General features: G+C 34.4%; 50 protein-coding genes, 1 tRNA gene, 1 other RNA gene and 4 pseudogenes (1 of these 56 cut by a window edge). 42 read left to right on the top strand and 14 right to left on the bottom strand.

The window, feature by feature from the left end; genetic code table 11:
- Positions 1 to 25: 25 nt before the first annotated feature.
- Positions 26 to 1,705 (bottom strand): ribonuclease J1, encoded by a 1,680-nt coding sequence (gene rnjA / locus AC37UB_RS07590; protein ID WP_117973376.1) that lies wholly within the window; start codon positions 1,703 to 1,705, stop codon positions 26 to 28.
- A 2-nt stretch (positions 1,706 to 1,707) separates the two neighbouring features.
- On the bottom strand, positions 1,708 to 1,923 hold the full coding sequence (locus AC37UB_RS07585) for a DNA-directed RNA polymerase subunit epsilon (RefSeq protein ID WP_117973375.1): 216 nt from the start codon (positions 1,921 to 1,923) through the stop codon (positions 1,708 to 1,710).
- 384 nt (positions 1,924 to 2,307) lie between these two features.
- Here AC37UB_RS07585 and AC37UB_RS07580 point away from each other — a divergent pair, with 384 nt between their 5' ends.
- From AC37UB_RS07580 to AC37UB_RS07510, 15 genes and pseudogenes are all read left to right on the top strand, one after another.
- Positions 2,308 to 4,038, top strand: a complete 1,731-nt coding sequence (locus AC37UB_RS07580; protein ID WP_490685544.1) for an ABC transporter ATP-binding protein — start codon at positions 2,308 to 2,310, stop codon at positions 4,036 to 4,038.
- A complete protein-coding gene (locus tag AC37UB_RS07575) occupies positions 4,035 to 5,798 on the top strand; it encodes an ABC transporter ATP-binding protein (protein WP_490685543.1) in 1,764 nt (587 codons plus the stop codon). Before AC37UB_RS07580 ends, AC37UB_RS07575 begins: the two co-directional genes overlap by 4 nt.
- Before the next feature lie 197 nt (positions 5,799 to 5,995).
- Positions 5,996 to 7,024, top strand: a complete 1,029-nt coding sequence (locus tag AC37UB_RS07570; protein ID WP_241699488.1) for a Gfo/Idh/MocA family protein — start codon at positions 5,996 to 5,998, stop codon at positions 7,022 to 7,024.
- A gap of 4 nt (positions 7,025 to 7,028) precedes the next feature.
- On the top strand, positions 7,029 to 8,324 hold the full coding sequence (locus tag AC37UB_RS07565; RefSeq protein WP_490685542.1) for a DEAD/DEAH box helicase: 1,296 nt from the start codon (positions 7,029 to 7,031) through the stop codon (positions 8,322 to 8,324).
- A 21-nt stretch (positions 8,325 to 8,345) separates the two neighbouring features.
- A complete protein-coding gene (locus AC37UB_RS07560; RefSeq protein WP_241699487.1) occupies positions 8,346 to 8,672 on the top strand; it encodes a PTS sugar transporter subunit IIB in 327 nt (108 codons plus the stop codon).
- A gap of 59 nt (positions 8,673 to 8,731) precedes the next feature.
- Positions 8,732 to 8,805, top strand: a tRNA-Arg gene (locus AC37UB_RS07555).
- A gap of 229 nt (positions 8,806 to 9,034) precedes the next feature.
- Entirely contained in the window at positions 9,035 to 9,895 is an 861-nt protein-coding gene (gene licT, locus AC37UB_RS07550; protein ID WP_241699486.1) for a BglG family transcription antiterminator LicT, read from the top strand.
- Positions 9,896 to 9,899: 4 nt separating this feature from the next.
- Positions 9,900 to 11,780, top strand: coding sequence for a beta-glucoside-specific PTS transporter subunit IIABC (locus AC37UB_RS07545; protein WP_241699485.1), 1,881 nt, complete (start codon positions 9,900 to 9,902; stop codon positions 11,778 to 11,780).
- 12 nt (positions 11,781 to 11,792) lie between these two features.
- On the top strand, positions 11,793 to 13,235 hold the full coding sequence (locus tag AC37UB_RS07540; RefSeq protein ID WP_490685541.1) for a glycoside hydrolase family 1 protein: 1,443 nt from the start codon (positions 11,793 to 11,795) through the stop codon (positions 13,233 to 13,235).
- 198 nt (positions 13,236 to 13,433) lie between these two features.
- Positions 13,434 to 13,904, top strand: coding sequence for a FeoA family protein (locus AC37UB_RS07535; protein ID WP_256463827.1), 471 nt, complete (start codon positions 13,434 to 13,436; stop codon positions 13,902 to 13,904).
- A 2-nt stretch (positions 13,905 to 13,906) separates the two neighbouring features.
- Positions 13,907 to 16,051: a ferrous iron transport protein B gene (gene feoB, locus AC37UB_RS07530; protein ID WP_490685540.1), complete on the top strand. Its 2,145-nt coding sequence runs from the start codon at positions 13,907 to 13,909 to the stop codon at positions 16,049 to 16,051.
- Between the two features lie 616 nt (positions 16,052 to 16,667).
- Positions 16,668 to 17,636 (top strand): annotated as a pseudogene (locus tag AC37UB_RS07525) (acetylxylan esterase).
- Position 17,637: 1 nt separating this feature from the next.
- Positions 17,638 to 18,050 (top strand): annotated as a pseudogene (locus tag AC37UB_RS07520) (beta/alpha barrel domain-containing protein); the annotation flags it as partial.
- 56 nt (positions 18,051 to 18,106) lie between these two features.
- Positions 18,107 to 18,253: a hypothetical protein gene (locus AC37UB_RS07515; RefSeq protein WP_158559448.1), complete on the top strand. Its 147-nt coding sequence runs from the start codon at positions 18,107 to 18,109 to the stop codon at positions 18,251 to 18,253.
- Between the two features lie 537 nt (positions 18,254 to 18,790).
- Positions 18,791 to 19,246: pseudogene (locus tag AC37UB_RS07510) on the top strand (SDR family NAD(P)-dependent oxidoreductase); the annotation flags it as partial.
- Between the two features lie 36 nt (positions 19,247 to 19,282).
- Here the strand turns inward: AC37UB_RS07510 and guaA are convergent.
- The 3 genes from guaA to AC37UB_RS07495 all read right to left on the bottom strand — a co-directional run bounded on the left by guaA (position 19,283) and on the right by AC37UB_RS07495 (position 22,349).
- Positions 19,283 to 20,809 carry a glutamine-hydrolyzing GMP synthase gene (guaA, locus tag AC37UB_RS07505; protein WP_199500917.1) on the bottom strand — a complete coding sequence of 509 codons (1,527 nt, stop codon included), beginning with the start codon at positions 20,807 to 20,809 and terminating at the stop codon, positions 19,283 to 19,285.
- Between the two features lie 61 nt (positions 20,810 to 20,870).
- Complete coding sequence (gene coaA, locus AC37UB_RS07500) at positions 20,871 to 21,794, bottom strand: type I pantothenate kinase (protein WP_117973362.1); 924 nt, start codon at positions 21,792 to 21,794, stop codon at positions 20,871 to 20,873.
- A gap of 12 nt (positions 21,795 to 21,806) precedes the next feature.
- Complete coding sequence (locus AC37UB_RS07495; protein WP_490685539.1) at positions 21,807 to 22,349, bottom strand: acyl-CoA thioesterase; 543 nt, start codon at positions 22,347 to 22,349, stop codon at positions 21,807 to 21,809.
- A 91-nt stretch (positions 22,350 to 22,440) separates the two neighbouring features.
- On the opposite strand from AC37UB_RS07495, the gene AC37UB_RS07490 reads away from it, so the two are divergent.
- From AC37UB_RS07490 to AC37UB_RS07455, 8 genes are all read left to right on the top strand, one after another.
- The gene (locus AC37UB_RS07490) at positions 22,441 to 23,004 is read left to right on the top strand and encodes an SGNH/GDSL hydrolase family protein (RefSeq protein WP_117973360.1); all 564 of its coding nucleotides are present in this window, start codon (positions 22,441 to 22,443) and stop codon (positions 23,002 to 23,004) included.
- Between the two features lie 4 nt (positions 23,005 to 23,008).
- On the top strand, positions 23,009 to 23,611 hold the full coding sequence (locus tag AC37UB_RS07485; RefSeq protein ID WP_242093804.1) for a class I SAM-dependent methyltransferase: 603 nt from the start codon (positions 23,009 to 23,011) through the stop codon (positions 23,609 to 23,611).
- Between the two features lie 708 nt (positions 23,612 to 24,319).
- Positions 24,320 to 27,895 (top strand): DNA-directed RNA polymerase subunit beta, encoded by a 3,576-nt coding sequence (rpoB, locus tag AC37UB_RS07480; protein WP_199500913.1) that lies wholly within the window; start codon positions 24,320 to 24,322, stop codon positions 27,893 to 27,895.
- Positions 27,896 to 27,940: 45 nt separating this feature from the next.
- Positions 27,941 to 31,591, top strand: coding sequence for a DNA-directed RNA polymerase subunit beta' (gene rpoC, locus AC37UB_RS07475; RefSeq protein WP_256463825.1), 3,651 nt, complete (start codon positions 27,941 to 27,943; stop codon positions 31,589 to 31,591).
- Positions 31,592 to 31,699: 108 nt separating this feature from the next.
- On the top strand, positions 31,700 to 32,446 hold the full coding sequence (locus AC37UB_RS07470) for a hypothetical protein (RefSeq protein ID WP_117973356.1): 747 nt from the start codon (positions 31,700 to 31,702) through the stop codon (positions 32,444 to 32,446).
- 10 nt (positions 32,447 to 32,456) lie between these two features.
- The gene (locus AC37UB_RS07465; RefSeq protein WP_117973355.1) at positions 32,457 to 32,678 is read left to right on the top strand and encodes a DUF2829 domain-containing protein; all 222 of its coding nucleotides are present in this window, start codon (positions 32,457 to 32,459) and stop codon (positions 32,676 to 32,678) included.
- Positions 32,678 to 33,427: a 3-oxoacyl-ACP reductase gene (locus tag AC37UB_RS07460; RefSeq protein ID WP_117973354.1), complete on the top strand. Its 750-nt coding sequence runs from the start codon at positions 32,678 to 32,680 to the stop codon at positions 33,425 to 33,427. The genes AC37UB_RS07465 and AC37UB_RS07460 overlap by 1 nt, the downstream gene beginning before the upstream one ends.
- Positions 33,428 to 33,562: 135 nt before the next feature.
- Positions 33,563 to 34,075 (top strand): QueT transporter family protein, encoded by a 513-nt coding sequence (locus AC37UB_RS07455; protein WP_490685538.1) that lies wholly within the window; start codon positions 33,563 to 33,565, stop codon positions 34,073 to 34,075.
- A 45-nt stretch (positions 34,076 to 34,120) separates the two neighbouring features.
- Here AC37UB_RS07455 and AC37UB_RS07450 read toward each other — a convergent pair whose 3' ends face one another.
- Positions 34,121 to 35,935 carry a M3 family oligoendopeptidase gene (locus tag AC37UB_RS07450; RefSeq protein ID WP_490685537.1) on the bottom strand — a complete coding sequence of 605 codons (1,815 nt, stop codon included), beginning with the start codon at positions 35,933 to 35,935 and terminating at the stop codon, positions 34,121 to 34,123.
- 96 nt (positions 35,936 to 36,031) lie between these two features.
- On the opposite strand from AC37UB_RS07450, the gene AC37UB_RS07445 reads away from it, so the two are divergent.
- From AC37UB_RS07445 to AC37UB_RS07395, 11 genes and pseudogenes are all read left to right on the top strand, one after another.
- Positions 36,032 to 36,535 carry a VanZ family protein gene (locus AC37UB_RS07445; protein ID WP_117973351.1) on the top strand — a complete coding sequence of 168 codons (504 nt, stop codon included), beginning with the start codon at positions 36,032 to 36,034 and terminating at the stop codon, positions 36,533 to 36,535.
- 78 nt (positions 36,536 to 36,613) lie between these two features.
- Complete coding sequence (locus AC37UB_RS07440) at positions 36,614 to 37,336, top strand: YebC/PmpR family DNA-binding transcriptional regulator (RefSeq protein WP_117973350.1); 723 nt, start codon at positions 36,614 to 36,616, stop codon at positions 37,334 to 37,336.
- A 106-nt stretch (positions 37,337 to 37,442) separates the two neighbouring features.
- Complete coding sequence (gene comGA, locus AC37UB_RS07435) at positions 37,443 to 38,393, top strand: competence type IV pilus ATPase ComGA (protein ID WP_242093800.1); 951 nt, start codon at positions 37,443 to 37,445, stop codon at positions 38,391 to 38,393.
- The gene (gene comGB, locus AC37UB_RS07430) at positions 38,314 to 39,396 is read left to right on the top strand and encodes a competence type IV pilus assembly protein ComGB (protein ID WP_158559446.1); all 1,083 of its coding nucleotides are present in this window, start codon (positions 38,314 to 38,316) and stop codon (positions 39,394 to 39,396) included. Before comGA ends, comGB begins: the two co-directional genes overlap by 80 nt.
- Before the next feature lie 50 nt (positions 39,397 to 39,446).
- A complete protein-coding gene (comGC, locus tag AC37UB_RS07425) occupies positions 39,447 to 39,692 on the top strand; it encodes a competence type IV pilus major pilin ComGC (protein WP_117973437.1) in 246 nt (81 codons plus the stop codon).
- A complete protein-coding gene (locus AC37UB_RS07420; protein ID WP_117973347.1) occupies positions 39,685 to 40,128 on the top strand; it encodes a type II secretion system protein in 444 nt (147 codons plus the stop codon). Before comGC ends, AC37UB_RS07420 begins: the two co-directional genes overlap by 8 nt.
- A complete protein-coding gene (locus AC37UB_RS07415) occupies positions 40,112 to 40,420 on the top strand; it encodes a hypothetical protein (RefSeq protein ID WP_242093797.1) in 309 nt (102 codons plus the stop codon). Before AC37UB_RS07420 ends, AC37UB_RS07415 begins: the two co-directional genes overlap by 17 nt.
- 8 nt (positions 40,421 to 40,428) lie before the next feature.
- A pseudogene (locus AC37UB_RS07410) lies at positions 40,429 to 40,827 on the top strand (competence type IV pilus minor pilin ComGF); the annotation flags it as partial.
- The gene (locus AC37UB_RS07405; RefSeq protein WP_117973344.1) at positions 40,805 to 41,134 is read left to right on the top strand and encodes a hypothetical protein; all 330 of its coding nucleotides are present in this window, start codon (positions 40,805 to 40,807) and stop codon (positions 41,132 to 41,134) included. The pseudogene AC37UB_RS07410 and the gene AC37UB_RS07405, both read left to right, overlap by 23 nt.
- Positions 41,135 to 41,258: 124 nt before the next feature.
- Positions 41,259 to 42,272, top strand: a complete 1,014-nt coding sequence (locus tag AC37UB_RS07400) for a class I SAM-dependent methyltransferase (protein WP_370448238.1) — start codon at positions 41,259 to 41,261, stop codon at positions 42,270 to 42,272.
- 14 nt (positions 42,273 to 42,286) lie between these two features.
- Entirely contained in the window at positions 42,287 to 43,471 is a 1,185-nt protein-coding gene (locus AC37UB_RS07395; protein ID WP_117973343.1) for an acetate/propionate family kinase, read from the top strand.
- Positions 43,472 to 43,534: 63 nt separating this feature from the next.
- On the opposite strand, the gene AC37UB_RS07390 is transcribed toward AC37UB_RS07395, so the two are convergent.
- From AC37UB_RS07390 to AC37UB_RS07380, 3 genes are all read right to left on the bottom strand, one after another.
- On the bottom strand, positions 43,535 to 43,996 hold the full coding sequence (locus AC37UB_RS07390) for a universal stress protein (RefSeq protein WP_117973342.1): 462 nt from the start codon (positions 43,994 to 43,996) through the stop codon (positions 43,535 to 43,537).
- Between the two features lie 318 nt (positions 43,997 to 44,314).
- Positions 44,315 to 44,504, bottom strand: a non-coding RNA gene (ssrS, locus tag AC37UB_RS07385) — 6S RNA.
- Positions 44,505 to 44,543: 39 nt separating this feature from the next.
- Positions 44,544 to 45,824 (bottom strand): replication-associated recombination protein A, encoded by a 1,281-nt coding sequence (locus AC37UB_RS07380; RefSeq protein ID WP_490685536.1) that lies wholly within the window; start codon positions 45,822 to 45,824, stop codon positions 44,544 to 44,546.
- 112 nt (positions 45,825 to 45,936) lie between these two features.
- Here AC37UB_RS07380 and AC37UB_RS07375 point away from each other — a divergent pair, with 112 nt between their 5' ends.
- The 6 genes from AC37UB_RS07375 to AC37UB_RS07350 all read left to right on the top strand — a co-directional run bounded on the left by AC37UB_RS07375 (position 45,937) and on the right by AC37UB_RS07350 (position 52,251).
- The gene (locus AC37UB_RS07375) at positions 45,937 to 46,410 is read left to right on the top strand and encodes a DUF3013 family protein (protein ID WP_117973339.1); all 474 of its coding nucleotides are present in this window, start codon (positions 45,937 to 45,939) and stop codon (positions 46,408 to 46,410) included.
- Positions 46,411 to 46,425: 15 nt separating this feature from the next.
- Entirely contained in the window at positions 46,426 to 47,373 is a 948-nt protein-coding gene (prmA, locus tag AC37UB_RS07370; RefSeq protein WP_490685535.1) for a 50S ribosomal protein L11 methyltransferase, read from the top strand.
- A gap of 2 nt (positions 47,374 to 47,375) precedes the next feature.
- Positions 47,376 to 48,131: a 16S rRNA (uracil(1498)-N(3))-methyltransferase gene (locus AC37UB_RS07365; protein ID WP_490685534.1), complete on the top strand. Its 756-nt coding sequence runs from the start codon at positions 47,376 to 47,378 to the stop codon at positions 48,129 to 48,131.
- A gap of 118 nt (positions 48,132 to 48,249) precedes the next feature.
- Entirely contained in the window at positions 48,250 to 50,466 is a 2,217-nt protein-coding gene (locus AC37UB_RS07360; RefSeq protein WP_241699475.1) for a RelA/SpoT family protein, read from the top strand.
- 11 nt (positions 50,467 to 50,477) lie between these two features.
- Entirely contained in the window at positions 50,478 to 50,915 is a 438-nt protein-coding gene (gene dtd / locus AC37UB_RS07355; RefSeq protein ID WP_117973335.1) for a D-aminoacyl-tRNA deacylase, read from the top strand.
- Positions 50,916 to 51,066: 151 nt separating this feature from the next.
- The gene (locus AC37UB_RS07350) at positions 51,067 to 52,251 is read left to right on the top strand and encodes an MFS transporter (RefSeq protein ID WP_117973334.1); all 1,185 of its coding nucleotides are present in this window, start codon (positions 51,067 to 51,069) and stop codon (positions 52,249 to 52,251) included.
- Between the two features lie 831 nt (positions 52,252 to 53,082).
- On the opposite strand, the gene trhO is transcribed toward AC37UB_RS07350, so the two are convergent.
- The gene (gene trhO / locus AC37UB_RS07345) at positions 53,083 to 54,060 is read right to left on the bottom strand and encodes an oxygen-dependent tRNA uridine(34) hydroxylase TrhO (RefSeq protein ID WP_117973333.1); all 978 of its coding nucleotides are present in this window, start codon (positions 54,058 to 54,060) and stop codon (positions 53,083 to 53,085) included.
- A gap of 169 nt (positions 54,061 to 54,229) precedes the next feature.
- On the opposite strand from trhO, the gene AC37UB_RS07340 reads away from it, so the two are divergent.
- Positions 54,230 to 54,658 (top strand): NusG domain II-containing protein, encoded by a 429-nt coding sequence (locus AC37UB_RS07340; RefSeq protein ID WP_117973332.1) that lies wholly within the window; start codon positions 54,230 to 54,232, stop codon positions 54,656 to 54,658.
- A gap of 63 nt (positions 54,659 to 54,721) precedes the next feature.
- Positions 54,722 to 55,036 (top strand): hypothetical protein, encoded by a 315-nt coding sequence (locus AC37UB_RS07335; RefSeq protein WP_117973331.1) that lies wholly within the window; start codon positions 54,722 to 54,724, stop codon positions 55,034 to 55,036.
- 220 nt (positions 55,037 to 55,256) lie between these two features.
- On the opposite strand, the gene AC37UB_RS07330 is transcribed toward AC37UB_RS07335, so the two are convergent.
- The 4 genes in view from AC37UB_RS07330 to AC37UB_RS07315 are tightly spaced (at most 15 nt apart) and all read right to left on the bottom strand, a layout consistent with a single transcriptional unit that may run on beyond the window.
- Positions 55,257 to 55,889 (bottom strand): ECF transporter S component, encoded by a 633-nt coding sequence (locus AC37UB_RS07330; protein WP_117973330.1) that lies wholly within the window; start codon positions 55,887 to 55,889, stop codon positions 55,257 to 55,259.
- An 11-nt stretch (positions 55,890 to 55,900) separates the two neighbouring features.
- Positions 55,901 to 56,443, bottom strand: coding sequence for a phosphopantothenoylcysteine decarboxylase (locus AC37UB_RS07325; RefSeq protein ID WP_490685533.1), 543 nt, complete (start codon positions 56,441 to 56,443; stop codon positions 55,901 to 55,903).
- A 4-nt stretch (positions 56,444 to 56,447) separates the two neighbouring features.
- Positions 56,448 to 57,203, bottom strand: a complete 756-nt coding sequence (locus tag AC37UB_RS07320) for a phosphopantothenoylcysteine decarboxylase domain-containing protein (protein ID WP_490685532.1) — start codon at positions 57,201 to 57,203, stop codon at positions 56,448 to 56,450.
- 15 nt (positions 57,204 to 57,218) lie between these two features.
- Positions 57,219 to 57,671, bottom strand: partial view of an NAD-dependent epimerase/dehydratase family protein gene (locus AC37UB_RS07315; protein WP_490685531.1) — the 3' portion only. Its footprint extends 180 nt past the window's final position; the window shows 453 of its 633 coding nt (coding positions 181-633); the start codon falls outside the window, past its right edge — the gene reads right to left on this strand; the stop codon is at positions 57,219 to 57,221.

Here is a 57,671-nt window from a genome sequence, read left to right as displayed (position 1 = left end):
TAGACATTTACAGGTTTTTAGATTATTATTTACTGGATGTTTCAAGTATCATTGGCAGAATCATTGGATGACGTTCGGTTTTTTCAATTAGAAATGGTTGAACAGTATTCACAATGACTTCATTTAACATGATTTCATCACATTCGGGATGTTTTAATGCTTTTCTGATAGCGTTAAATAATAATCGTTGTGTCTCTTGGATTAATTCACCAGACTCTCTCATATAAATAAAGCCACGAGATAAAATATCTGGACCAGCAACAATCATTTTTGATTGATAGTCAACTGTGGCAACGGCTAATACCAAACCATCTTCGGAAAGAATTCGGCGATCTTTTAAAACGATACTGCCAATATCTCCAATCCCATTACCATCAACATACACATCTTCAGCATTAAAGTGTCCAGCACGTCTTGCACTGTCACTTGTTAGGGCTAAGACATCTCCGTTTTCTAAAATAAAACAGTTTTCTTTAGGGACACCTGTTGCTTGAGCTGATTTAGAGTGGATATTTAGCATACGATATTCTCCATGAACTGGAACGAAGTATTTTGGTTTTAATAAACGTAAAAATAGCATTTGTTCTTGCTGTCCACCATGTCCAGATGTATGAATATTATTTACTTTACCATGAATGACATTAGCTCCAGCTTCGGATAATAAATTGATTAAACGATTCACACTAGTTGTGTTTCCTGGAATAGGTGAGCTTGAGAAAATAACTGTATCATCAGGTTGAATCGAAATTTGACGATGTGTTCCATTAGCAATACGGCTTAAGGCAGCCATTGGTTCACCTTGAGATCCAGTACATAAAATCATAATCTCGTTAGCTGGGTATTTATTAATATCACGAGCATCGATAAAGGTATCATCAGGGACGGTAATATGTCCTAACTCGCGTCCGTTTACAATCGCATTTTCCATACTACGACCAAAAACAGCAATTTTTCGTCCAGTTTTAACAGCTGCTTGAGCTGTTTGTTGTAAACGGAAAATATTTGAAGCAAACGTCGCAAAAATGACACGACCTTCAACTTTTTCCACAATTTTTGTAATGGATTCGCCAATCACTTTTTCAGATTTGGTAAACTCAGGTACTTCAGCATTGGTACTATCTGAAAGTAAACATAATACGCCTTCTTCACCTAGACGAGCCATTTTATGTAAATTGGCCGGTTCTCCAACTGGTGTAAAGTCAAACTTAAAGTCACCAGAGTACACGATATTTCCTGATGGCGTTTTAACAACCACCCCATTGGCTTCAGGAATACTATGAGTGGTTCTAAAGAAGCTGATTTGAGTTTTTCTAAACTTGATCACAGTGTCTTCATTTACTTCATGTAAAACGGCATCACGAAGTAAGCCGTGTTCTTCTAGTTTATTACGAATTAATGCAAGAGCTAGAGGGCCAGCATAGATTGGGATGTTTGCTTGTCGCAATAGAAATGGTATCCCACCAATATGATCTTCATGCCCGTGAGTAATGACTAACGCTTTGACTTTTTTGATATTTTTAACAATGTATTGGTAATTTGGTATGACGTAATCGATACCCAGTAAATCGTCTTCTGGAAATTTAATTCCAGCATCAACAATGATGATTTCATCTTGAAATTGGACACCATAAGTATTTTTACCGATTTCCCCTAGTCCACCTATTCCAAATACACCTGTCTCATTGTTTTTTATTTGGGGTTTCATGATTAATTAAACTCCACTAATTCAAAGTTAGTATGTTCTTTTTCATAATCTAAATGGTTTCCTTCTAGGGGTTGGATAAACTCAATATTGTAGTTAGTATGCTCAGTTATTAAGCGACGAGCTGTAACGGGTGAATCAGATTCAATGTAAAGAGATTGTGTTTTTTCTCTTTGTGGGCTAAATTTTTTGTCCTCTTGGTAATATACTTTATAAATCATTTGACATTCTCCTTTATATAAATGAAATTTTTATCTCTAATTAATTTGTAAAAACACGACAAAATTAGGTGCAAGTAGACACCTTTTTGAAGTAATAGTTATCCTAAATACTTGATTTAAAATAACATGGAATCTTGTCTCATTCCACGGATGTTCACTATCTTTTTCACCGTCGTATTTTGGAGCATATTACTCCAACAATTAGGTTTATTTTATCATAATTGCAAATAATTGTATAGAAACATTCATCATGACAAAAAAAGGATAACGATTACATCGAAAAAATAAGATAATTCGCAATAAATCACTGACATTTTAGCCGAAAATCAGTTATGATAAATGAAATGAATTAATTGCCTATTAAATGAAAAAGAGGGTGTACAAATGAAAACAATGTGGAATTACGCTATGAAACAAAAAAAGTTATTATTACTAAATTTTTTGTGCGTATTTGGCTTTATTTTAATAGAGCTAGGGTTGCCAACTTTACTAGCTAAGATGTTAGATCAGGGTGTCGCAAATAATGATATGTCAGTAGTGAAACAAGTTGGTTGGCAAATGGTATTAGTAACAGCAGTTGGTATTATTCTAAATATTAGTTTAGCCGTGGTAGGTGCAAAACTTAATACGGGAATCATTAAACATATTCGTGAGGATATGATGGAAAATATTCAACGATTTTCTCATAAAGAATATGAAGATTTTGGTATGTCGTCACTGATTACTAGAACAACTAACGACGCGTTTCAAGTGATGAATTTTATGGGTATGATTTTAAGAATGGGATTTATTACCCCAATTATGTTTATTGCAAGCTTGTATATGATTGTTAGGACGAGTCCTTCGTTAACTATATTTGTGTTTATCGGGTTACCATTTTTAATATTAGGTATGTTAGTGATTGCTAAGTTTTCAGAACCACTGTCAAGTCGTCAACAAAAAAATCTTGATAACATAAACCTGATATTGCGTGAGAACTTATCTGGATTAAGAGTGATTCGTGCGTTTGTTAATGAAACATTTGAAGAGAAACGATTTGATAATGTCAACAATGCTTACGCAACAAGTTCAATGAAGTTATTTAAATTAATGGCTTCAGCTCAACCAGCATTTTTCTTTCTATTTAATATTATTATGGTGTTGGTTATCTGGTTTGGGAGTATCCAAATTAATGATGGTAGTTTAGAAGTGGGAAATTTAATCGCATTTATAGAATATATATTCCATGCCTTATTCTCATTTATGTTGTTTGCTTCTGTTTTCATGATGTACCCACGTGCAGCCATTTCAGCTGCTCGTGTACAAGAAGTCTTAGATGTTGAACCTGCTATTCAAGATAATCAATCTGGCATCACAGAAACAAAAACACAAGGTGTCATCGAATTTGATAAGGTATCTTTTGCTTATCCAGGACATAGTGAAAGTCCAGTCATACGAGACGTTAGTTTTACAGCTAATCCAGGAGAAACAATAGCATTTATTGGAAGTACAGGTAGCGGTAAATCCACTTTAATCCAATTAATTCCTAGATTCTATGATGTGAGTCGAGGTTCTATAAAAATTGATGGGGTAGACGTGAGGGATTATAAATTAAAAAGTTTACGAGAAAAAATTGGTTATATCCCTCAAAAAGCAGTGCTTTTTTCTGGGACAATTGCTGATAATTTACGATTTGGTAAGCAAGAGGCAACAGAAGAAGAAATGAAAGAGGCACTAGACATCGCACAAGCAACGGAATTTGTTTCTCAAAAACCACAAGGGTTGTTAGAACCTATAACAGAAGGTGGTTCTAACTTCTCAGGGGGACAAAAACAACGTCTAGCTATTGCACGAGCAATCATTAGAAAGCCTGCTATTTATGTGTTTGATGATAGTTTTTCAGCACTGGATTATCGAACAGATGCCATGCTTCGTCAACGCTTGAAAAAAGAAACAACAGAATCCACCGTTTTAATTGTAGCGCAACGTGTGAGCACCATCATGCACGCAGATAAGATTATTGTGCTAAATGAAGGTGACGTTGTTGGCATGGGAACACATAAAGAGTTGTTGAAAACTTGTCAAGTTTATTACGATATTGCCTCATCACAATTGACAGAGGAGGAATTAAAATGACACACTCATTGAAACAATTAAAAAGACTGTATCAATATATTTCTCCTTATAAGTTTGGTTTTATTGGAGCACTATTTTTAGCAGTTATTGCAGTAATTATGAATGCTTTATTGCCTTTTGTAACGGGTTTACCAACAACTAAAATAGCTGAAAATATAAAAAATGGTGAGTCGCTTGATTTCAAATATATTTTAAATGTACTCGTTGTCTTATTTTTAATAGGACTAATTTATAGTTTAGCAAGTTTTTTTGCTCAATGGTTTATGACAAAAGTCGTTCAGCACGCAATGAGAGATTTACGAACAGATATTTCACAAAAGATTAATCGATTACCAGTTTCTTATTTCGATACACATCAATTTGGAGATGTTTTATCTCGTGTGACTAATGATGTTGATGCGGTAAGTAACGCGTTGCAACAAGGATTAATCGCTATTGTTAATGCCCTTCTTGGAATTACTATGGCTGTGGTGGCAATGTTAACTATCAATGTAAAGTTAGCATTGTTGGTTATGTTGATTATTCCATTATCTATGATTATTTCTAAATTAGTTGTTCAGTGGTCTCAACCCTACTTTAAACGTCAGCAAGATTCACTGGGTGAGTTGAATGGGTTTGTTCAGGAAAATTTAACAGGGTTTAATGTATTGAAGTTATATGGCCGAGAAGAAGAAACCATTATAGATTTTAAAGATGTCAATCAACGTTTAACAAACAATGGATTTAAAGCAGCAGCAATCTCTGGGTTGATGATGCCATTAGTTAATTTGACAGCTTACAGTGCTTATATAGGAGTTGCTGTATTAGGGTCATTTTATGTGATTTCTGGCGCCTTGCTTTTGGGTAACTTACAAGCGTTCATTCAATATGTGTGGCAAGTCAGTCAGCCAATGGGACAAATAACCCAATTGTCTTCCATGCTACAAAGTGCTTCTGCTGCCACAAAACGCGTGTTTACGATATTAGATGAACCAGAATCAATCGACAATGAAGTAGATATTCCATTACCTGATGTGATTCGTGGAGATGTTGAGTTTGATAATGTGTCATTTAGTTATCAACCGGATCGTCCTTTAATCCAAAATTTTAGTGTATCAGTTAAAAGCGGTCAAACGGTGGCGATTGTTGGGCCAACAGGTGCAGGGAAAACAACTTTAATTAATTTGTTGATGCGTTTTTACGATGTGACAGATGGAGCGATTAAAATTGATGGCATTGATACGAAAAAAATGAATCGTAGTGATGTTCGGTCACTCTTTGGAATGGTATTACAAGATGCGTGGCTTTATAACGATACGATTGCTGAAAACATTCGGTTTGGTAAATTAGATGCGACTGATTTTGAAGTAGTTGATGCAGCTAGGACAGCTAACGTAGACCATTTCATTCGAACCATGCCTGGTGGCTATGAAATGGCCATTAACGAAGAAGGTGACAATATTTCGCTAGGTCAGAAACAACTACTTACTATCGCTCGAGCGGTGATTTCTAATCCTAAAATTTTAATATTGGATGAAGCGACTAGTTCGGTTGATACAAGATTAGAAGGACTCATTCAAACAGCAATGGAAAAAGTAATGGAAGGGCGCACAAGTTTTGTGATTGCTCACAGATTATCCACGATACGTGAAGCTGATTTAATTTTAGTGATGGATCAAGGACAGATTATTGAGCAGGGAACACATGAGAGCTTACTAGCGAAAAAGGGGTTTTATGAAAAATTATATAACAGTCAATTTGCAGAAGAGTTAGACGAATAAAAATTAAACCACTTTGTCAGATAATCAATCGTTACTAGTAGACGTAATGGCTATTAGTCAGTATGATTATAGTACAGGTGGTTGTTTATTTTTAATTTAGTCAGACATAAATGAAGGAAAAATGATATACTTTTGACTACGAAGTATCAGGGTTTAAAATGATTTGCGCGATAAAAGAAAATAAAGGGGAATATGTCATGTTGAAACTAGGTGTTATTGGAACGAATTGGATTACTCATGCATTTGTTAATGCAGCCATAAAAAGTGAAGAGTATGAACTTCGTGCAGTATACTCACGAACTAAGGGAAAGGCAGAAAAATTTGCTAGTAAATACGATCATTCAGAGATCATTCATATTATGACTGAGTTATCAGAGTTAAGTGAGTCAGAAGACATTGATGTAGTTTATATAGCGTCTCCTAATAGTTTACATTACGAGCAAGCAAGATTATTGATGACACATGGTAAACATGTCATTGTTGAAAAGCCAGCAGTCTCGACGCTAGAAGAATTAGAAGAATTAATTGATTTGGCTGAAGAAAAAGAAGTGTTCTTTTTTGAAGCGGCAAGACACATACATGAAGATAATTTTCAACGAGTTGCTTCATTTTTGAAAAATAGAGAAGATATACTGGGGGCTAATTTAACGTTTATGAAGTATTCATCACGTTATGATGCTCTTTTACGAGGAGAAGAACCCAATATTTTTTCTGCTAAATACTCGGGTGGAGCCTTAATGGATTTAGGCGTATACTTAGTTTATACAGCAGTAGCTTGGTTTGGTAAGCCAAACTCTGTCTACTATTTTAACCAAAAATTACCTACAGGTGTTGATGGGTTAGGAACAATGATTTTCCGTTATGATACGTTTGATGTGACGATGACTGTTGGAAAAAACGCGGATAGCTTTTTACCATCAGAAGTGTATCTAAGCGATAGTACATTATGTTTAGATGCAGTCAATAGTATTGGTAGTATCATTCAAAAGAAACGAGAAAATAATGACTTGTTAGAAATTAATTTTGGAACAGAGCCATCTGAAGATGTGATGTTAGAAGAAGCAAGAGCATTTGCAAATATTATGGTTAATCCAATGGGCATTAAACAACAAAAAATATACCAAGATTGGGTACAACTTGCCAAAGATGTTCATGGATTGATGGAAACGATGAGAAAAGAATCAGATATTATATTTGCGGCAGACGCAAAAGAAATTAGAGGGTAAACGTATGAGTATGTTAGAATTATTGCCAGAAGTTTGGCAAAAAGAATGGGATAAACAGAGCTACGGGGAACCAACATTAATTCAAAGTACCTTATATCCATTGTTATTAGAAAGTGAAAGTGTATTAGGTATTTCTCCGACAGGATCAGGAAAAACGGTGGCTTATTTGTTGCCGTTACTACAAAAAGTGATTCAAGGAAATGGGAATCAACTCTTAATTATTTTGCCATCACAAGAATTAGCAAGTCAAGTGGCTGACGTCACAAGAGTATGGGCTAAAAGATTGGAATTAAATGTTCAAGCCATTATCGGTGGTGCAAATGTTAAGCGACAAATCGAACGATTAAAAAAACGTCCCGAAGTGTTAGTTGGGACGCCAGGTCGAGTACTTGAATTAATTAAACTAAAAAAAATTAAAGCACATTTAATCCAAACATTAGTCTTGGACGAGGTAGATGATTTATTAAGTGATGCCGATTTTAACTCAACTAAAGGTATTATCAAAAGTGTACAAGCAGATACACAAATTGTGGCAACCTCTGCTACAGGTGAGCAAATATTACCAAGAATGGATACGTTATTTAGAACAGCGTTACGTGTGATTGATGTGACAGAAGAAGATAACACTAAAGGAAGCATTCAACATGGCTTTATTATGACTCCAGTTAGAAAACGTTCTGAAGTATTGCGTCGATTGGCTCATGTAGAGGGATTTAAAGGGTTAGTCTTTTTTAATCAAGTGAGTGAGTTAGGGGCAGTATCTGAGCGATTAAATTATCTAGGTATTAAACATCAAACACTCGCTTCTGATCAACACCAAGTAGAACGAAAACGTGCAATTCATGACTTTGAAACAGGACAAGTATCACTGTTATTAACAACTGATTTAGGAGCTAGAGGATTAGATTTTTCTGATTTGGATTATGTCATTCAGTATGACTTAGCTCAAAGTGTTCCAGATTACATTCACCGTGCAGGACGAGTAGGACGTATGGGAAAACAAGGAACAGTGATTAGTTTAGTTAATGATGGAGAAAAACGAGAACTAAATCGTTTGTATAAAGAAGTCGGAAAAACAGGAACGGAATTTTTTGCAACGCATGGGAGATTAGTAACGGAAAAACCTGATTCACGTTCTGATGAGGAAGAAATAGAAACGCTTAAGCCGATTAAAGAAGAAAAAGTTAAAGCGACAGTTGTTAAAGAAGAAACTGTTCGTGATAAACAAGAAACGCCTAAAAAGAAAAAGAAAAAAAATCGCACCAAAAAGCAAAAGAATAAAGGAGCGAAGTGGAAATAATTTTTTTATGAGGGGGAAGGCATGAAAAAACGGATCGTTTTAGTCTGCTTAGCTGGTATGACTACTAATTTACTAGTAAATCGTATGAGGCGAGCAGCAGATATGAAAGAAAAAGATGTCGATATCGTAGCAATATCAGCATCAGAAGTTGAAAAAGATATTCAAAATGAACAAACAGATATCTATCTTTTAGGACCACAAGTTAGGTATTTAAAAAATGACATCAAACAAGCATTAAATAATTCAGGTATTCCAGTTAAAAATATCGATATGACAGATTATGGCTTGATGGATGGATCTAAAGTATTTGCATATGCTGAAAGATTGTTAGAAGATATAAGTGAATGAAAAAGATATTGTGACTAGACTTTTATCAATAAAAGTGAGAAAATCATAATAGCTTTGATGTCCCTGTAGCTCAGCTGGATAGAGCACCGTCCTCCTAAGACGGGTGTCGTACGTTCAAATCGTATCAGGGACGTTTTATTTTTAATAAATGAATTGAATCATTAATGAATATAATATTATATATGTTTGAATATTGTATGAAAAATTTAAAAATGTGTTGAAGCAAATAAAAACACATGGTATCATGAAATCAAATAAGGATTGTAACTGGTCAAGCAGGCAAAACCTCAGACTAAGGCGTGTTCTCCAAATGGAGATGACGGCTTGTTTGAGGTTTTGTTTTTTTTCTTTTCAGAAAGGAAGTGATAGTCATTAAAATTATCAAGATACTAAATAATAATGCCTTCATTTCTCAAGATGATACAGGGAATGAAGTGGTTGTCATGGGTGTTGGCATAGCATTTGGTAAAAAGAATGGTCAAATAGTCGAGCCAAGTAATCGATACAAAATCTTTTCAAATATTAATTCCAAGATTATTGATCGCTTTAAAAATGTGTTTTCAGATATGCCAGAAGATTATTTAGAAATAACTGAGCGACTTATTTTTGTTATGGAAAAAGAATATGGTAAAAAAATAGACGATATCATTTATGTTTCTTTAACAGAACACCTTCATGGTGCAGTCGAACGTATTAATAAAGGGATTAAGGTTGCTAATCCATTGCTGATGGATATCAAACGCTTATTTAAAGATGAATTTGAAGTGGGCATGCTAGGTGTTAAAGAAGTTAATCAACGATTTGAAGTGGCATTTTCAGAAGATGAAGCTGCCTATATCGCACAACATTTAATAAACGGACAATTAGATAATTTAGTCGATATTAATGATATGTCAAAACTCATGCAAGAAATTATTAATATTATCAAGTTTACATTTCGGATTGAGTTTAATGAAGAATCGATTTATTACTATCGATTTGTGACACATTTAAAATTCTTTGCACAACGGGTTATTGATAAGCAAGTTTACACTAGTGAAAATGACGATATGTTTGATTTGTTTAAAGAAAAGTATGTGGAAAGTTATGAGTGTGTGGTTAAAATCGATAATTATTTATCTAAAAACTATCATTATCATCTTAATTCGGATGAACAATTGTATTTGTTGTTACATATAGAAAAAATTACAAAAAATGCGAAAATAACAAGCGAGGAAGGTTAAGAAAATGGATTATCAAAAAGTAGCATCGGATATTTTGAAAGAAGTCGGTGGGGAGAAAAATGTGATTAGTGTAGTACATTGTATGACACGTTTAAGATTTGTGTTAAAAGATGAGTCGATTGTAGATGATGCTAAAGTGGAGGGGATAAAAGGCGTTCTTGGTATTATGAAAAAAGGTGGACAATATCAAATTATTATTGGAAATGAAGTGGGTGCTGTCTACAAAGAAGTGGTTAAATTAGGAAACTTTAAAACAGAAAACAGTGACGATACACCTAAAAAAGATAATGATGAAGGGATTTTTTCTAAAATACTAGATGTTATCTCTGGCTGTATGGCACCAGTTATTCCTGCACTGATTGGTGCGGCGATGATTAAAGTGCTTTTAACTGTGTTACCAATGATTGGTTGGTTAAGTGAGGGAAGTCAGACTTACCAATTATTATCTGTTATTGGAGATGGAGCGTTTTTCTTCATGCCAATTTTAATTGGTATGTCAGCGGCATCTAAATTTAAAACCAATCCTTATTATGCTGCAACACTAGCTGCTATTATGTTGCATCCAAATTTTATTACTTTGATGAATACAGCAAAAGATGCTGGTGAAACTGTTAAATTCTTTAATATTATTCCTGTCACTTATGCAAACTATGCGTATTCCGTTATTCCAATTATTTTAACAGTGTGGTTATTATCTTATATTGAACCATTCGTGGATAAAATTACACCAACTATTACGAAAAACTTTTTAAAACCGATGTTAGTATTACTGATTGCAGCACCAATTGCTTTAGTTATTGTTGGACCAATTGGGGCTATTATAGGTAATGTTTTATCAGACGTGATATACTTTATCCATGATAAACTAGGGTTTATTGCAGTAGGGTTAGTTGCAGGAATTTACCCATTTATCGTTATGGTAGGAATGCACCATGTCTTTACACCAATTAAGTTGAGTATGATTGCCACAACAGGTTATGAAGCCTTTATGTGTATTGCTGAATTATGTTCGAACTTAGCGCAAGGTGGGGCATCATTAGCCGTTGCGATTAAATCTAAAAATAAAGATTTGAAACAAGTTGCCGGTTCTTCAGCTTTTTCGGCGCTACTTGCAGGGATTACTGAGCCAGCTTTGTATGGGGTAACCGTTCGATTAAAACGTCCAATGCTAGGAGCTTGTATTGGAGCAGCAACTGGTGGGATTATTGGTGGATTGTTCCAATTAAAAGCTTATGGTATTGCCACACCAGCTATCATTACGTTCCCTCAATATATTGAAAAAGGCAATAGTGCGTCAATCTTTTACGCTTTAATTACGATGGGAGTGACTATCGTAGTTTCATTTATCGCTACTTATTTACTCGGGTTTGAAGACATTAAAGACGATTCTTATGAAGAAGAAGTAGAAGAAGCAACGGTTGAACCATTAAACCAAATTAAAGATGTTTATAGCCCTTTACAAGGTGAAGCAATTGAATTAGCGAAAGTAAATGATAAAACATTTGCAGATAATCTATTGGGACAAGGGATAGCCATTATTCCTGAAAAGGGAGAAGTCGTAGCACCGTGCGATGGGACGATTGATGTCTTTTTTGAAACAGGGCATGCGATTGGGCTTAAATCAACAACAGGATTGGATATATTAATTCATGTTGGACTTGAAACAGTCAACTTAAATGGCGAACATTTTTCACCACAAGTTCATGTTGGTGATAAAGTGAAAACAGGTGACGTGTTACTTAAATTTGATTTAGAAAAAATCAAAGAAAAAGGCTATGATACAACAACCCCTGTAGTAATTACTAATTCAAATGATTTTAAAGAAGTTAACGTAGATAAAACTGGTTCAGTTAATGAATCAGATAAAATATTGACAATAATTTAATGAGGTGAAAACATGACAAAGTATCAAGTACCAAAAGATTTTTTATGGGGTAGCGCATCGGCAGCTTATCAAATCGAAGGGGCACATTTAGAAGATGGAAAAGGTGTGTCAAACTGGGACGAATTTGTTAAAATTCCAGGAAAAACTTTTGAGGGATCTACTGGTGAAACTGCAGTGGATCATTACCACCGCTACAAAGAAGACATTAAATTAATGGCTGACATGGGATTAAAAACCTATCGTTTCTCTATTGCTTGGACAAGAATATTTCCAACAGGACGTGGCGAAGTAAATAAAAAAGGACTTGAATTTTATCAAAATATCGTAGACGAGTGCTTAAAATACGACATTGAGCCCATGATTACTTTGTATCATTGGGATATTCCTCAATCCTTAGTTGAAGAGTATGGTGGATGGGAAAATCCAAAAGTCATTGATGATTTTGTTAACTACTCAACATTTTTATTTGAACAGTTTAAAGGAAAAGTTAATTATTGGATTACGATGAACGAGCAAAATATTTTTACATCTTTAGGGTGGTTAACTGCATTACATCCACCAGGAAAATTTGATGATCAAAAAACATTTTACCAAGTCAATCACCATGCTTTTTTAGCACATGCTAAAACTGTTATTGCGTTCAAAGACATTATTCCTGATGGGCAAATTGGGGCAAGTTTTGCTTATAGTCCCAGTTATGCTCTAGATTGTAATCCTGATAACGCTATGTCAAAAGTTGACTTTGATAATTTGAAAAACTTTTGGTGGATGGATGTTTATGCGTATGGTCGTTATCCTAAAAATGCTATGACTTATCTAGAAAAACAAGGTGTTGCCCCAGCTGTCACAAAAGAAGATGAAAGCTTATTTAAAAAAGCTGCTTCTTTAATTGATTTTATGGGTGTTAACTATTACCAGACAACAGTTTGTGAATACAATGATTTAGATGGTGTAACACCATATGCGAAAATGAATACAACAGGTGTCAAAGGAACGAATGAGCAAACGGGTATTCCAGGGGTATATAAAACAGCTAATAATCCTTATTTAGCTACAACAGACTGGGATTGGACGATTGATCCTGAAGGGTTACGTTATGCATGTAAAGAAATTACAAGTCGCTATAATTTGCCAATTGTTATTTCGGAAAATGGATTAGGTGCCTTTGATACATTGGAAAGTGATGGTAGCATTCATGATCCTTATCGTATTTCATTCTTAGAAGAACATGTAAAAGAAGTGATTAAAGCCATTGATGAAGGCTGTGATGTGATTGCGTACTGTACATGGTCATTTACAGATTTACTAAGTTGGTTAAATGGTTATCAAAAACGTTATGGTTTTGTATATGTTGATCGTGACGAAAAGGGTGGTAGCTTAAAACGATATAAAAAAGATAGTTACTACTGGTATGAAAAAGTGATTAAAACAAATGGTGCCAGTTTGTTTGAGTAATTCATTATTATCCTATGACATGATTGCTTTAAGTAGTCATGTTGTAGGATTTTTTATTGGCTTGTTATTTAAAAAAAATATAAATGATTTTTTTCACAATATAGATTGACGCTCATTCCTGACAAGTGTATGATTAGTTTATTAAATGAGAATGGTTTTCATTATTGATTAATAGAAAAAATAAACATAGGTGAAAAAATGAAAAAATTGAAGGATTGTCAGATGAATAAAGTCTATCAATTTGTTGCGTTTAATGGTCAAGAATCTCATGGAAAACATTTAAAAAATTTGGGATTACTACCAGGAACAGAGATGGTATTATTATCGAATAAAAAAAATCAACCATTTATTGTTCTATTTAAAGGGACAAAAATAGGAATAGATGATACTATTGCAGAATTTATCCAAGTTAGTGAAGATATAGAAAAAAATTCTACCAATCTTAAAACATTGGATGAAATTGGTATTGGAAAACATGCACAAGTAATTGATTTTACTGCAAGCGGCGCATTAAAACGGCGATTAATGGATATGGGATTAACAAAGGGTGTACTTATTCAGGTAAAACAATATGCTCCTTTAGGTGATCCGATTGAAATGACGGTCAGAGGATATGAACTCAGCTTGAGGAAACAAGAAGCATCACTAATTTTGGTTAAAGAGGTGTAGCTATGACAAAAAAACAAATCGCATTAGTCGGAAATCCTAATAGTGGAAAAACGAGTTTGTTTAACGAGTTAACAGGGGCTAATCAATCAGTAGGGAACTGGCCAGGTGTGACAGTAGAAAAAAAAGAAGGTAAACTAAAAAAGAATACAGATATCGTGTTACAAGATTTACCAGGCATTTATTCTTTATCACCTTATACACCAGAAGAAGTGGTGGCACGTGATTATCTGTTGGAAGGTAACCCTTCAGGTATGCTAAATATCGTTGATGCAAGTAACTTAGAAAGAAATCTTTATTTAACGACACAGTTGTTAGAGTTAGGCATTCCCATGATTCTATCATTAAATATGATGGATGTGGTTGAGAAAAAAGGCATTCGATTAAACGAAGAAAAACTGTCATATTCTTTAGGGATTCCTGTAGTAAAAATGAGTGTGACTAAAAAAGAAGGATTGGTTAATGCCCTTGTAGAAATAGACAAGCTATTTGTTCATGGAAGAATTCCCGATTTTCCTCTATATGACAATCGATTAGAAGTGGCTTTGTCTGAAATTAGTGAATTGTTACCAGAGAGTATACCAATTCATCAAAAAAGATGGTACAGTATCAAGTTATTTGAAAGAGATCAAACAGTTTGTTCACGAAACATCATGCCTGATGACGTAAAAAAAGAAATTGAAGACATTATCAGTATGACAGAAGAAATTATTGGAGACGATAGTGAAAGTATTATTATCAATGAACGATATAATTATATCAGTCAAATTGTCAGTTTGTGTTGTGTGAAAGAGATAAATTACAAATTAAGTATGAGTGATCGAATTGATAAAATAGTAACGAATAGATGGCTCGCTTTACCAATCTTTGCGTTTGTGATGTGGTTAGTTTATTATTTATCCATCCAAACCATTGGAACGATTGGGACTGACTGGTTAAATGATGTATTATTTGGAGAAATTGTTCCAGATAATGTCACCAAGTTAATGGAGATGCTGGCTATTGCCCCTTGGCTACAATTGCTTGTTCGTGATGGAATTATTGCCGGAGTAGGTGCGGTACTAGGATTTTTACCACAGTTAATGGTCCTGTTTTTATGTTTATCACTACTAGAAGATTGTGGATACATGTCACGTATCGCTTTTGTCATGGACCGATTTTTCAGACGTTTTGGTTTATCTGGCAAATCATTCATTCCAATGTTGATTTCAACCGGTTGTGGTGTTCCAGGAGTGATGGCTTGTCGAACAATAGAAAATGAAAAAGATCGACGTATGACGATTATGACCACAACGTTTATGCCATGTTCAGCTAAATTACCTATTATTGGTCTTATTGCAGGTGCTTTTTTCCCACATAGTTCTTGGGTTGCACCATCAGCCTATTTTGTAGGGATAGGGTCCATTGTTTTATCCGGTATTATATTAAAGAAAACGGCATTATTCAGTGGAGACACAGCGCCATTTATTATGGAATTACCTGATTATCACATGCCAAGATTTCAAAACAGTTTTAGACAAATGATTGAGCGCTCAAAATCTTTTGTGAAAAAAGCAGGAACGATTATTTTTGCGAGTTCCGTTATTATTTGGTTTTTATCTTCATTTAACTTTAGAGGACAAATGGTAGAAACAGATCAAAGTATTTTAGCCTTTTTAGGTCAATCAGTAGCATTTGTTTTTGCTCCACTTGGATGGGGAAGTTGGGAAACAACAGTAGCAACGATAACAGGACTTGTTGCAAAAGAAAACGTCGTAGGAACGTTTGGTATTTTATATGGTCACATGAAAGAAGTATCAGAAACTGGAAAGGAATACTGGCCATTATTAAGTGCTAGTTTAACACCAGTAGCTGGATATTCATTTTTATTATTTAATCTATTATGTGCACCATGTTTTGCTGCGATTGGGGCCATACGTCGAGAAATGAATGATTGGAGATGGACAACGCTGGCGATAAGTTATCAATGTCTATTAGCTTATGTCGTTAGTTTAGTTGTTTATCAATTTGGTCATTTCCTATTTGAAGATGGCACATTTGGTATAGGACAAGTTGTAGCAAGTATGTTAGTTATTGGTCTGATTATATTAATAACAAGAAAACCTAGAAAAGAAAAATTAGTCGGTGTAGAAGGTATCAGTATATTATAGGAGTGATAGTATGGGCACAATTATTTTAGCTGGAATTATTTTTTTAGGAGTAGCTAGGGTTGTATATAAGTATGGTGTAAAAAAAGAAAAAACATGCGATTGTTCTTCGGCGGACTGTCCGATAAAAAAGAATTAGCTTAGATAAATAAGGTATCGTTATAGTCCCTTACGTTAATTATTCACGTGAGGGATGCGTTATTTAAAAAGGTAAACGCATAGAAAAATAGGTTTTATATTAAAGGCAGAGGCAAAAAGATTGGATAGGTAAAAATGGATATTTTTCAATTTAGTTATTTCATGAGAGTGGTAGAATCAAGTGGAAGCTTGACATTGGCTTCAAAAAAGCAAATATCTCTTAATCATCGCTTAGTCAAATTATCTCTAACTTTGAAAAATCAAAAAATATTGAAAATATCTTTCTCAAGGCAGGTCAAATCGTTTGGTAAGCTAATAAACTTAAAAGTGTAAAAGAGATACATGTGAAAATACTGAATGACTATAGAAAAGTTGTTTTACCAGAGTTATAGAAGTTAAATAGATAATAAAGTATAAAATACTGAAAATTATTTTCTTTTAATATATTGATAATTGCGAATGATTTCAAAGGAGCGTTTTTATGTCGGAAATAATGTCGTTAAATGAAATGAAGCTATACAAGGGTAGTAGAGATAAGCCGAATGATTTTGATTATTTTTTGGAAAAACAGATTAGACACTTAAATTCTAAAAATGATTATACATTATATAAATGTCATTTTATGATTGATTATGTTGACTGTTACGATTTAACAATACAAATGGAGAATAATTCAAGTACTTATTGCAAGGTATTAAAACCACTTGGTAAAGGTTCATTTTCAGTAGTGTGTCATTTTCATGGTTATCAGGGACAAAGCAGTGATTGATCAGAATATTTCAAATATATATTAGCAAGGTATGCCGTTGTAGCGATGGATGTTAGGGGACAAGTAGACAAGTCAGTTGATGGTAATTACTTTAAAGGAAATACAGTGAAAGGTCACATTGTTCGCGGGATGTCTGACACTCCAAACGATTTATTTTTTAAAGACATTTTTCTCGATGTGTATCGTGTCATAGAGTTAGTATCAACTTTTTATTGGGTAGGTACGTATAATTTAACAACATTAGGTGCGTTACAAGGAGGTGCATTAGCATTAGTAGGTGGGGCTTTGAATAATAAAATAAAAAAAGTTATTACGATCTATCCATTTTTGTCTAACTTTTCTCGTGTGTTAGAACTAGAGCTATCATGTGAACCTTATGATGAGTTATTCCGATATTTTAAATTTAAGGATTATTTTTACATGACTGAACAGAATATTCTGTCTAGTTTGGATTATATAGATGTTAAAAGCTTTTCTAGTTTAATTAATGATGACGTGAAATTAGTGACAGGATTAAGAGATGATATTTGTTTACCATCGACTCAATATGCGATTGTTAATCATTTGAAGATATCATATGAATATATTATCTTACCAGAATATGGACATGAAGCAATAAATGTATTTATGCATGATAAAATAATGAACTTGATTACCGGTGACAAGATAGGAGAACAATAGTATGGATACTAGTAAGCAAATAGAAAAAGGGTTGATAGTGTCTTGTCAGGCATTAGAAAACGACCCTTTACACAGTTTGTTCATTATGTCACGTCAGCGAAAGAATCAGGAGCTGTCGGGATTGGGGCTAATTCGGTGGTGGATATTCAAGCCATACAAGACACAGTTGATTTACCGATAAATGGGATGATTAAAAAAATTTATGAAGATAGTGAGGTATTTATTACTCCTACATTGAAAGAAGTGAGAGCTGTTTGTGCAACGGGTGTAGAAATTGTAGCGATAGATGGAACAACACGAGAACGATCAAATAGTGAAAAGCTTAGTGATATCGTGACAGCTATCAGACAAGAATACCCCAAGACACTTTTGATGGCTGATACAGCTTCTTTAGAAGATGCTAAATATGCGGAAGCTCAGGCGAGTGTATCTATCAAACAGTAGAGGAAAGAAAAGAAGTTCTAGCAAATGTGATGAAAGCTATTTTGAAAAAAAGAGGAATTAATATTGGAAATGTAAGACATCCTTTACCAACAATGACTTTAGAGGATAAAAACATTGTGGAAGAGTCATATCATATGATTCGAGAAGCGATTAAATATGTAGAAACAGTGTAAGTATGATGGAACTAGAAAAATTGACTTTGTAACAATTTTTCTAGTTCTTATTTATTTTTTTTTAGGTATAGTGTAGAATGAATTGGTTCAGTATTTTTTCATAATATTTGGTGAGGTTACTTTTACCAAAGTATATCAATCAAATAAAAATTGATAAACTAACATTATTTAGCCGAATAATATTATATATAGTTATCATCTGACTATAACCTAAAAATACTTACCTATTTTTAGGTTATTATTTTTCACAAGGTTTAAGTTGGAATGAATAGAAAGTTAAAAGATTAGATGTTAGAAAAAATGTCAGTATAAGTTTTATTTCATAGAGAGTCTAGTATAATAAGTTAGCCAAAAGCGCCTCTTGTTAGTAAAAAAGAGAGGCGTTTTTGTTGTCTTTACCTATTTTTTAAAATCTATCTTTTTATTGTCTTGTATAAATTAGTATCGACTATTTTATTTTTGTGAAAAAAATGTTGTATTAATTTATTTAAAAAATCGTTCTATACTTTATTTATCAAAGAAGTAGGAGTGGTAAAGATGAGTCAATGGTTAAACACAATGGGAAAAGTAGCAATTGTTATAGGGGGATCTTCAGGCATTGGAGAAGCAATCGTGAAAGCGTTATTGTCTGAAGGTGTAAAGGTTACCAATTTTGACTTAGCTGAAGGGAAAGAAAAACATGAAAACTTGTTATTTTTACCAGTAGATGTGTCAAACAGAGAACAAGTTGAGTCTGCAGTAGCCAAAGTAGTTGAAACATTTGGACCAGTAGATTGTTTAGTGAATAATGCAGGGATTAATATACCTAGATTGTTAGTTGATGCAAAAGAATCACATAGCGACTATGAATTATCTGACGCGATTTTTGACAAAATGGTTGCAGTAAACCAAAAAGGGAGTTACTTAATGAGTCAAGTTGTTGGTCGTATTTTAGTTGCAAAACAATCAATAATTACTAAAAAGGGTGCCGAAGACCAATTAAAAAGCCTAGAAACGCTGTATTATCAACGTCTAGGCTTTTTATTTATACTATTCCCACTCTACAGTTGCAGGTGGTTTACTTGTAATATCATACACGATACGGTTAACGTGATCAACTTCATTTACGATACGAACTGAGATTTTTTGTAGTAAGTCCCAATCAATACGAGCAAAGTCAGCAGTCATACCATCAATAGATGTAATCGCACGGATACCGATAGTGTAGTCATAAGTACGACCGTCTCCCATAACCCCAACAGAACGGATACCTGGTAAAACAGTAAAGTATTGCCAAATATCACGATCTAAACCAGCATTTGCGATTTCTTCACGTAAGATAGCGTCACTTTCACGCACGATTTCTAATTTTTCTTCAGTAATTTCGCCTAAGACACGGATTCCTAAACCAGGACCTGGGAATGGTTGACGCCATACAATTGAGTCAGGCATGCCAAGTTCAGTACCTAAGGCACGAACTTCGTCTTTAAATAATGTGTTTAATGGTTCAATTAATTTGAACGCCATATCCTCAGGAAGTCCACCAACGTTATGATGTGATTTAATCACTTCAGCTGTGTCAGTTCCACTTTCGATAACATCTGTATAAAGTGTTCCTTGAGCTAAGAATTCAATCCCATCAAGTTTTGCTGCTTCATCATCAAATAAGTAGATAAATTCATTACCGATGATTTTACGTTTTTGTTCAGGGTCAGATACACCCTTTAATTTATCCAAGAAGCGATCTTTTGCATCCACTTTAATGATATTTAAGCCAAATTTTCCACCTAAACTTTCCATTACTTGTTCTGCTTCACCTTTACGTAATAGACCATGATCAACAAAGATACAAGTTAATTGATCCCCAATCGCGCGTTGTAATAATACCCCAACAACACTTGAATCAACCCCACCTGATAAAGCAAGTAAGACTTTTTTATCGCCAACTTGTTCGCGGATTTTAGCAGTTTCAATATCGATAAAGCTATCCATTGACCAATCCCCTTTACATCCACAGATGTCAAAAGCAAATTGACGTAGCATGTCATTACCATTGATTGAATGACGAACTTCTGGATGGAACTGAACAGCATACATTTTTTTCGCATGATTTTCCATAGCGGAGATTGGGCAGTTTTCACTTGTCGCTGTAACAGTAAATCCTTCAGGAACTTCTGTCACTAAATCACCATGACTCATCCAAACTTGTTGTTCTTTTGGTAAAGAATCAAATAAAGTTGATTCAGTTGTTAAAGACAACATAGCTTTACCGTACTCACGGCTGTTAGCTTCAGATACAACGCCACCTAATTTATGTGTCATTAATTGCATACCGTAACAAATACCTAAAATAGGAATCCCTAATTCAAATATTTCTGGATCAATGTTAAAACTTCCTTCATCATAGACACTATTTGGCCCACCAGAGAAAACAATTCCCTTAGGAGCAATTTCTTTGATTTCTGCTGCAGTGATTTTGTGGCTCAATAATTCTGAGAATACACCCAATTCACGAATACGTCGCGTAATTAATTGATTGTACTGGCTACCAAAATCTAACACTATAATCTTTTCCATATCTTTAAGTTCAGATACTTTCGTCACTTACTTCACCTTTTCTTTCTATATATTAATTTTATTAAAACTTACGTAAATAAATTTCATCAATCTCGTGGTTTAGTGCTTTATGTAAAATAACATCTGCACGACTACGAGTTGGCAAAATGAACTCATTGAGGTTTTTTAGATTGACATCTTTCCACACACGACGAGCCATTGCTAATGCATCTTCACGCGGACCATTAGCATATTCATAATAATAATTAGTTTTATCATTTTTTGCAAGAACCAATAAATCTTCAAAGCGTTTTAAATACCAACTTTCAATCAGTTTTGGATCGGCATCAACATAGACTGAAAAGTCGAAGAAGTCACTGATATAAATGTGTTGGTTGGCTGGTGATTGCAAGACGTTAATCCCTTCGACTATTAAGATATCTGGCTGCGAAATTGTTTCAAATTCTCCAGGAATAATATCATAAATCTCATGAGAATAGATAGGAATTTTTAAATTATCTCCACCATTTTTAACAGCATTTAAAAAAGATAGTAATTTTTCCATGTCATAACTCTCAGGAAATCCTTTTTTATTTAAAATACCTTGTTTGGTTAGTTCATCCGTTGAATATAAAAATCCGTCTGTTGTAATCAGTTGGACATGACGTCGCTTAAAAATACGGGAGAGCATCATTTGTAACAAACGAGCTGTCGTACTTTTTCCAACAGCTACACTACCGGCAACCCCAATAATAAAGGGAGAGGAAGGTAAAAATTTTTGCATAAATAATCCTTTACTAAGATGGAGGGATTCGTACTCTTTCATATAAATATTGATTAAATGAGTTAGCGGAATATAAATATCTTGCACATCTTGTAATGAGATAGTGTCATTATAGCTTTTAATTTGTTGTAGTTCTTCATCTGTTAGAGGCGCTGTTCCATTACGATAAAAGCTTTGCCATTCATCACGAGTTAAATGATAGAAATTCGTTTTTTCATCCATAAACAGTATCCTCTACTTGTTATCTTCAATCAAATTGGGTAATTGTTGAGTGATATATTGACCTAATTCTTTATTAAATGACAATTCTCTTAATCTATTTTCGCGTCTTTTTTTGTATCCTTTATGAATCATTTTTTCTTCAATAGATTCAGGTATAATCGTAGGAACGCTTGTAAATGTCTCATCCACTTTTACGACAACAAACGTCATAAAACATGTTGCAGCTAAATAGTGTTGTCCTGTGTTTAAGTCTTCGCCAGTTACTTTGACAAAAACTTCCATCGATTTTTTTCCTGTACCTGAAACATATGCTTCAACCGTTACAGCATCATTTTCATAGATTGGATGTAAAAAATCTAAACTATCTGTTGAGGCAGTCATTGTTGGAATACGGCAATGACGCGATACAGCGATAGAAGCCGTGTCGTCAATTAACGCCATCAATTTCCCTCCAAATAACGCACCAAACGAGTTAAGATCATTTGGAAAAACGCGATGTGTTTGGATAGCGTAAGACTCTTTACATTTTTTTTCGTTAGGTAATGGTACAAACACGTTAAAAACTCCTTTTTCGTGGTATGATATTATAAAGTCTAACTGATTATATCATAGATAAACGCTGAGATAAGGAAATGAGGTTTGAAAGATGAAAAAAATCATATTATTTGGTGATAGTATCACAGCTGGCTATAGAAATGGTGAAATTGATATTGTATTGAATACTAAAATTAAGCGACTACTCAATACTAAAATAGAAATTATTAATGCTGGTATTCCTGGTGATACAACTAAAGGAGCGTTAAGTCGGTTTAAAGAACATGTTATTTTTTATGAACCAGATATTGTGACCATCTTTTTTGGTGCTAATGATGCTGAAAAACGTTCAGGTATTTCATTATTACAATATGAAGAGAATTTAACTTATTTAGTGGAACAGATTGGGGCAAAAAAGGTCGTACTGATTGGCCCACCTTATGCCCATCAAATGATGTATCGTGATGAACGTCCTTTAGTTGAATTAATGCAATATAATAATGCGGCTCAACGTGTTGCGAAAACATTTAATATTCGTTATATTGATATACTAAAAGAGATGATTGTTTCAGAAGCTCCAACGCGTTTTTTAGAACCAGACGGGCTTCATTTCTCAGATGAGGGTTATGATTTGTTAGCAAAATTAATAGTAGAAACAATTAAAGAAAGAGTGTGAAAAAATGAGTGCCCATTATTATACGCATAAACCAGAAACGGCTCATGATAGAAAAACATGGACATACCCATTATTAGGTGAAACATATCAATTTGTAACGGATAGTAATGTGTTTTCAAGAAATACAGTGGACTTTGGGTCACGTCTTTTAATAGAAGCTTTTTCAGATGAAGATATCCCTAGAGGAGAAATTTTAGATGTCGGTTGTGGATATGGTCCTATTGGTTTATCTTTGGCTCATTCAACCAAACGAGTTGTTCATATGGTTGATGTGAATGAAAGAGCAATGGAATTAGCTAAGGAAAATGCTAGTTTAAATAAAATTGAAAATATTGAAGTATATGAATCAAGCGTTTATGAGAATGTAACAAAAAAAGATTTTGCAGCGATTGTAAGTAATCCACCAATACGTGCTGGAAAAAAAATTGTTCATAGTATTATTGAAGGAGCTAAGGAACATTTACAACAAAAAGGTACTTTAACGATTGTTATTCAGAAAAAACAAGGTGCACCAAGTGCAAAGAAAAAGATGGAAGAAGTCTTTGGACAAGTTGAAGTAGTGACGAGTTCGAAAGGATATTATATTTTCAAAAGTTATAAATCATAAAAATAAAACACGAACATTGAATTATAAGAAACAGTATTCAAAAACGATTAAACGAACGGTTTGCATATGCATAGGAAAAAAGTGGGATAAAAAAAGTATAGAAAATCATTATAATGAAATTGCAGTTCCGTTTAGTGATGGTTTATTATAAAACTTATTGACCTTTTATGTCTATAAGGAAGACCAAGTGTTTGGAACACTATACAAGTATGGGTAAGGGCATACAAGTTAATGGTTTAAATATAATGAAAACAAAATAACATTTAATGGCTTATCTAATGTCTGTTAAGGGGAATGCATTTAGAAAGCATATTGGAACGCCAGTCTTGAATAATTAACTCATGTAATTGTTTTTTGTAGGGGAAAAATAGTTACGGGTCAGTTTGTTATGAGGGATTGTTTTATGGGGGAGAGGCTAGAAGAAATTCTAGCTTTTTTTTATTTTATTTTTATGTTGACATTTTTACTTTTATAGGCTAAAATGGTTAGTTGCAGAAACCTTTATGTTTTAAATGTGAAAGGTGATGAAATATTGTCCATCAGCCTTTATTTTATAGGAAAACAAAGATAGATAGACCATATCGAGATATGTTCACCATCTATTTTTGGTTTTTTTTTACTTTAAAACAGATAAGTAATGAAATTGTTATATTTTTTTAACATTTGTAACATAAGGTATTTTTGAAAAAACTCAGAGGGGTGACTAATTTGGTTGGACACGTAGTGAAATACGGAAAACACCGAGAAAGACGTAGCTATTCTAGGATTAGTGAAGTACTAGAATTGCCAAACTTAATTGAAATTCAAACTGATTCTTATAAGTGGTTTTTAGATGAAGGTTTGCGCGAAATGTTTGAGGACATTATGCCAATTACAGATTTTAGTGATAAATTATCATTAGAATTTGTCGATTACGAAATGAAAGAACCAAAGTATACAGTTGAGGAAGCTCGTGCGCATGATGCTAACTACTCAGCTCCTATCCACGTAACATTACGTTTGGATAATCAAGTGACAGGAGAAATCAAGTCACAAGAAGTGTTCTTTGGAGATTTCCCGCTAATGACAGAGATGGGAACATTTATTATCAATGGTGCTGAGCGTGTAGTGGTATCACAGTTAGTAAGATCACCCGGAGTTTATTTCAATGAGAAGAAAGAAAAAAATGGACATGAGGGGTTTGGAACAACTGTTATTCCTAACCGTGGTGCATGGTTAGAACTTGAAACAGACGCGAAAAACCTTTCTTATGCTCGTATTGATAGAACAAGAAAAATTCCTTTAACAGTATTAGTTAGAGCATTAGGATTTGGTTCAGATACGACTATTACAGAAATTTTTGGTGAAAGCGAAAGTTTACAATTAACAATTGAAAAAGATATTCATAAAAATTCTAGCGATTCTCGTACGGAAGAAGCTTTAAAAGATGTTTATGAAAGACTTCGTCCAGGCGAGCCAAAGACTGCTGAAAGTTCAAGAAACTTATTGAACTCTCGTTTCTTTGATCCAAAACGTTACGACTTAGCAGCAGTTGGTCGTTACAAAGTAAATAAAAAATTAAGCCTTAAAACACGTTTGTTAAACCAAACGTTAGCTGAAACATTAGTTGATCCTGAAACAGGAGAAATCCTTGTAGAAAAAGGAACAGTTATCACGCATACAGTGATGGACGAGCTAGAAAAACATTTAGACAACGGATTAAACAACGAAACATACTATCCAAGTGAAGATGGCGTTGTCACTGAACCAATGACTGTTCAAGTTATTAAAGTTGTGTCACCAAAAGATCCTGAACGTGTTGTAAACGTGATTGGAAATGGCCAACTTGATGCAGACGTTCGTACGATTCGTCCTGCTGATATCGTGGCTACAATCAGTTATTTCTTAAACTTAATGGAAGATATTGGAAAAGTAGATGATATTGACCATTTAGGAAACCGTCGTATTCGTTCGGTTGGTGAGTTATTACAAAATCAATTCCGTATCGGGTTATCTCGTATGGAACGTGTGGTTCGTGAAAGAATGTCTATCCAAGACACTGAAACATTAACACCACAACAATTGATTAACATTCGTCCGGTTGTGGCTTCAATGAAAGAATTCTTTGGTTCTTCTCAGTTATCACAATTCATGGATCAAACTAATCCATTAGGTGAGTTGACGCATAAACGTCGTCTATCAGCTTTAGGACCTGGTGGTTTAACACGTGACCGTGCTGGATATGAAGTTCGTGACGTGCATTACTCACATTATGGTCGTATGTGTCCGATTGAAACGCCTGAGGGACCAAACATTGGGTTAATCAATAGTTTATCAAGTTATGCGAAAGTAAATAAATACGGCTTCATCGAAACACCATATCGTCGTGTTGACCGTGAAACGAAACGTGTTACAGAACATATTGATTACTTAACAGCTGACGAGGAAGACCATTACATGGTAGCGCAAGCGAACTCTCCATTAAATGAAGATGGTACATTTGCTGAAGATGTTGTAATGGCCCGTATTCAAAGTGAAAACTTGGAAGTTTCAGTAGATAAAGTGGACTACATGGACGTTTCACCTAAACAAGTAGTTGCGGTAGCGACAGCGTGCATTCCTTTCTTGGAAAACGATGACTCTAACCGTGCGCTTATGGGAGCGAACATGCAACGTCAGGCAGTACCTTTGATTCAACCACGTTCTCCACTTGTTGGAACAGGTATGGAATACAAAGCTGCCCATGACTCAGGAGCAGCACTTCTATGTAAACATGATGGTGTCGTTGAGTACGTTGATGCACGTGAAGTACGTGTTCGTCGTAATGACGGTGCTTTAGATAAATATAATGTGATTAAATTCCACCGTTCAAATGCTGGTACAAGTTATAACCAACGCCCAATTGTTAGAAAAGGTGAAATCGTTGAAAGAGGCGATACATTAGCTGACGGTTCTTCTATGGAAGAAGGGGAAATGGCGTTAGGACAAAATGTTTTAGTAGCTTTCATGACTTGGGAAGGTTACAACTATGAAGATGCGATTATTATGAGTCGCCGATTAGTTAAAGATGATGTGTACACATCCATTCATATTGAAGAATATGAATCAGAAGCACGTGACACAAAATTAGGACCTGAAGAAATTACTCGTGAGTTACCAAACGTTGGGGAAGATGCACTTAAAAACTTAGACGAAATGGGTATTATCCGTATCGGTGCTGAAGTAAAAGATGGTGATCTGCTTGTTGGTAAAGTCACTCCTAAAGGGGTAACAGAATTATCAGCAGAAGAGCGTCTGTTACATGCAATCTTCGGAGAAAAAGCTCGTGAAGTTCGTGATACATCTCTACGTGTTCCACATGGTGGGGGCGGTATTGTTCATGATGTTAAAATCTTTACTCGTGAAGGCGGAGATGAGTTATCTCCAGGGGTTAACATGTTAGTTCGTGTGTACATCGTTCAAAAACGTAAAATTCATGAAGGGGATAAAATGGCTGGTCGTCATGGTAATAAAGGGGTAGTATCTCGTATTATGCCAGAAGAAGATATGCCATTCTTACCAGATGGGACACCAGTTGATATCATGTTAAACCCATTAGGGGTACCTTCTCGTATGAACATTGGACAAGTATTAGAGTTGCATTTAGGTATGGCAGCTCGCTCATTAAACATCCATGTTGCAACACCGGTATTTGATGGGGCAAATGAAGAAGATGTATGGAGTACTGTTGAAGAAGCAGGACTTGCTCGCGACGCTAAGACTGTTCTTTATGATGGACGTACAGGTGAACCATTCGATAACCGTATTTCTGTAGGTGTAATGTACATGCTGAAACTTGCTCACATGGTTGATGATAAGTTACATGCTCGTTCTATTGGACCTTACTCACTAGTTACACAACAACCACTTGGTGGTAAAGCACAATTTGGTGGACAACGTTTTGGAGAGATGGAAGTTTGGGCTCTTGAAGCATACGGAGCTGCTTACACTTTACAAGAAATCTTGACTTATAAATCAGATGACGTTGTAGGTCGTGTGAAAACTTACGAATCTATCGTTAAAGGTGAACCAATTCAAAAACCAGGTGTTCCTGAATCATTCCGCGTACTTGTTAAAGAGTTACAAGCTTTAGGATTAGACATGCGAGTATTAGATGCAGACGATCAAGAGATTGAATTACGTGATATGGATGATGAGGACGATGATTTGATTACTGTTGATGCCTTAGCAAAATATGCGAAAGAGCAAGAAGAAAAAGCATTAGCAGAAAAATCGTTGAAAGATGCACAAGAAAACCAAGAATAATCCAGCTGAATTATTCTGACAGACAAAGAAACGGAGGGACATCTTTTGATCGATGTAAATAAATTTGAAAGTATGCAAATTGGACTAGCTTCTTCTGAAAAAATTAGAAGCTGGTCATATGGTGAAGTGAAAAAACCAGAGACAATAAACTACCGTACTTTAAAACCAGAACGTGATGGTCTTTTCTGCGAGCGTATTTTCGGTCCTACTAAGGACTGGGAATGTGCTTGTGGTAAATATAAACGTATCCGTTATAAGGGAATCGTTTGTGACCGCTGTGGGGTTGAGGTAACACGTTCTAAAGTTCGTCGTGAACGTATGGGTCATATCGAACTTGCAGCTCCAGTAACACATATTTGGTATTTTAAAGGGATTCCTAGTCGTATGGGTCTTGTATTAGATATGAGTCCTAGAGCGCTAGAAGAAATCATTTATTTTGCTTCTTATGTGGTAACAGATCCAGGTGACACTAACTTAGAATTAAAACAACTCCTAACTGAACGTGAATACCGTGAAAAACGTCAGCAATATGGCCAAGCATTTAAAGCTGGTATGGGTGCTGAAGCAATCAAGCGTTTATTAGAACAAGTTGATTTAGAAAAAGAAGTCGCTGAATTAAAAGAAGAATTGAAAAAAGCGTCTGGACAAAAAAGAACGCGTGCTATTCGTCGTTTAGATATCTTAGAAGCATTCCGTACATCAGGAAATGATCCTGACTGGATGGTAATGGATGTTGTACCAATTATCCCGCCAGATTTACGCCCGATGGTTCAATTAGAAGGTGGACGTTTTGCAACAAGTGATTTGAACGACTTATACCGTCGTGTCATTAATCGTAATAACCGTTTGAAACGTTTATTAGACTTAAATGCACCAGGAATTATCGTTCAAAATGAAAAACGTATGCTTCAAGAAGCGGTAGATGCGTTGATCGATAATGGTCGTCGAGGCCGTCCAGTTACTGGACCAGGTAACCGTCCACTTAAATCGTTATCTCATATGTTGAAAGGGAAACAAGGTCGTTTCCGTCAAAACTTATTAGGTAAACGTGTTGACTACTCAGGCCGTTCAGTTATCGTTGTTGGACCTTTCTTAAAAATGTATCAATGTGGGTTGCCAAAAGAAATGGCAATTGAATTATTCAAACCATTTGTGATGCATGAATTAGTTAAGCGTGAAATTGCAAGCAACATAAAAAATGCAAAACGCCAAATCGAACGTCAAGAAGATGCTGTTTGGGATGTATTAGAAGATGTGATTAAAGAACATCCTGTATTACTTAACCGAGCACCGACGCTACATAGACTTGGTATCCAAGCTTTTGAGCCAGTTTTAGTTGAAGGACGCGCAATTCGTCTTCACCCATTAGTATGTGAGGCTTACAATGCCGATTTCGATGGGGACCAAATGGCGGTTCACGTTCCATTAAATGAAGAAGCTCAAGCTGAAGCACGTATGTTAATGCTTGCTGCTCAAAATATCCTTAATCCAAAAGATGGTAAACCAGTTGTTACACCATCTCAAGATATGGTCCTTGGTAACTACTACTTAACAATGGAAGAGTCAGGACAAATTGGTGAAGGAATGATTTTCCGTGATTTAGACGAAGTTGTTTTAGCATGGAGAAATGGTTGTGTCCACTTACATACTCGTATTGGTTTACAAACAAGCTCAATGCCTGAGAAACCATTTACAGAGTGGCAGCGTGAACGTATTTTAACAACAACTGTTGGTAAAGCAATCTTTAATGAGATTATGCCTCCAGAATTCCCTTACTTAAATGAACCAACTGATTATAACTTGACAGTTCAAACACCTGATAAATACTTTGTTGAAGCTGGATCAGACATTCCTGCATTCATCAAAGAACAACCAGAAGTTGGACCATTCAAGAAGAAAAATCTTGGTAATATTATCGCTGAAGTCTTCAAACGTTTCAAAATTACTGAAACATCTAAAATGTTAGATAGAATGAAAGACTTAGGTTACAAACATTCTACTTATGCAGGTATGACTGTAGGGATTGCCGATATCGTTGTTTTACATGAAAAACAAGCAATGATTGAAGAAGCACATGACCAAGTAGAAAAAGTAACAAAACAATTCCGTCGTGGTTTAATCACAGATGACGAGCGTTATGAACGAGTTATTGGTATTTGGAATGCAACAAAAGATGCTATTCAAGCAAAATTAATGGAAAGTTTAGATGCACGTAACCCAATCTTCATGATGAGTGATTCTGGGGCCCGTGGTAACATCTCCAACTTTACTCAGTTAGCTGGTATGCGTGGACTTATGGCCGCTCCTAATGGTCGTATCATGGAGTTACCTATCGTATCTAACTTCCGTGAAGGGTTAACCGTCTTAGAAATGTTTATCTCGACTCACGGTGCTCGTAAAGGTATGACCGATACAGCCCTTAAGACAGCCGATTCAGGTTACTTAACTCGTCGTTTAGTTGATGTGGCTCAAGATGTCATCATTCGTGAAACTGACTGTGGAACTGACCGTGGTTTAGATATTTCGGTGATGAAAGAAGGAAACGAAGTCATTGAGACTCTTGAAGAGCGTATGTTAGGTCGTTATACACGTAAATCAGTGATTCATCCTGAAACAAAAGAAGTGATTGTTGGTGCGAATGAAATCATTACAGAAGACATTGCAAAACAAATAGTTGATGCAGGTATTGAACAAATTACGATTCGTTCAGTCTTCACATGTAATACAAAACATGGTGTATGTAAACATTGTTATGGCCGTAACTTAGCGACTGGTTCTGAAGTTGAAGTTGGAGAAGCAGTTGGTACCATTGCTGCCCAATCAATCGGTGAGCCTGGTACTCAGTTAACCATGCGTACATTCCATACGGGTGGGGTTGCCGGAGACGATATTACTCAAGGTTTACCTCGTATCCAAGAGATTTTTGAAGCACGTAATCCTAAAGGACAAGCTGTTATCTCTGAAGTAGCTGGTGAAGTCATCGAAATTACAGAAGATCAAGCGGATCGTACAAAAGAAGTGATAGTAAAAGGTACAACAGATACAAGAACATATTCTGTGCCTTATACTTCTCGTATGAAAGTTGCTGAAGGTGATATTATTGACCGTGGTACTCCATTAACAGAAGGATCAATTGATCCAAAACAATTATTAACAGTTAAAGATGTATTAGCTGTTGAAAATTATCTGCTTAAAGAAGTACAAAAAGTTTATCGTATGCAAGGGGTAGAAATCGGAGATAAACACGTTGAGGTTATGGTTCGTCAAATGTTACGTAAAGTAAGAGTTATGGATCCAGGTGATTCAGATATCTTACCAGGCACACTAGTTGATATTAGTGAATTTAAAGACCGCAACTACAACACACTTGTTTCTGGTGGAACACCTGCAACTGGCCGTCCAGTCTTGTTAGGTATCACTAAGGCCTCACTTGAAACAAACAGTTTCTTATCTGCTGCATCATTCCAGGAAACAACTCGTGTCTTGACAGATGCTGCAATTAGAGGTAAAAAAGACCACTTACTTGGATTGAAAGAAAATGTTATCATTGGTAAAATCATTCCAGCTGGTACTGGTATGGCGAAATACCGTAACATGGAACCAAAAGAAGTGGGTGTAGCAAGTGAAAATGTGTATAGTATCAGTGATATTGAAGCACAAATGGCTGCTGCAGAAGCGTTAAAAAATCAAGAATAAATTCTATCACTAGCATAAGTCTATTTGACTTATGCTAGTTTTTTTATCGAGTCGGTTATCATTTCGTGTTAAACTTAGTCTATCAAAATAAAAAATGAGGCGAGTATGATGAAAAAATGGGTAGCATTATTGTTATTATCTTTAGTGTTGGTTGGTTGTAGTCAAAACTCAAATAATGACGAGACGGAAATTAGTCAAACTAGTTCTAGTGAAGAAGCTAGTCAATCAACAACAAAACAAAGTTCAACGACAGAAATATCTGAACAGAGTTCAACTACATCTGAAGAGACAAACCAAAATGGTTCTGGTGAAACAACTCTATCAAAAGAGATGTTTTATCAAACTGGCGTGTTACAAAACATAAATCAGCAATTTTTAAATTGGGCAAGTGATAGAGCGAAGGTGGGCGGTATGGCTGTTACATCTGAGTTTTTTGATCACGGAGCAGCAGGTCGAGGAGATTGGTTTGCTGTAACACCAGATGGACTAGCTATGGCACAAGATCTGGAAAATCCTGGCTATGATTTTTTCCCGCTTCATGTCGTAGGTGGTGTAACATTTTATTATTCGACTAATGGTATTCTTGGAGCCACAAATGAGCGTCAACAAAGTTCATTTGCAGCTGGATTTAGTGAAGTAGCTGATACCACTAAACCAATTGTTAAGTATATTCTATGTGATAATGGTATGATTTATGAGTTAAAAAGTAATGTATCATTATCAACTGGTTTTAATGAAGCAAGCGATGAAGGAACTATTCCAAGAAGCCAAATTAATGTAAAAGAGTTTAGTTATTCAGAAGATGTGGATGCAATCAGTGAATTACAACGTATAATATCAATAGTAAATAAATAAGGAGAACAACATGACATTTGAAAAAATACTACCAGAATTAAAAACAGGAAAAAAAGTGATTAGAAAAGGTTGGGGCGGTTTTGAGTTATATGTCACACTTGTGTCAGGAAAAACATATGATGACTGTCCCGTGACTGATTATTTTTTAATTAAAACAAGTGATGAAGGTTTTTCAAGTTTTGCGCCAACTGTGTGCGATATCTTAGCAGATGATTGGGAGATAGTAGATTAATGAATTCTATTAATTATACAGAGTTTAAAGGAAAAGTAGTCTTTGTCACAGGAGTGGCATCTGGTATAGGTAAAGAACAAGCTCGTTTATTTTTAGAACAAGGAGCATATGTGTTTGGCTTTGATAAAGAAGAAATAGAAAAACAATACTCAAAATATTTTACTTTTTTTAAAGGTGATGTCACTAAAAAAGATGATTTGGAGCAAGCAGTTAGTGAGTGCCTAGCCAAGTATCCCAAAATAGATATATTATTAAATACTGCTGGTAAATTGGATGAGTTTAAGCCATTGAATGAAACATCTGAGGAACTATGGGATAATATTTATGAAACGAACGTGAAAAGTTATTTTCGACTGACTAAATTAATATTACCAATGATGTTAGAACAACAAGGTGGTACGATTATCAATATGGCGTCTATCGCTGGGTTAATTGGTGGTGGTGGTGGAGTTAGTTACACCATGTCAAAACATGCTATCGTTGGATTTACAAAACAATTGGCTTTAGATTATGCTGAACAAGGGATTCATGTGGTTGGGGTTGCACCAGGAGCAATCAAAACGCCAATGAATGCAGCTGATTTTTCAGGGGATGGACACATGGCTAAATGGGTAGCAGATGAAACACCTTGTAAACGGTGGGCATCTCCTGAAGAAGTGGCTCAGTTAACCCTTTTTTTAGCAAGTCAAGCATCATCTTATATACAAGGAAGTATAGTTCCAATTGATGGTGGATGGATGACACAATAGGATTGTTTTTTTGTAGAAAAAGTGTATCCTATTAATTAGCGGGTTTTCGCACTACAACACTTCGTTGGGAAATATTTCTCACATCCTTTGGTTGTAGTTATTAGCAAGGTAATTCCTTGTAAAGGAGAAATGTAAATGGAAAATAAAAAAGAACAATCTGCTGTGGCGTCTTGGACAACACAAGATACAGCAAAAATGGCCATTGTGGCAGGATTGTATGTTGTAGTGACGTTAGTGTTATCGGTCATTAGTTTTGGTGCGATCCAGTTAAGATTATCTGAAATGTTTAATTATTTGTCACTTTATAACAAACGCTATATAGTTGCTGTGACATTAGGTGTGGCGATAGCCAATGCTTTTTCACCATTAGGAATTATTGATGTATTGGTTGGAAGTATTAGTACGTTTCTAGTATTGGTCATCAATTATGCCATCACGAAACGTATCAACAATATGAAAATAAAAATGGTTGTAACAGCTATGACGTTTGCGATATCTATGTTTACTGTTGCAGGACAACTCACAGTATTATATAATTTACCATTTTTCTATAACTGGCTAATTATTGGCTTAGGAGAACTATTTTCGATGATAGTTGGTGGGGTTATGATATACTGGATGAGTAAAAAAATTGATTTTACTAAATAAACAAACCTCTATGATTGATATTGCTCAATCATAGAGGTTTTTAATTTATTTAACGTAGTCTTCTGTTAATTCTAAGAAAGTATTAACGTCTTGAATCATCATATCAATTCCAGCTTGCCAGAATTCACTTGATGTTAAGTCAACACCTAAATGTTTTTTGGCTAATTCTTCAGTTGTCATTGACGCTGTATCACGTAATAAAGCGATATAGTCATCTTCAAATGATGTTCCTTGTTTTTGAGCGAAGGCATAAATACCTAAGCTGAACAGGTAACCAAATGTGTATGGGAAGTTGTAGAATGGCACATCATCAATATAGAAGTGCAGTTTACTTGCCCAGAAATGTGGATGATAAGAATTCAATGAATCACAGTAGCTTTCTTTTTGAGCAGCGACCATTAAATCAGTGATTTCTGTATCTGTTAAGACTTTTTCTTTTCGTTCAGTATAGAAATTATTTTCAAAAATGAAACGTGCGTGAATGTTCATAAACATCGCTGTGGCGTTTTGCATTTTAATATCAAGTAAATTGATTTTTTCTTCGGTTGATTTAGCTTGTTTAAGCGTTGCGTCAGCGACAATCAGTTCGGCAAAAGTACTAGCTGTTTCGGCTACGTTCATGGCGTAATCTTGACTAACGGATGGTAAATCCCACATCACGTGTGAATGGAAAGCATGTCCTAATTCATGAGCTAATGTAGAGACTTCGTTGATTGATTCACCGTATGTCATGAAGATACGAGATTCTTCATTTTCTGGTAATCCAGTACAATAACCACCTGGACGTTTACCTGGTCTATCTTCTGCTTCAATCCAACTTTTTTCAAAGGCCATTTTAGCAAAGTCAGCCATTTTAGGACTAAATTTATTGAAATTTTCAATAATAAAATCAGCTGCTTCATTGAATGTGTAACGTTTTTCTTCAAACTCACCTAAAATAACAGGTGCATCTTGATCTTGCCAATCCATTTTTTCTTTACCAAATAATTGTGCTTTACGAGTTAAGAAATCAACGAATGGTTGTTTGTTTGCAGCGATTGTTCCCCACATAGCATCCAATGTTTCTTTTTTCATACGGTTATACTCTAATGGAATTTGCAAATGATCAGTGATACCATGTAGTTTGTTATTTGTTAATCGGAATCCGTCTAAATGATTTAAGGTATCTGCAAAAAGTGGTGCATAATTTGCCCAAGTTGTTTCCCATGTATCAAACAAACGTTGTCTAACATCTTTATCAGCGTCCCCCATCATGCGGTTAAAAGCTTGACCTGCTGAAAGATACGTTGTTTTACCATCTTCTTCAAATGGAAATTGGATGTTTGCTACAATTGTGTCGTAGTGAGAGCTCCAAGCATTGAATCCATCTGTTGATAATTGGTTAATAACTGACTCTTCATTTTCACTTAATAAGCGTTTGCTTTGTTCACGAGCTTCTGTTAAATTAAAAGCCACGCCTTGTTTTTTTGCAAAGTCAGAATGAAGAAGTGTGTTCCAAGTATCAGTTGAAAGGTTAGTTAGTTTCTTATTAAATAAGACATTAGCGTTTTTAAAACCAGTCAATTTAGTCAATAAACCAGCTAATACACTACCAGCTTTTTTATTGTTTACATCTGCAGATTGAATGGCATTGACAAAACTAATTGTTTGCCCAAATCCTTTAGATAGTTTTTCTTGAACAGTCATGATTGCCTCAAATGTTTGAAAATCAGGCGCATCTGTTTCTGGATTCCAGTCTGTGACAAGTGATTGGTATTCTGTAATCTCGTCATCTAGTAATAATAGGCGTTGTTCTAATTCTTTTGAGTCAATACCTCCGTTAAAAATTGAATCTAAATCCCATGTTATTGAATATGTCATTTTATCTGACTCCTTTCATTATGGTTATATTATACCCTATACTATTAAAAAACAATGATAAAAAAGCAAAAAAATCTAAGATTGGAGAAGTTCATTATGAAAAGTAAATTAAGTCAACCTAAAGTGTATACTGCAATCGCGATTGTGATTATGATTATTTTATTTTATAGTTCATCAAAAACCTATACAGAGCAAAGTTCTGTTCCGCTACTTCAAAAGTGGTTGCAAAGTGAGCCATTTGCATCAAAACTTCAAGGAATAATGTTTAATTATGGTGACAGTGAAGTCAGTATTCGAGCAATGGGTTATTTTAAATTTGTTGAATTTTTTATCCGAAAAGCCGCTCATTTTTTTACATTTTTTATTCTAGGGGGAAGTTTGTTTTTAGTGTTACATTCTAAATTAAAGCAATCAATTTGGAGTTTGTTTTTTGCGTGGTTTAGTGCGACAGGTTATGCAGCAATGGATGAGTTTCATCAAATGTTAACAGGTGATAGAACGCCGTTGTTTCAAGATGTGATGCTTGATAGCATGGGAGCATTAACAGCTTGTGTGATGTTAGTAATTTATTTTGAATTTGGTCGCAAACAGTCAAAATAGGTGAGGTCTCTTTTTTAATCAACTTATGATAAAATGGTATTATATGTTTAATATTATGCTAGAAAGCGGGGAATTGAAATGGCAGGACATTCAAAATGGAATAACATTAAGAATAGAAAAGGAGCACAGGATGCTAAACGGGGTAAAGTGTTTCAAAAATTATCACGTGAAATCTATATGGCAGCAAAAAGTGGTGGTCCAGATCCGTCTTCTAACCCTTCGCTGAGATTAGTGTTAGATAAAGCAAGAACTGCGAATATGCCAAATGATAATATTCAACGTGCAATCAAAAAGGCAACAAGTGCTGGTGAAGGTGAAAATTATGATGAAGTAGTTTATGAAGGTTATGGCCCAGCAGGTGTGGCCATTTTAGTTCATGCTTTAACAGATAATCGTAACCGAACGTCAACTAACGTACGTGTTGCATTTAATAAAAATGGTGGTTCTCTAGGGGAATCTGGTTCTGTCTCTTATATGTTTGATCGAAAAGGCTACATTGTGATTGAAAGAGAAGGACTAGATGTAGATGAAGACACTATGATGCTAAGTGTGCTAGAAGCTGGTGGTGATGATATAGAAGTATCAGAGGAAGTATTTGAAATTTATACTGATCCAAGTGCATTCACAGCAGTACGAGATGAATTAGAAAAAGAGTATACGTTAGCACAAGCAGAATTAACTATGGTGCCACAAACACTTGTTGCATTGAGTGAATCAGATAAAGAAACATTAGAGAAGATTGTTGATATTTTAGAAGATGATGATGATGTTTCAGAGGTATTCACATCTGCAGACATGTAGCAATAAAGCAAAAAACAACTAGAAAAAATTCTGGTTGTTTTTTTTTTGGTTTTTTCAGAGTATTTTTTTAAAAAAGCAAATATTAAAGATGAGAAAGGAAAAAAATATGAAAAAACTAGCTAAAAAATTATTGGAAGTTGGTTATAAAAACCAAGTGAGTGATTTGTATATTCTCCCTAAAACTTCATCAATGTATGACGTATCATTTCGGAAGCATCATGATATGACAAGTTATGATTTATTATCTTATAAAACAGCTGAACAATTAATTTTATATTTTAAATATCTTGCAGGAATGGATATTGCCGAAAAGCGTAAAGTTCAGATGGGTGGAACGACTATTAAAGTTAAAAAAGAAACCTTTCGGATTCGATTATCTGTTGTAGGTGATTTCTTGAATCGTGAAACACTTGTGATTCGTTTTTTATACCCGATGTCGAGTAAAAGTCTTCAGTTTGTTGATAATAATCAAATTGAAAAAATAAAAAAACAAATTACACGCAATGGCTTATTCTTATTTTCTGGTCCTACAGGTTCGGGAAAATCAACTACGATGCATTTATTGATGCAATACTTAATTCATCAGGAAAAAAAACATATTATCACGATAGAGGATCCAGTGGAAATAGAGGATACAGATTGTCTCCAATTTCAAGTCAATGAAAAAATCGGTTTAACGTATCAGGAGCTGATTAAGGTATGTTTACGACATCGACCAGATTGCTTGATGATAGGAGAAATAAGAGATACAGAAACAGCACAAATGGCTATGAGAGCAGCTTTAACGGGACATTTAGTCTTTTCAACTATACATGCTAAAAACAGGAAAGGAGTTGAGGAAAGATTAATCGAATTAGGGATTCCTAGAGAAGAAATGAATCAAAGTGTACAAGGAATTGTCTATCAAGAGATGTTACCGTTAACATCAGGAAAAAATTATGGAGTGTTATATGACATGTTTTATAAAGAAGGAGAAGATGAGTGGGAAAAAAGTTTACAAAAAGCCTATTATGAAAAGAAAATCACACAAAAAACTTATCAAATCTATAAAAATTAAACCGTATAATCATCAAGAAAAATATGAGTTTATCTATCTATTAGGTAATTTGTTAGAAAATGGGTTTAGTTTGGAACAAAGTATTCAATTCATGAAGACTATTTCTTTCAAACAAGGGAAACAATTGAATTATATTGAAAGAAAACTACTAAAAGGTGAGTCTTTAGCGAAGTGTTTACTGGGAGTAGGTTTTTCAAAAGAACAGTTAGCGCCAATTAAATTCTCAGAAGTTCATGGGGATTTAGTTGGAACATTAAAGAGAATGTCTTCACAAATGAAAGAACGACAAAAGCAGCGAAAAGAAATGATAAAAGTATTAAGCTATCCTATTTTGTTATTAATCTTTTTAATAGGGATAATTATTGGAATGAAGTGGGTGATATTGCCGCAGCTTTCAGAACTATCACAAGATCCTGCGACACCATCGATGTTTAGTTTGATTGATAAGGGATTGAAATATGGCCTATTTTTCATTAGTACTTTGATATTATCTGGGTATTTAGTAGTAAACCAGTTAAATCGATATTCGCAAATAAAGAAACTGATGCTTTATGCTCGATTACCTGTTATTGGAAAACTTTTAACCAGTTACTATACATCATTGTTTGCAACTGAATGGGGGAACTTATTATCACAAGGAATGGAATTTAAAGAGGTTGTATTGGTTATGCAACAAAAAGGGTATTCACAATTAATGCAAGAGATGTCAAAAGAAATAAAAATAAAATTGGAACAAGGTATTTTTATTGATGAACCGATTAGCCAATGGCGTTTTTTGAAACCAGAACTGACGTGGCTTATTAGACAAGGTGAAATTCATGGGAGACTTGGACAAGAATTAACCATTTTTGGCGAACGAGAGTGGGAGAATTTTATGACAGAATGTGAGAAAAAGATTCAATTGCTTCAACCAATAACTTTTTTAATCATTGCCATATTAATTGTGTCCGTTTATGGCTCATTATTATTGCCAATATATAATGGAATGGGGGATTTTTATTGAAACTATTACAGAAACTAAAAAAGAAGAATGATGGATTTACGTTACTGGAAATGTTGATCGTATTACTAGTTATTGCTGTATTAATTATTTTATTTGTACCAAATCTTTCTAAACAACAAGCTAGTATTAATAAACAAGGTGATGATGCTTTAAGTAAAGTCATTCAAACGCAAACAGAAATGTATTATTTAGATAATAATGAAAGACCAAAAGACTTAAATGAGTTAGTACAAGGTGGGTATATTTCAAAAGACCAAAAAGATAAGGCAGAAAAAATAGGCATTAAAGTTGAGTAATGATGGGTTTACTTTATGGGAATGCCTATGTGTGTTGCTTATTATCAGTATTTTTGGATTACTACCAATTATCAAAATAGAAAAGTGGAAAGAACAAAAGACGATTGCTTCACAATTAATAATGTTTGAAAGACTATATGAAAAAAGTCAGCATAGTGCAGTGATAGAAAAGGAAAGTAGTAAAATATTTGCAGATAAAGATTCACAGAGAATCATATTTAATTACACATTAAAAGGCCAAAAGAAGGAAGAGTTTCTTTACATAGAGAAACCATTACTCATTATGAGAGAAAGTTCTCTTGAGTTACAAGCTGGAACAGCAAGTCCTAGTAAATTGGAAACGTTCACTTTTTTTGATCAATCAACACAAACAAAGATTGACTATATTGTTCAATTAGGAAGTAGTAAGGTGTTTAAATATGTGGAAAGGCAATGATGGCTTTTTATTATTCGAGAGTTTGTTAGCTTTATTTATATTAACAGTTGGTATTTTGTTTATGATACAAATAATATTATTTGTAAGGCAACAAGAAAATCAAAATCAATTATATTTAGAGTTAGCGATTTTTGCTAAAGAATGGGAATATATAGAAACTAAAATTGATGAACAAGGATTACAAGAGAAAGCAGTTAGACAAAAGATTCAATTAATAGAAAGTAGTGAGGACTCTTTTATTATAGAAAAAGAAGGAACAATTTTAGAGATAATGATTTTAGATGCGAATTAAATGATGGCTTTACTTTGTTAGAGTGTTTAATAGCATTAAGTCTTCTGGTGGGTTTGTTATTGTTTTTAATGCCGTTTATTAAACAAATAAATCAATTATGGGCTTATCAAGAAAATGCTTCATATTTAGAAATACATATTGGTAAGAGACAGTTAGAGCATGAAATTGAGTCTTTAACGTTGTTAGAAGTAAAACCAACTGAATTAGTTTATAAAAAAGCAGTGGATGGAAAAGCAGATGAACGGATTATTTTTGATATGTATGAGGACAAGTTACGAAAAAAACCAGGATTTCAGCCTATTATAGTTGGTTTGAAATCAGCAACATTTGTCGAACTTGATTCTTTAATTGAGATGACACTGATTACATTACAGGGGGAGCGATATGTTTACTTTCTTAAAAAATAAAGAAGGAAGTATTGCTCTTCCTTTTTTAGCAGTCCTTTTATTATTTACAATAACGACATTATATTTTATCGATGATTATCAACATAAACAATTTGTTATAAAACAAGCAACAGATGCTTATTTAGCAGATATTCTAGAAGAAAAATATCGAAATTACGCTTTAGAAATGGAAGATAATACATCAAAAATAATTGAATATAATATTGGAACAGTGCAACTTGAAAAAAGTAAGTATGGTGCGTATGTTACTATTTTTATTGATTTAAATACAGGTTTTAAACGACAGGTTTTTGTAAAGATTAAGTAAAGGTTATCAAAACTTCCAAAAAACCCTATCATTTTCAGTTTTAATACCTTGAAATATCCAAGTGCTTTCGATAGAATAGGAAAGTAAGGGATTTGTGAATTAAGACAAGGAAGAGGTGACACAATTGTCTCAAACGAATGTGGAGATGGGCTTTAAAAATATGCATGAATCTGTGAAATTGCTTCAGCAAGAACTGGATACATCTTTTTTTGATGCTTATGTCGAAAACGGAGAGAATTTATTGGATGGTGGTAGCGTTCGTGTTATTGATAATGTTCCAAATCAAGTAGCAGTTAAACAGCTTGAAGCGTATTATCAAGAGTTATTAGGCATGACGTTGTCAACTGAAGAAAAGAGAAAAATCACTCAGTTAACATTACTTAGTGGATTAAAAGTGGAACCACTTCAAGCAAATCATCAACTAACACCAGATGGTATTGGCTTTTTATTTGTTTATATGATTGAACAATTGATGAAAGATAAGCAAGACGATATGGTTGTTGGGGACTTGTCTGTTGGTATGGGTAATCTACTTTATACAATTTTAAGCAATTTAAGCGTAGCCGGTTATACTAATATTAAAGGAATTGGTGTTGATATCGATGAGTTATTATTAGAAGTAGCTGCTGTGAATAAAAATTGGTTAGGATTAGAAGCAGAGTTATTTCATCAAGATTCTTTAGAGCCATTGCTTATGGAACCATTAGATGTAGCAGTTGCTGATTTACCGATTGGGTATTACCCAAAAGATGATGTAGCAAAAGACTTCATGACATCTTTTGCTACTGAACACAGTTATGCACATCATTTATTAATGGAACAGAGTATGAAGTATGTGAAAGAGGACGGCTTTGGCCTATTCTTAGTGCCAAATAATTTCCTAGAAACTGAACAAGCTGATTCTCTTAAAAAATGGTTAGTTGAAGAAGTTTATCTGCAAGGTATATTACAGTTACCAAAAACTCTTTTTAGTCAAAAAAGTTTAGGAAAATCGATTGTACTTGTCCAAAACAAAGGAAATAAAGCTAAGCAAGCCCAAGAGGTATTACTAGCAGAGTTACCATCTTTAAAGGAAAATAAAAGTGTATTAAACTTTGTCAATCAGTTTCGTCAATGGTGCGAATCGAATATAAAATAGAGGAGAAAATAAACATGTCAAAAACAATCGCAATTAATGCTGGAAGTTCAAGTTTAAAATGGCAATTATATACAATGCCGGAAGAAACAGTTATCGCTAAAGGAATTGTGGAAAGAATTGGATTAAATGATTCAATTTTTACGATTAAATATGGTGAAGATAAAAAATATGAAGTGATTAAAGATATTGAAGATCATGAAATTGCTATTAATATGTTATTAGAACAATTAACTGAATTAAATATTATTGACTCATTTGAAGAAATTACCGGTGCAGGACATCGTATTGTAGCAGGTGGAGAGCACTTTAAACAGTCAGCAATTATTGATGATGAAGCTCTTGCTTTAGTAGATGATTTAGCAGAGTTTGCTCCATTGCACAATCCAGCAGAAGCAAAGGTTATTCGTGTATTCCAAAAATTATTACCAAACACATTAAATGTTGGAGTATTCGATACATCATTCCATACAACAATGCCTAAAGTAAACTATTTATATAGCATTCCAACAGAATACTATGAAAAATATGGAGCTAGAAAATATGGTGCCCATGGAACTAGTCACCGTTATGTAGCAGAACGTGCGGCAGATATGTTAGGCAAACCAATTGAAGAAACAAAAATTATTACCTGTCATTTAGGCAACGGTGCATCTATTACAGCAGTTGATGGTGGTAAATCAATTGATACATCAATGGGATTCACTCCACTAGCTGGTGTAACAATGGGAACTCGTTCAGGTGATATTGATGCGTCTTTATTACAATATTTAATGGGTAAATTAAACATTACTGATATTAAAGAAATGGTTGAGATTTTAAACAAAAAATCTGGTTTATTAGGTTTATCAGGTATTTCAAGTGACATGCGTGACTTACAACAATCTGAAACAGAAGAAGCTAAAGTAGCGATTGAAATTTTTGAAGACCGTATCCGTAAATATATTGGTAGTTATGTTGCAACAATGAATGGTGTTGACGCTATTGTCTTCACAGCAGGTATTGGTGAAAATGCTATCGAAATTCGTAAAAATATTATTGACGGCTTAAGTGTTTTCGGCTGTGAAATCGATGCTGATAAAAATAATATTCGTGGGGAAGAACGTGTTATTTCGACAGATGATTCTAAAGTTAAAGTATTTTTAATTCCAACGGATGAAGAATTAATGATTGCTAGAGATGTTGAAGCGTTAAAAAAATAAATTAATTAAACAAAAAAGCTGGGATCCTAAAGTAGGTGATCCCAGCTTTTTTGTTTAATTAATTTATTTTATTGTTTTATTATCCATATCTGTACGAACAACTAAAACGTCACTTTTGGCATGTATAGAGACGTAACTTGATACAGAGCCAAGTAAAATTCTCTCCATAGCATTTAACCCAGTCGCTCCTAGCATAATTAAGTCGATTCCTAATTCTTTTGGTAAATCTTCTGATAGGACGATTTTGGGCACACCGATGCGAATCACTGTTTCCACTTTGTCAAAATTATGCTCATGAGCATACTCAATATATTGTTTTAAGGCTTCATCAGCCTCTTTTTTAGCATTTGTTGCAAGTGTCTCGTCATAAGATGAAACAGTCTCAAATGCGCGCATATCAACAATATGAGCGATATAAAGGGTGGCATCGTTTCGTTTGGCTACATGCACTGCTTTTTTTAGTGCACGTTCTGATTCTTTTGATCCATCCATTGCGACCAATATTTTTTTGTATTCTTTTTGCATGATAATCCATACTCCCCTTAGTGAATGTTTTGAGATAATATTACACTAAATACAGCCGATACGCAAAGTACAATAATGATGAAAACTAAGCTAGTTAACTTTGTTGCAAAAAATAATCCAATAATTATGCCAATAATTGCTAATAAAAGAAGTGATATTGAAAATTTTTTTAATATTGGTTGATTTTTTTCTGTAAAGACAACTAACAAAGCCTTTTGTTTTTTTGATAAAAAATAACTGATTATACATAAAATAAAAGCAAAAATTATAAGGATAAATTTATACAACGTATCACAACCTTTTCATTTTAAACGCAAAAAAATATCCGTCGATGCCGTTTTGTATCCCTGATGGTTGAACCCGCTAAAAAATGCAGGTGGGAATCGCTGTAAATATCTCAAACTACCAAATGAAAAGGCCTGTTTTTAATAAATACTCGTTGATTCCCAAAGTAAAACGATTTGTTCGGTCAACACTAATGGGGATACTGCGTACATCACAGATATTATAGTTATATAATATCACAGGAAATTAGATTCTTCAATTGTTAGGGCTGACGTTTCTTTTGTGAAGTTAGCCATTCCCATTGTTTTCCTAAAGCCATTTCGTATTTCCCTGTTTGAACAGGTTCGTAGTAAGTGGCATATTTTATTTTATCTGGTAAGTATTGTTGTTTAACCCAATGATTATCAAAACTGTGTGGGTATTTGTAATCAACACCTCGATTTAGTTTTTCAGCACCTTTGTAGTGTGAGTCTTTCAAATGATCAGGCACGTCTCCTGTATTTCCTTGTCTGATGTCACTTAATGCGTTATCAATGGCGACAATACTTGAATTTGATTTTGGTGATAAACACAAATCAATCACAGCATTAGCAAGTGGAATACGAGCTTCAGGAAACCCTAATTTTTCAGCTGCTTGAACAGCAGACACAGTCCTTGCACAAGCTCCTGGATTAGCTAGACCAATGTCTTCGTACGCAATCACCATAAGTCGTCTACAAATCGACATCATATCCCCAGCTTCGACTAGTCTTGCCATATAGTGTAAGGCAGCATCCACATCACTTCCACGAATACTTTTTTGAAAGGCGGAAATCACATTATAATGAGCATCTCCATCTTTATCATGCGTGAGAGATTTTCGTTGCACACATTCTTCTATCACTTCTAATGTAATAACTATTTTTCCTTTATCATTAGATTTAGTAGATTTTACAGCAAGTTCCAAACCGTTTAGCGCACTTCTTAAATCACCATTTGTTGCACGTGTTAAATGTGTCATGGCTTCATCAGTCACTGTCACATCCAAATCACCTAAACCATTTTGACTGTCTGTTAAGGCTCGTTCAATCGCTTGTTTGATATCCTCTTCATTGAGAGGTTTGACTTCAAAAATTTGTGTTCGACTTCGAATAGCTGGATTAATTGAAATATAGGGATTTTCAGTTGTCGCACCAATTAAAATAACCCGACCATTTTCTAGATGAGTCAATAAAAAATCTTGTTTTGGTTTATCAAGTCGATGAACTTCATCTAGTAACAAGATAAGTGTTCCACTCATTTTGGCTTCTTCTACAACAATTTGTAAATCCTTTTTACTATCGGTTGCAGCATTTAGCATACGAAAAGCATAGTGAGTTGAGCCCGCAATCGCACTAGCAATACTTGTTTTTCCAGTTCCAGGTGGGCCATATAAAATCATAGAAGATAATTGTTTAGCATCAACCATGCGGCGAATGATTTTTCCTTCACCAACTAAATGGGTTTGGCCAACAACCTCATCAATTGTTTTTGGTCTCATACGATAAGCGAGAGGTTTATTCATCTGTCTTCCCCCTTTAATAAACTCATTATAACATAGGTTTAGTATTGGCAAATGCTACCAACTTTTGTATGATAGGAGAGACAATACAAAGAAAGTGTAAGTGTGTGAAAAAATGAAAGACAATATGTTAACAGAATTAGAAAAACAACTTGAAAAAGTCTTAGAAGAATTTGACTTTGCTATTGATTGGGATGTCAGACAACACCGAATTGAAGTATCTATCGTATTATTTGCTGAAAACAAATTAAATGATGTCATTGAAGATGAAGAAGGAACACAATCTGAAGAAGAAGTGATTGAATTTGAAGACAGCTTAGTATTATATGCTGATGATAAAGAAGTACCTGATGAGTTAGAGTATTTAGCTATGATTCCATTTAATCGTAAAAAAGGGATGACAAAAGGAGATATCACAGCGTTAGCAAACTATTTGGCAGAAGTGTTAGTGAATGGACAAGATGATTTACTAGACTTTTTAAATGATGAAACCATTGAAACATTTGAATTAGTGTGGAATGATGAGGCATTTGAAGAGATGAAAAAAAATAATGACGAGACAGCTATGGTAGCTTATCCAAAGTATTAAAAGGGAGATTAGACAATGAAGTGGAATCAATTATCTGTTATTACTTCCAGTGAGGCAGTAGAAGCAGTATCAAGTATTTTAATGGAAGCAGGAGCTAATGGTGTTGCGATAGAAGACGCGATGGACTTAGTAAATTTTGAGAGTGACCCTTTTGGTGTGATTCTAGATAAGGAGACGTTTTCTCATCGAAAAGAAGGGGCAGAAGTGATTGCTTATTTCCCAGAAACGTTATTTTTACCAGAAATTATTCCTAGTATTCAACCAAAAGTAGAAGAACTAGCTTCTTTTGGGTTAGATATTGGTGAATATAGCATCACAGCTTCTGAAGTAGAAGAAAGTGATTGGGCGACTGCTTGGAAAAAATATTATCATCCAGTAAATATTAGTCGTTATTTAACGATCGTCCCTGAGTGGCAAGAGTATACACCAAACAATCCTGATGAACATATCATTTATCTTGATCCAGGGATGGCATTTGGAACAGGAACACACCCAACCACACGTTTGACGTTACAAGCGCTTGAAGTGACTCTTCGGGGGGGAGAAATGATATTAGATGTGGGGACAGGATCTGGCGTATTAAGTATTGCGAGTAAGTTTCTAGGAGCAAAAGATGTGTTTGCTTATGATTTAGATGAGGTTGCGGTTAATTCTGCAAAAGAAAATATGGCATTAAATCCTATTGCAAAAGACGTACATGTTTCGGCTAATGACTTATTAAATGGTGTTGATAAAAAAGCGGATGTCATTGTGGCAAATATTTTGGCTGACATTATTGTGCTGATGTTAAAAGATGCGCATCGTTGCCTGAAAGATGACGGAACACTGATTATTTCAGGAATTATTGAAGACAAGGTACCAATGATTTTAGAAGAATTAGAAAAAGAAAAGTTTATTGTGGATCAATTATTTAAACAAAAAGATTGGTATGCCATCATTGTTAAAAAACAATTGGAGGATTAAACATGCAACGTTATTTTTTGCCATATGATTATGAGGGACAAGAAACGTTTGAATTAGTTGGAGATGATTTTCATCATGCGAAACATGTGATGCGTATGACAGTAGATGATGAATGCTTTTTAGTCTTTCAAAACCAAGTGGCCATCAAAGCAATCATTGTGTCTATAGAAGAGTCTACGATTATATTTAGTGAAGTCTCAAAAGAAGAGATGAAAAAAGAGATGCCAGTCAATGTGACAATCGCTTGTGGGTATACTAAAGGCGATAAACTAGAATTAGTCGCACAAAAAGGTACGGAGCTTGGCATGAATGAATTAATCGGTTTTCCTTCAAAAACGTCTGTCGTCAAATGGGATGAGAAAAAACGAATTAAGAAAACGCAACGATTGGAAAAAATCGTAAAAGAAGCGTCTGAACAATCCCATAGACAAGTTGTGCCTGATATCCAACTATATCGTTCTTTTAAAGAGTTATTGGAAAAATCAAAGGGCTTCACTCATTGTTTAGTGGCTTATGAAGAGTCTAGTAAGCAAGGTGAGAAAAGCCAGTTTGCTACCACATTATCGGCTTGTAACCCTGGTGAGTCTTTACTGATTATTTTTGGTCCAGAAGGTGGTTTAACACTAGAAGAGATTAAGATATTAGAAGAGTATGACGTTAAAAGTTGTGCGTTAGGGCCACGTATTTTACGAGCTGAAACAGCACCACTTTACGCGTTATCAGCTATGAGTTATCAATGGGAACTATGTGAAGGATAAACAAATAAAAAAATTACGATAAATTGAAAATAGTGAATTAAGTGCGTTATAATAAGAGTAATAGAATTAAGTTAAAAAGTACTATTGTGGTACTTTTTTTTCATAAGGAGGGGAAAATATGCCAAAAGAAAAAGATTTGACCGCTGAAGAAGTAATAAAAATGGTATCGACTTATATGAACCCTCAGCATGTTGCATTTGTTGAGAAAGCAAGTGATTACGCAAGAGAAGCACATAAAGAACAATTTAGAAAATCAGGGGAGCCATATATTATTCATCCCATCCAAGTAGCAGGGATTTTGGCTGAATTAAACATGGATCCTCATACTGTTGCCACAGGGTTTCTACATGATGTGGTGGAAGACACAGATGTTACGTTAGAAGACTTGGAAAAAGAATTTGGTCCAGACGTTGCCATGCTAGTAGATGGTGTGACAAAACTTGGGAAAATTAAATACAAATCACATGAAGAACAACTCGCTGAAAATCATCGTAAAATGTTATTAGCCATGTCACAAGACTTGCGTGTGATTATGGTGAAACTAGCAGATAGAGTTCATAATATGCGAACACTGAATCATTTAAGAGAAGACAAACAACGACGTATTGCAAAGGAAACCTTGGAAATCTATGCTCCCTTAGCTCATCGATTGGGGATTAGTTTGATTAAGTGGGAGCTTGAAGATCGCTCTCTTCATTATTTGAATCCTCGTCAATATTATCGCATTGTTCACTTGATGAAATCAAAACGTGGTGAACGAGAACAATATGTCGCTCAAGCAGTAGAAGAGATTAGAGAAGCGACAGAAGAGTTGGGAATTTACGGTGAAATTTATGGTCGTCCAAAACATATCTATTCAATTTATTGTAAAATGCATGATAAGAAAAAAGAATTCTCTGAAATTTATGATTTATTAGCTATTCGTGTGATTGTTGATTCAATTAAAGATTGTTATGCTGTTTTAGGCGCAATTCATACAAAGTGGAAACCACTTCCTGGACGATTTAAAGATTATATTGCAGTACCTAAGACAAATATGTACCAATCACTCCATACCACAATTATTGGACCTAATGGTAGTCCAATTGAAATTCAAATTAGAACGCATGAGATGCATCAAATTGCCGAGTTTGGGGTAGCAGCTCATTGGGCGTATAAAGAAGGAAAAACAGAGCAACAAACGGATAATAATGCTAACCAAATTAGTCTACTTCGTGAAATCATTGAGTTACAAGATGAAAATTATGATGCCTCTGAGTTTATGGCTAATGTTAAAGGTGAAATCTTTAGTGATAAAGTATACGTGTTCACACCAAAAGGAGACGTAACGGAATTACCGAAAGGCTCAGGCCCCCTTGATTTTGCTTATAATATCCATACTGAAGTCGGAAATAAGACTACAGGTGCAAAAGTTAATGGTAAGATGGTTCCACTTGATTATAAGCTAAAAAACGGGGACATCATTGAGGTCTTAACTTCTCAAAATTCATTTGGACCTAGTCAAGATTGGGTTAATATGGTGGTGACAAGTAAAGCCAGAAATAAAATCAAACGATTCTTCAAAATTCGTGATAGAGAAGAAAACATTGATAAAGGAAAACATCAACTTGAAAAAATGTTTGAAGACAATGATTTTGTCGCCAAAGATTTTTTAACAAAAGAAAAAGTTGATGATGCATTAGAAAAATTTGCATTCCAGCAATTAGATGATTTGTATGCGGCTGTTGGTTTTGGTGAAATCACCGCACAAGTTGTGTTTAATCGTCTAACAGAAAAAGAACGTAAAGAACGAGGCATTAAAAAGCAACAAGAAGAAAACGAAGAATTAATGAAACAATCTGCACAGAAAAAAGAAGCTAATCGAATGAAAATTCGCCATGAAGGTGGCGTCGTTATTCAGGGTGCGGATAATTTATTAGTCCGAATTAGTCGTTGTTGTAATCCTGTACCAGGTGATGAAATTGTTGGTTACATTACAAAAGGTCGGGGTGTGTCTATTCACCGTAAGGATTGCCCAAATATGAATAGTTCTCCTGAAGTAAAAGAGCGTCAAATTGAAGTTGAGTGGGAAGATACAGCAGCCAATAGTGAAACGGAGTACAATGCTGATTTAGAAATTTACGGCTACAATCGCTCAGGATTATTAAATGATGTGCTACTCGTTGTGAATGCTAATACTAAAAAACTGATGAGTGTGGAAGCAAAGACAGCTAAGAATAAAATGGGTGTCATCCATTTAACAATAAGTATTCGTAATTTGGCTCATCTAGAACAAATTGTTGATAAGATAAAAAATATACCAGACGTTCATAGCGTGAAGCGAACAAAAGGGTAGGTGAGAACAGTATGCGAGTAGTATTGCAACGTGTATCAGAAGCAAGTGTCTCAATAGATAACAAAAAAGTAGCGAGTATCAAAAAAGGATATATGCTTTTAGTTGGTATTGCAGAAGAAGATACGAAAGAAGAAGCAGATTATCTGGCAAAAAAAATAAGTAAACTAAGAGTTTTTGAAGATGACGATGGAAAGATGAATCTTGATATCCATCAAATTGAAGGTAGCATTTTATCCATTTCACAGTTTACTTTATTAGCAGATATTAAAAAGGGTAATCGTCCAAGTTTTGCTAAAGCAGGTCATCCGAATATGGCAAGTAAACTCTATGATTACTTTAATAAACGATTACGTCAAGAAGGACTAGAAGTTAAAGAAGGTATTTTTGGAGCGGATATGTTAGTTGATATAAAAAATGATGGACCTGTAACGATTATTTATGACAAATAATTAGAAAGATATCAAACATCTAATAAGAGGTGTTTGATGTCTTTTTTAATTGCTGTAAAAAACAAAATAATAAAAAACGAAAATTTTTCTTTCTTTTTGTGAATAATTATGATTTAATAGTAAAAATGGTTAAAAGAAGGAGCGATTGTTCGTGTCTAAGTATCAACGAAAAGTTTTAGTATCAACAGCAGCAGGTATCGGGTTAGAGAACATGGATATCATGTTTTTAGCATTTTCATTATCATCTATTATTTCATCACTACAGGTTACAAGTGCTCAAGCGGGATTTATTTCCACTATTACTAATTTGGGCATGTTGGCAGGTGGTATTTTTTTTGGCCTTTTAGCCGATAAAATAGGAAGAGTTAAAGTCTTTTCATATACAGTTGTTACTTTTTCTATGGCATCATTGTTGATGTTTTTTGCTTCAAATATTTATTTGGTTTATTTATTCCGTTTTATTGCAGGTGTGGGAGCAGGTGGAGAGTATGGGGCATGTATGTCACTTGTTTCAGAAACATTTTCAAAGAAAAACTTAGCAAGAGCAACGTCGGTAGTTGCGATTGGTGGACAAGTAGGAGCAATTGTTGCGGCTATTTTAGCCTCATTGATTATTCCTGTACTAGGTTGGAAGATGTTGTATGTTATAGGTGTTTTACCAATATTTTTTGTCTTGTTTATTCGAAGAGGGCTAACAGAGCCAGAAAGTTTTAAAGAACGTCAAGAAAGTGGTGAAAAACCAACATTATCTTTATTATTTAAAGACGCTCAAACGACTTGGCAAACAGTGGGACTAACTTTAATGGTAACGGTCCAAATTGCGGGATATTTCGGGTTGATGAACTGGTTACCATCTATTATGCAAATACAACTAGGCTTGTCTGTATCAGGATCGTCATTGTGGATGATTAGTACTATCTTTGGTATGAGTTTAGGGATGTTAACATTTGGAACGGTGATGGATAAGTTAGGCCCTAAATTATCTTTTGGATTATTTTTGATTTTTTCGTCTTTATCAGTTTATCTGATTATATTGTCAAAAGGTCAATGGAGTTTACTGCTGTCAACGATGTTAGTTGGCTACTTTATTAATGGTATGTATGGTGGATACGGTGCAATAATCAGTTCACTTTACCCAACTGAAATACGTGCGACAGCTAATAATGTGATTATGAACTTAGGTCGCGCAATTGGTGGTTTTTCTTCTGTTGTGATTGGCTTTTTAATGGACAATTATTCCCTAACAGCTGTAGTGGTGTGTTTATCGGCTATTTACTTAGTAAGTTTATGTATCATGCTGACTATTCCAGGATTTAAGTTATATAAAGAAAAGTAGAGAGGAATTTATCTTTATATTTTCTTAAGTAAAAGTTTAAATAAACTAATAAAAAAAGGCATTGTTTTATCATGGTTTGATATTACTATATAAGTGTACCAACAAAACAACCCTAACAAACTTTTTCATTTTATTTACTCCTCCAAAGTAAATAAACAACTCCTTTTTGCCACTAGTAAAAACTAGTGGCTTTTTTATGTGGGATGTTCTTTACTTTTTCTTAAGTAAAAGGTCACAAAAAGCATAAAAAAGGACATCGCTTTTTCATAAAAAGAGGTTAGTATATAAGCATACCAACAAAACAACCCTAACAAACTTTTTCATTTTATTTACTCCTCCAAAGTAAATAAATAACTCCTTTTTGCCACTAGTAAAAACTAGTGGCTTTTTTATGTGGGATGTTCTTTACTTTTTCTTAAGTAAAAGGTCACAAAAAGCATGAAAAAGGACATCGTTTTTTCATAGAAAGAGGTTAGTATATAAGCATACCAACAAAACAACCCTAACAAACTTTTTCATTTTATTTACTCCTCCAAAGTAAATAAATAACTCCTTTTTGCCACTAGTGAAAACTAGTGGCTTTTTTATGTGGGATGTTCTTTACTTTTTCTTAAGTAAAAGGTCACAAAAAGCATGAAAAAGGACATCGTTTTTTCATAGAAAGAGGTTAGTATATAAGCATACCAACAAAACAACCCTAACAAACTTTTTCATTTTATTTACTCCTCCAAAGTAAATAAATAACTCCTTTTTGCCACTAGTGAAAACTAGTGGCTTTTTTATATAAAAAAGAATCTTGCAAAATGCAAGATTCCTTTAAATATTTATTGATCACTCAACTGTTTCCATTCTTTCAACATCAAATTCTTCACCTAAGTCATGAATTCTTTTAATCCATTCTTCTGGTGTAATGTTATTTTCAGTGATGTAACGATTTCTTTCATGAATACGACAGTCATGAGAACAACCACGAACATATTTTGCTTCATTTTCTTCTGAACATAAAATTTGTCGGTTACATTCTGGATTACCACAGTTGACATAACGCTCACAAGGCGTGCCATCAAACCAATCAACTCCGACGACAACAGGATCAACGTGGTTGATAGGGACACTAATACGTTCATCAAATACATACATTTTTCCATCCCATAGCTCACCTTGAACTTCAGGATCACGACCGTAAGTAGCGATACCACCATGTAATTGGCCAACATCATTAAAACCTTCACGAACTAACCAACCAGAGAATTTTTCACAACGAATGCCTCCTGTACAGTAAGTCACAACACGTTTATCCATAAATTTTTCCTTGTTATCACGGATCCATTGAGGCAATTCTCTAAATGTACGAATATCTGGACGAACAGCTCCTCTAAAGTGACCTAAATCATACTCGTAATCATTTCTTGCATCAATGACAATGGTATCCTCATCTAAAATAGCTTCTTTAAACTCTTGAGGTGATAAATAATTTCCAGTTAATTCTAACGGGTTGATATCATCTTCTAATTTTAAAGAGACTAGTTCAGGACGAGGACGGACGAACATTTTTTTGAACGCTTGCTCGTCAGCTGGATCTATTTTAAAGAAAATATCTTTGAAACGTTCATCAGCATGCATGTAATCCATATAACGTTGTGTGTCTTCAGTTAGACCAGACAGAGTACCATTGATGCCTTCTTTGGCAACTAATACACGACCTTTAAGATTAAATGATTTACATAATTCTAAATGCTCTTTGGCAAATTCTTCAGGATTTTCAATAGGGACATATAAATAATATAATAATACTTGATACTTTGACACAGTAATTCCTCCTAGAGTTTGTATCAAACAATTATAGATAAAAGTTTTAAAAATAGCAATATTGATGTTTTTTTCACAAGTACATAAAAAGATATTTAAATAAAAAAGTTGACGATTTTTGAAATTAACGTTATCTTACTAAGAGTAGTGCTTGAAAGGAAATAAAAAGATGAAATTATGGCATGAATTAAAAAAACAATGGCGATATATGGATGGCGTTGTAATCATTTGTTTGGTTGTGTTGTCATTTGTTCCGTATGTGGTTTTTGGAATGAGTCAAGCAAAAGAAAAAGACGATAGTGGCACAATAGCTATTGTAACTATCAATGGTAAAGAAGTTGATCGGTTTGATTTAAATGAGGACACCAAACATTTTGAAAAAACGTATTATCCAGGTGGAGATAAATATAATATAGTGGAAGTGGACGGCACACGTATTCGAGTAAAAGAAGACAATAGTCCTGATCAAATAGCAGTCATGACAAGTTGGATTAGTCGTGTGGGCCAAACCAGTATCTGTTTACCACATAAACTAGTGATTGAGATAAAAGCAAAAAATCCAGAAAATGATGAAGATGATATGATTATGACTTACTAAAACTCTTACGAAAAAGTAAGAGTTTTTTTGTTATACTAATAGAGAGAAGGAGGTATCATAATAATGAAAAAAATATATTATTTATATCTAGTGATTGGGATTTATTGTGTTGTATTATTAATATCTGGAAAAATGTGGTTAATGATAGCTTACCTAACCATGTTATCTGTTGCAAAATATTATTCTATTAAACGGCAAAAAGAATTAAATTATATGTGGCATTTGGCTGAGAAAAATGGAATGTCATTATCTGAGTTGAGTCAATTATCAAATATAGGTCAATTGGATTTAAAAGCAACACGATATGAGGAATCAGGAAGATATTTACCACCTAGAAAAGTGGTGAGACAGACAATTAATAAACTTGAAAAATATTAATGATGTTAGAACAACCATGTTAATGCACTTTATATTTTTAATTAGTTAAGGGAAATGTTCTGTTCTTTAGTAGATTAATTTAAATATAAAACCCCACTTTGGTTAAAGTGGGGTAGACTGATACAAGTACATAAGCAAGCGTAAGTGATATACGGGTTATGTCTCATAATAAAGTCATTTATTATTCTATCATAATTGTTCAAAAAAACAACGATTTTTTCTATAGATGTTGTCCACCTTTTTGATAGATTTTCAACAACACGCCAGTAATAGCACTTACTACAATACCAGCTACTAATGCTTCTGGGACACCATTAATAAAAATAACGCTTAAAACAGCTTTATAAAGACCAGCTCCGATGGCTACTCCTTTTAATTGAGAATAGGCATCTTGGAATAATAGATAGATTAAATTCATAACCAGAAGTGTATTAACCATTGAAGCAGCAATACCTGATATAAAGAGCGATAGTCTATCAGGTAGCTTATTAGTTGAATTTAGCCATTTATAGACAAAATAAGGGACAACACCAGTTAATATTCTAGGAATAAGCGCAATGACAATTGCCCATAAACTCCCATTGTTTGTCCCAATGACTGGTATAAATGGAGAGAAAGCAAATGATAAAGCAGATGGCGTCATGGTATTAATTGTCATACTCAGTAATCCAAATGATAACCCTAAAAATGCTCCGATTCTTGGTCCTAAGACAATTCCTCCAATAATAACAGGAATGTGTACGAGTGTAGCTTTTATAAAACCTAAGTTGATAAACCCTAGTGGTGTAAAAGAAAATAAAATGATGATTGCTAAAAATATAGCGGTAAGTGTTAAACGTTTTGTTTTCACAATGAAACTCCTTTTTATTTTTTGATTAATTGCTTTTTGATTATATCAACGATAACCTCAACATCAGCTAAGGCACCTTTACCATAATCACCACAAGCTAGTAAACTTTCTTTTGGTTCAATAATCGTGTAACCATCTTCTTCTAACTGTGCTAAATTTCGTTGCATAGCAGGATTTGTATACATATAGGTATTCATGGCAGGAGCAACCAATTTGGGAATATCATGGACAGCTAAAGCTGTGGTAGATAGCATATCATCTGCAATTCCATTAGCCATTTTCCCAATAATATTAGCAGTAGCAGGTGCAACTAAAAATAAATCCGCACGTTTTACCATATCAATATGATTAATATCACTCGGTTTACCCTCATACATGACATCAGTATGAACCATCTCTTTTGATAGCACTTGAAGGGTTAGTGGTGGAATTATTTGCGTGCTATTTTTTGTCATAATTACTTCGACGTCGATTTGTTGTTTTTTTAATTGACTGATAATATCAGCTGCTTTATAGGCAGAAATGCTCGCAGAAACTCCTAATAATACTTTTGGCATAAGTTTATCCCTCCTGTTTAATGATATTTAACAGACTATTAGCAATGTCTTGCTTTGTTTCACATCGCTCTTTAATGCCTGTTTGATTAATGATGAGAGCTTGATGTTGAGTAGTTGAAATATGTTCTAAATCATTTGCTACGATATAATCAGCTTTATTTTTTTCAATGCTTTCTTTTGCTGCTGTTACTAGGTCTATTTCTGGGACACCCACTAATAATTTAAATCCAATCATCTGAGTGGTTGGTTGCCACTTCTTAATAGAATGAATCACTTTAGGTGCTTTTTTTAACGCGATAATCAGTTGTTCAGAGGTTGAACGAATTTTTTTCTCTTTATTTGTTGCAAATTGATTAGATATTAGAGTTTCTTTAATTAATGTCTCAAGATTTTCTTTTGTTGCAGGTTGTTTAGTTGTAATGACATCGGCTAGTTGTTTGGCAAGATTAACTTCTGATGTTGTGTAATCAAGCTCATAATCACTGACAGCCATGCTATGAATGACAGTGTGAATGGTATGAGTAGTTAATAAATCATGCATCGTTTTTTCTAAATCTCTGACAGAAGAAATAGGATAGTTATGAATATTATCTTTATCTGGTAAAACAGCTCTTGGCCCATGAACATAAAAGATAGTATGGACATGTGGACTTAGCGTTTCTGCTATGACTTTTCCTAAAGAACCTGTGGCGTGATTGGTTAGATTTCTAACCGAATCAATGGCTTCAGATGTTCCTCCTGCAGTTATTAAAATATTCACTTCAGACAGCTCCTTTTACTGTGTTAAATCAACATATTTACTTTGTTTATCCGGTGTACTAATAATGTTCAAAATAGTTTTTGAAAGTTTGTCTAAATCAATAGGATAGACTTGTCTACACCAGTACGATAAAAGAGGTAAGCTAGAACCTAATTTTAAAGCTAATGCTTGCATTTGTTTAAGCCGTTTCTTTTTTTGTGTGACTAGACCAGAGTAGACAATTGTATTGACGTTGTTTTGAGCTATTAAATAGCTTTCAGCTTCTTTTTTAGCTTTGATATAGCCAAATGGTCCTAATTTAGCTGATAAAAATAAATAAGGGACACAGTGAGATGATGCCCATTGGCTGATAATTTTATTTGGTTCAATGATACTACTTTGATAGGTTTGCTTGTTTGATGGGATTAATATTCCAATTAAATTAATACAATAGTAGATATTTTGTGGAAGTTGTTTTTGCCAAGTGTC

The organism is Vagococcus changpingensis, from assembly GCF_058211775.1.
Note: the sequence above shows the minus strand (reverse complement) of the source record. Positions and strands in the feature narration are given on the sequence as shown.

Coding starts and splice junctions, on each gene's coding strand:
- AC37UB_RS07540 (WP_490685541.1), top strand. CDS start 11,793: ATGACAAAGTATCAAGTACCAAAAGATTTTTTATGGGGTAGCGCATCG.
- AC37UB_RS07380 (WP_490685536.1), bottom strand. CDS start 45,824: ATGAATAAACCTCTCGCTTATCGTATGAGACCAAAAACAATTGATGAG.
- AC37UB_RS07470 (WP_117973356.1), top strand. CDS start 31,700: ATGAAAAAATGGGTAGCATTATTGTTATTATCTTTAGTGTTGGTTGGT.
- guaA (WP_199500917.1), bottom strand. CDS start 20,809: ATGGAAAAGATTATAGTGTTAGATTTTGGTAGCCAGTACAATCAATTA.
- comGA (WP_242093800.1), top strand. CDS start 37,443: ATGAAAAAACTAGCTAAAAAATTATTGGAAGTTGGTTATAAAAACCAA.
- rnjA (WP_117973376.1), bottom strand. CDS start 1,705: ATGAAACCCCAAATAAAAAACAATGAGACAGGTGTATTTGGAATAGGT.
- AC37UB_RS07325 (WP_490685533.1), bottom strand. CDS start 56,443: ATGCCAAAAGTATTATTAGGAGTTTCTGCGAGCATTTCTGCCTATAAA.
- AC37UB_RS07450 (WP_490685537.1), bottom strand. CDS start 35,935: ATGACATATTCAATAACATGGGATTTAGATTCAATTTTTAACGGAGGT.
- AC37UB_RS07335 (WP_117973331.1), top strand. CDS start 54,722: ATGAAAAAAATATATTATTTATATCTAGTGATTGGGATTTATTGTGTT.
- comGB (WP_158559446.1), top strand. CDS start 38,314: ATGAGTGGGAAAAAAGTTTACAAAAAGCCTATTATGAAAAGAAAATCA.
- AC37UB_RS07340 (WP_117973332.1), top strand. CDS start 54,230: ATGAAATTATGGCATGAATTAAAAAAACAATGGCGATATATGGATGGC.
- AC37UB_RS07490 (WP_117973360.1), top strand. CDS start 22,441: ATGAAAAAAATCATATTATTTGGTGATAGTATCACAGCTGGCTATAGA.
- AC37UB_RS07585 (WP_117973375.1), bottom strand. CDS start 1,923: ATGATTTATAAAGTATATTACCAAGAGGACAAAAAATTTAGCCCACAA.
- AC37UB_RS07375 (WP_117973339.1), top strand. CDS start 45,937: ATGAAAGACAATATGTTAACAGAATTAGAAAAACAACTTGAAAAAGTC.
- AC37UB_RS07580 (WP_490685544.1), top strand. CDS start 2,308: ATGAAAACAATGTGGAATTACGCTATGAAACAAAAAAAGTTATTATTA.
- AC37UB_RS07570 (WP_241699488.1), top strand. CDS start 5,996: ATGTTGAAACTAGGTGTTATTGGAACGAATTGGATTACTCATGCATTT.
- dtd (WP_117973335.1), top strand. CDS start 50,478: ATGCGAGTAGTATTGCAACGTGTATCAGAAGCAAGTGTCTCAATAGAT.
- AC37UB_RS07440 (WP_117973350.1), top strand. CDS start 36,614: ATGGCAGGACATTCAAAATGGAATAACATTAAGAATAGAAAAGGAGCA.
- AC37UB_RS07360 (WP_241699475.1), top strand. CDS start 48,250: ATGCCAAAAGAAAAAGATTTGACCGCTGAAGAAGTAATAAAAATGGTA.
- AC37UB_RS07455 (WP_490685538.1), top strand. CDS start 33,563: ATGGAAAATAAAAAAGAACAATCTGCTGTGGCGTCTTGGACAACACAA.
- AC37UB_RS07405 (WP_117973344.1), top strand. CDS start 40,805: ATGTTTACTTTCTTAAAAAATAAAGAAGGAAGTATTGCTCTTCCTTTT.
- AC37UB_RS07560 (WP_241699487.1), top strand. CDS start 8,346: ATGAAAAAACGGATCGTTTTAGTCTGCTTAGCTGGTATGACTACTAAT.
- AC37UB_RS07395 (WP_117973343.1), top strand. CDS start 42,287: ATGTCAAAAACAATCGCAATTAATGCTGGAAGTTCAAGTTTAAAATGG.
- coaA (WP_117973362.1), bottom strand. CDS start 21,794: ATGGATGAAAAAACGAATTTCTATCATTTAACTCGTGATGAATGGCAA.
- AC37UB_RS07485 (WP_242093804.1), top strand. CDS start 23,009: ATGAGTGCCCATTATTATACGCATAAACCAGAAACGGCTCATGATAGA.
- AC37UB_RS07465 (WP_117973355.1), top strand. CDS start 32,457: ATGACATTTGAAAAAATACTACCAGAATTAAAAACAGGAAAAAAAGTG.
- AC37UB_RS07445 (WP_117973351.1), top strand. CDS start 36,032: ATGAAAAGTAAATTAAGTCAACCTAAAGTGTATACTGCAATCGCGATT.
- AC37UB_RS07575 (WP_490685543.1), top strand. CDS start 4,035: ATGACACACTCATTGAAACAATTAAAAAGACTGTATCAATATATTTCT.
- AC37UB_RS07535 (WP_256463827.1), top strand. CDS start 13,434: ATGAAAAAATTGAAGGATTGTCAGATGAATAAAGTCTATCAATTTGTT.
- feoB (WP_490685540.1), top strand. CDS start 13,907: ATGACAAAAAAACAAATCGCATTAGTCGGAAATCCTAATAGTGGAAAA.
- AC37UB_RS07390 (WP_117973342.1), bottom strand. CDS start 43,996: ATGCAAAAAGAATACAAAAAAATATTGGTCGCAATGGATGGATCAAAA.
- AC37UB_RS07365 (WP_490685534.1), top strand. CDS start 47,376: ATGCAACGTTATTTTTTGCCATATGATTATGAGGGACAAGAAACGTTT.
- AC37UB_RS07565 (WP_490685542.1), top strand. CDS start 7,029: ATGAGTATGTTAGAATTATTGCCAGAAGTTTGGCAAAAAGAATGGGAT.
- AC37UB_RS07545 (WP_241699485.1), top strand. CDS start 9,900: ATGGATTATCAAAAAGTAGCATCGGATATTTTGAAAGAAGTCGGTGGG.
- AC37UB_RS07460 (WP_117973354.1), top strand. CDS start 32,678: ATGAATTCTATTAATTATACAGAGTTTAAAGGAAAAGTAGTCTTTGTC.
- prmA (WP_490685535.1), top strand. CDS start 46,426: ATGAAGTGGAATCAATTATCTGTTATTACTTCCAGTGAGGCAGTAGAA.
- comGC (WP_117973437.1), top strand. CDS start 39,447: ATGTTGATCGTATTACTAGTTATTGCTGTATTAATTATTTTATTTGTA.
- AC37UB_RS07415 (WP_242093797.1), top strand. CDS start 40,112: ATGTGGAAAGGCAATGATGGCTTTTTATTATTCGAGAGTTTGTTAGCT.